Source organism: Streptomyces sp. H27-H5 (assembly GCF_026627505.1).
Lineage (GTDB): Bacteria > Actinomycetota > Actinomycetes > Streptomycetales > Streptomycetaceae > Streptomyces.
The window spans coordinates 1-55,290 of record NZ_JAPNLK010000035.1 but is presented as its reverse complement, the minus strand read 5'-3'; the positions used below and the strand labels follow the sequence as shown (position 1 = coordinate 55,290).

Here is a 55,290-nt window from a genome sequence, read left to right as displayed (position 1 = left end):
TCCACCGCACCGGGGCCGCACATGCGTTCGTAGGCGGCCACGGCGGGCTCGTCCCCGGCGACTTCGATGAGGTCCAGGACGGCCGGGTTCTCCGGTTCGGCGAGGACGAGGTGGTGCAGGGCGGTGGCCCGGGCGGCCTCGCCGGAGGCGCCGGCCGCGGCGGCGAGGATCGCGGAGCGGTCCTCGGGCGCGGCCACGGCGGCCAGGCAGCGGGCCGCGGGGACGTGCAGCGGGGTACCGCGATCCAGTCCGTCGGCGGCCCAGTCGAAGACGGCCTGGACTCCCCAGCCGGGCTGCGGGCCCTTGGGGGTGAGCTGGCGCTGCCAACGGTCGAAGGAGCCCTGCCGGCGGGCGGCGCGCAGGCGTTCCCCGTGGGGCACGGACTCCTCCCACAGGCACCAGGGCCGGGGCTCGTACGCGTCGCGGATGGCGGCGGCCAGCCGCGCCTCGCCCTCGGCGGTGGCGGGGAAGCGGGCGACGACGGGGGCGGCGAGGGAGCGCAGCCCCTCGTCGTCGTCGCGCAGGGCCAGCTCGTCGAGGGCCCAGGCCCAGTTCGCGCCGGAGGCGGCGTAGCGGCGCAGCAGCATGAGCGCGTCGTCGCGTCCGTACGAGGCGAGGTGGCCCAGGACGGACAGGGCGAGCCCGGTGCGGTGGTCCTCCTCGTCGAGGAGGTCGTCGGCGCTGAAGAGGTGGCTCTCGATGGCGCCGAGGGGGCCGTCGAGATCGAGGTAGAGCCGGGCGTAGTAGAGCGAGCGGTTCTCGACCTGCCAGTCCTGGCGCGGATCGCTGATCACGCACTGGTCGAGGGCCTCCAAGGCCTCCGCCCGGGGCGCCGCGAGTGCGTGCAGCGTGCCGTCGCCGCGGCCCCTCTGGAGGAGCCCGAGCAGGGTGCCGCTTGGCGCTATGACTGGTTCGAACATGGGAATGGCCTCAAATCAGGCTGGGGACGCAACCGGGAATCGGGATTCACAGGGCCGCGTAACAGCATGTGAGGACGTTCGCCGTCATGTTCCGCTCGATGTAGCCCATTGCCTTCTCACTCTCGTCGGTGCTTCGCGACCACGGCGGCCGGTCCGGCAGGGAGGGTATGGACACCTCTTGTGTCCAGCCCGCTCCTGCCCGTCCGTCAAGTTCGCGAATCGAATCCGACGCCATGATGACCCAGTCGGTTTGTGCACCGCGACCACATTTACGGCCGCCGTGACCAACCCGTGAGGTCCGGGACCGGTCAGACCTTGCCAGGTCACGGCCAAAACCGGACTACTTGGCTCCGAACAGCTCCAGCAGGTCGGCCTTGGCGAACATGCGCGCCGTGTCCACGGCGGAGGGGGTTCCGGCCTCGGGGTCGGCTCCGCCGGCGAGCAGCGCGCGGATGACGGCCTCCTCGCCCTTGAAGACGGCGCCGGCGAGCGGGGTCTGGCCCCGGTCGTTGGCGCGGTCGGCCTCGGCGCCGCGGGCGAGCAGGGCCGTGACGGCGTCGGCGTGGCCGTGGTAGGCGGCGAGCATGACGAGGGTGTCGCCGCGGTCGTTGGTGAGGTTGGCCGGGACCCCGGCGTCGAGGTACGCGGCCAACGTCTCGGCGTCACCCTGTCGGGCGAGGTCGAAGATCTTGGTGGCCAGTTCGATGACGTCCTCGTCGGGAACGCCCTGCGGGCCGGCGCCTTCCGGGGTGTGCTCGCTCATCGTTCGAACCGCCTTTCGCTTCGCTGTCACGACACCCGTTTCCCCAGGCCGGCGGGCTGGGCACGGCACGGCACTGCGTCCGTGCGGGTGAAGCGTCAGAGTAGCGCCCGATCCGGCACATGACGGGCGCGGCCCGAGGCAAGGATCACCCCTGCACCCCTGATCGCCCGGCGCGCCAGTCGGGCGGGTCCAGTCAAGTGAAAAATTACAGGATTCACCCGTATGCACCTTTTGTCGCATTGATACTTGCTGTGAGCCTGGAAGGACTGACGGTGACCGTCCCCACCCACCAGGAGAACTTCTCATGGTCCTGTCCATCTCAGGTGTCGTCCTGCTCGGAATCATCTGCTTCCTCTTCTTCAAGAAGGACGGGATGAAGCTGTCGCACGCGTTCGTGTGCGCGCTCTTCGGCTTCTTCCTCGCCGGCTCCGCCATCGCGCCCAGCATCACGGCGAGTACGGCGAGCCTCGCGAGCCTTCTCGGCGGGATCAAGCTCTAGGTCGTCTCTGCGACGTCGTCGAAGTGACGCCGGCCGGACACCGGCGGGCGGGACTTCGGCGACCCGCCCCGGGTCCCCGACCCGCACCGTCCCGCCACCACCACGACTCCAGGAGACGCCCGTGGCCAGGCGCCCACTCCCCCGCATCCTCAGCAGCGGCACCGTGTCGCTGGCCCGGGGCCGCGACTTCGCCCGCACGGCCGCCGACAGCGCCACGGACGTCCTCCATCCGCTCCTCGTCATCGGACGCGGCCTGCGCGTCCTGGCCTCCGCCGGGCGGCGCAAGTGGTCCGACACCCCCAAGGACAAGCGTGGTCCCGCGCTGTTCCTGGGAGTCGCCTGCGTCCTCGTGATCGCGCTCGTCCCGTACGGCCCGATGATCGCCCTGGTGAGCGTGATGGCGGCGGCGGGCTGGCACGGACGCGACCGCACCCCGGTGAAGACCGGTCCCAGCGACGCCGAGACGGAGCGGCTCGCCTCCCTCTACGAGGCGCTCGTGCCGTACTTCTCCATCCCCGAGGACCCGAACCCGCTCTTCGCCCACGGCGGGGAATGGGACCGGGCCTTCAGCGGCCACGTCTTCGACGACGCGGGCCGCGTCACCCGGCTCCGCATCCGCTACCCGGCCTACTTCGCCGACGGGGAGCTCGCCTCGCGGGCCCGGATCGAGGCCCTGCTGCACGCCAAGTCCGGGCGCGGGCGGGAGTACCTCTTCGACTGGGACGAGGAGGCCAACAAGCTCGACCTGAGCGTGCTGGAGGCGCTGCCGACGGGCATCGCCGCCCAACGGTTCGTCACCTCCCCCGGCGAGACCGTCCTCGGCCTCACCGACGCGGGCGGCGTCCAGCGCACCCTGCCCGTCGCGGAAGGGGAACAGACCCGGGACGTGCCCCCGGTGATCTGGCGCACCGGCCCCCGCTCCACCGAACCGCACCTGCTGGCCGTCGGCCAACCCGGCAGCGGGACGTCCACCCTGCTGCGCTCGATCGCCCTCCAGGCGCTCCACCACGACGGCGACGTGCTGATCGTCGAGGGCGGCGGCAGCGGCGAGTACTCCTGCCTCTCCGGCCGCGCGGGCGTCCTGGCCGTGGAGTGCGGCCCCAAGGGCGCGCCGGCCATCCTGGAGTGGGCCGCGCACGAGACCGAGCGACGGCTCGTCGCCACCCACCGGGCCCGCGAGGCCGGCCGGCCCCTGCCCGAGGACACCCGGCGCCCGCTGTGGATCCTGCTCGACCGCCCCAGCGTGCTCACCCACCTCGCGGCGGCCGAGGGGCGGCCCGACCCCCTCGCGCGGCTCCAGGTGCCGTTGCGTCACGGTCGGGCCGCGCACGTCACGGTCGTGGTCGCGGAACAGTTCGAGCACCTGGAACTGCTCGACGACGCCGTCTGGCAGCACACCCGGGCCCGCGTCGTGCTCGGCTCCGCCTCGATCCAGCAGATCACCGACGTGCTCGGCCTGCCCCCGCACACCACCCCGACCGCGATGGTGCCGCCCGGGCGCGGGTACGCGCGGCTCGGCACGGGCCCCGTGCACCGGGTGCAGGTGCCCGCGACCCCGGACCCGTACGACGACGCCGCGCATCCGGCGCACCGTCAGGCGGTGCTGGAGCTGCTGCCGGAGCGACAGGCCCGGCCGCCGGCGGTCGAGGAGCACGTCACGCCGTCGAAGCCGCTGCACATCGTCCAGCCCCCGGCCCAGGCGCAGGGCCCCTCGATCGACGCCCCGGAGAGCACGGAGGTGCCGGCGGAGACACCGCCCGCCCGCGGCCCGTGGCCGGTCGGGCCGTAGCGGGCACCCGACCGTCGGCGGCCCTCAGGCGACGAACGTGCGCGGGGGTTCCGCCCCGCTGCCGCCGGCGCCCGTGCCGACCAGTCGGGCCGCCGCCGCGAGCCGCGAGGCGGCCTCCTCGGCCACCGGGCCGCCGACCGTGAACGGCAGCCGGACGTACCCCTCGAAGGCCCCGTCCACGCCGAACCGGGGGCCCGAGGGGACCCGTACGCCGACCCGCTCCCCCACCTCGGCCAGCCGGGACCCGGACAGTCCGCCCGCGCGGGCCCACAGGGTGAGGCCGCCCCGGGGGACCTGGAACTCCCAGTCGGGCAGTTCCCGGCGTACCGCGGCGACGAGCGCGTCGCGGTTCTCCCGGGCCTGGTCGCGGCGGATTCCGACGGCCTCCTCCCAGCCCCCGGTCCGCATCAGCCAGTTCACCGCGAGCTGTTCGAGCACGGGCGTGCCGAGGTCGGCGTACGCGCGGGCCGCGACCAGGCTGCGGATGACGTCGGGGGCCGCGCGGACCCAGCCGATGCGCATGCCGGCCCAGAAGGCCTTGCTCGCGGAACCGACGGTGACGACCGTGGAGCCGGCGGGGTCGAAGGCGCAGACCGGACGGGGCATCTCCACGTCCGGGTCCAACCGGAGTTCGGCCATGGTCTCGTCGGCGACGAGCACGGTGCCGGCCGAGCGGGCCGCCTCCACCATCGCGCGGCGCTGTTCGTCCGAGGCGAGGGCGCCGGTGGGGTTGTGGAAGTCGGCGACCACGTAGGCGAGCCGGGGGGCGGAGTCGCGCAGCACCTGCCGCCAGACGTCCATGTCCCAGCCGCTCAGCCCGGCGGCCATCGCGACGGGTACGAGGCGCACCCCGGCGGCGCGCATGAGCTGGAGGATGTTGGCGTAGGACGGGGATTCGACGGCGATGCGTTCGCCGCGTCCCGCGAAGAGGCTGCAGATGGCGTCGATGGCGCCCATGGCCCCGGTGGTCACCATGATCTGCTCGGGCATCGTGGGGATGCCGCGCTCGGTGTAGCGGTCGGCGAGCATCCTGCGCAGGGCGGGCAGGCCGGCGGGGTAGTCGCCGTGGGTGTGCGCGTACGGCGGCAGTTCCTCCAGGGCTCCCTGGACGGCCTTGGTGAGCCAGGGCTCGGGGGCCGGCAGGGCGGCGCAGCCGAGGTCGATCATCGAGCCGAGGGACTCGGGCGGCAGGGGTTCCAGGCCCCGGGCGGGAAGCGGGTTCCCGGCGGGCACGGCGGTCCAGCTGCCGGCGCCCCGGCGGGATTCGAGGAATCCTTCGCCGCGCAGGGCCTCGTAGGCGGCGGCGACGGTGGTGCGGCTGACGGTGAGCGCGACGGCCAGCTCCCGCTCGGCGGGCAGCCGGGCGGCGACGGGGACGCGCCCTTCGAGGACGAGGAGCCGGATGCCGTCGGCGAGGCTGCGGTAGGCGGGCGGCTTGCGCGTGCCGGACGTGGCGGAGCGCCCCTGCTGCGAGGTGATGAGGCGGGCGAGCTGTGCGGCGCCGACCGCCGAGGTCCACTGAGCCATGCTGTCCGGTCCACCTTCGTCGAATTGGCCCCGTCCGGTCCGAGGGGCGACCGGTATTGGATTGGTTCTGCGCGATCCAGGGTGTCACGGGGCGGTCCATTCGAGCCAGGGGGCTCCCGGGAGGGCGGAAGGGGGCACGGCGGGGGCCCTCCGACGCGGTCGCGTTCACCCCGCGGCCATCCGGACGCTCCCGTCCCACCGGCGGCAGGGGGCATACTGCCGCCGTGACGCACGTACGCCTTCGGCACCCGTATCTGGACCACCCCGCTCCCATCCCCTTCGCGCACCGGGGAGGGGCCGCGGACGGGCTGGAGAACACCGCCGCCGCCTTCCACCGGGCGGCCGACGCGGGTTACCGCTACTTCGAGACCGATGTGCACGCCACGGTCGACGGGAAGCTGGTCGCCTTCCACGACTCCACCCTGGACCGGGTCACCGACGGGAGCGGTCGGATCGCCGAACTGCCGTGGAAGCGGATCCGGGAGGCCCGGGTGGCGGGCTCCGAGCCCCTGGCCCTGTTCGAGGACCTCCTGGAGGAGTTCCCGGAGGCCCGCTGGAATGTCGACGTCAAGGCCGAGAGCGCCCTGCACCCGTTGGTGAACCTGATCGCGCGGGCCCGGGTCTGGGACCGGGTGTGCGTGGGCTCCTTCTCGGAGAGCCGGGTCGCCCGGGCCCAGAAGATCGCCGGTCCCCGGCTGGCGACCTCGTACGGGGTGCGCGGTGTGCTGGGGCTGCGGCTGCGGTCGTTCGCGATCCCGGCGGCGCTGCGCGCGGGAGCGGTGGCGGCGCAGGTTCCGGAGACCCAGGCCGGCGTCCGGGTGGTCGACCGGCGGTTCGTCCGGACGGCGCACGAGCGGGGACTCCAGGTGCACGTGTGGACCGTGAACGAACCGGAACGCATGGACTCTCTTCTCGACATGGGAGTCGATGGCATCATGACCGACCGGATCGACATCTTGCGCACGGTGCTGGACCGGCGCGGAGCCTGGGCCTGACCGCCCGTTCGGACTCCCCGCCGGCCGCGGCGGCCGAGGCGGCACGGGACAGCGAGGGGGCACCGGAGTGACTGCGCGAGACCTATCTCCACCAGAGGAAGCGGAACCGGGGACGGAGGACGGAAGAGCCGGCGCCGCCGCCCGCAAACGCGAACAGCACGGCTGGTACTTCTACGACTTCGCCTGCTCGGTCTACTCGACCAGCGTGCTCACGGTGTTCCTCGGTCCCTACCTGACGGCCGTGACCAAGGCCGCGGCGGACGCCGAGGGCTACGTACACCCGCTGGGCGTCCCGGTCCGGGCCGGTTCCTTCTTCGCGTACGCGGTCTCCGCGTCCGTGCTGCTGGCCGTGCTGATCATGCCGCTGGCGGGGGCCGTCGCGGACCGGAGCGGCCGCAAGAAGCCGCTGCTGGCGGTGGCGGCGTACACGGGCGCGGCGGCGACGGCCGGGATGTTCTTCCTCGACGGCGAGCGCTATCTGCTCGGCGGGCTCCTGCTGATCGTGGCGAACGCCTCGCTGGCGGTCTCGATGGTGTTGTACAACGCCTTCCTGCCGCAGATCGCCACACCGGACGAGCGGGACACCGTCTCCTCGCGGGGTTGGGCCTTCGGCTACACCTCGGGCGCCCTGGTGCTCGTCCTGAACCTGGTGCTCTACCAGGGCCACGACTCCTTCGGGCTGTCCGAGGGCGCGGCGGTACGGATCTGTCTGGCGTCGGCGGGCTTGTGGTGGGGCGCCTTCGCGATCATCCCGTTGCGACGGCTGCGCGACCGGGGGGTGGTCCGGGAGGCGGGTGGGGCGCCGCCGGTCAGCGGGTGGCGGCAGCTGGTGGCCACCTTGAAGGACATGCGGCGCTATCCGTTGACGCTGTCGTTCCTGCTGGCCTATCTGATCTACAACGACGGCGTGCAGACGGTGATCTCCCAGGCCTCGGTCTACGGGTCGGAGGAACTGGAGCTGGAGCAGTCCACGCTGATCGTGGCGGTGCTGCTGGTCCAGGTCCTGGCGGTGGCGGGCGCGCTGGGGATGGGTCGACTGGCAGGTCTGTACGGCGCCAAGCGGACGATCCTCGGTTCGCTGGCCGCGTGGGCGGTGACGCTGGCCGCCGGGTACTTCCTGCCGGCCCGGACGCCGGTGTGGTTCTTCGCGCTGGCGGCGATGATCGGGCTGGTGCTGGGCGGGAGCCAGGCGCTGTCGCGTTCGCTGTTCTCGCACCTGGTCCCGGCGGGCAAGGAGGCCGAGTACTTCTCCGCCTACGAGATGAGCGACCGGGGGCTGAGCTGGATCGGACCGCTGGTCTTCGGACTGACGTACCAGGTCACGGGCAGTTATCGGGACGCGATCATCTCGTTGGTGGTGTTCTTCGCACTGGGTTTCGTGCTGCTCGCGAGGGTGCCGGTGCGGCGCGCGGTGGAGGCGGCGGGCAATCCTGTTCCCGAGAGGATCTGACAGCGGGTCCGAGAAAGAATTCGGAACGAATTTCGACGTTCAAGCGAAGGGCCGGTAGTGTACGCCTTTGGCCTGCCAGGCGGACCGTTACTGCGCGCTCACGAAGAGCGGACGTTGGGTGACATCTGCTGCCAGATGTGACAAAACGGGCACTGGTGGGTACAACAAGGGGCGGTACGACGGGCGACGCATGACCCGGAGCGGGAATCTATACCGCCGACCGGACGTTGACCGGATGACGACGACAGCGACACCTGTCCTGTGGGCGACAAGCCCGGGAGGCACGATTCATGAGTGAGCGAGCTCTCCGCGGTACGCGGCTCGTGGTTACCAGCTACGAGACGGACCGCGGCATCGATCTGGCCCCGCGCCAGGCGGTGGAGTACGCATGCCAGAACGGACATCGATTTGAGATGCCGTTCTCGGTTGAGGCAGAAATTCCGCCGGAGTGGGAGTGCAAGGCGTGCGGCGTCATGGCACTCCTGGTGGACGGGGACGGGCCCGAAGAGAAGAAGGGCAAGCCTGCGCGAACGCACTGGGACATGCTCATGGAGCGACGCACCCGCGAGGAGCTGGAGGAAGTGCTTGCCGAGAGGCTCGCGGTCCTGCGTTCCGGCGCCATGAACATTGCCGTGCATCCGCGGGACAGCCGCAAGTCCGCCTGACAACCGGACTGAGAACAAAGCCGAGGGCCCCCGCCACATCCGTGGCGGGGGCCCTCGGCTTGTCCGGCCGGACGGCCGCGGAGCCGGGTGGCTCAAGGTCCGGGATCGGCCCCTCAGGGGGTCAGCGGCGGCCGATGACCGGCGTCCGGGCCGGCCTGGCCCGGTCCGGGCCCCGGCCGGTCCTCGCGGATGACCTCGCCCTGGACGACCTTGCCGTCCGGCTGGTGGATCCGGGCCTGCTGGAAGGCGTCGCCGAAGGTTCCGGCGGGCGCGGCGGCCATCCTGCGTTCCAGGGAGCGCGTGGCCCGACGGCTGATCAGTGCCCGGACGGGCGGGAGCAGCAGGAGCAGTCCGGCGGCGTCGGAGATCAGCCCCGGCAGCATCAGGAACAGGCCCGCGAGCATGATCAGGCCGTTGCCCTGGCCGGGCTGTTGCCTGCCCTGCTCGGGCCCCTGTCCCTGCTGGGCCCGCTGGAGGGTGTCGGTGAGGTTCTTGAAGGCCCGTCGCCCGGCGCGCTTGATGACCACGGCGCCGAGGAGCATCCCGCCCGCGATCAGCAGGGCGACGGTCAACCCGCCGGCGGCTCCGGCGACCAGGCTGAGCAGCCAGATCTCCAGGATCAGCCAGGCGGCGACCGCCAGGGGAAGCAGGGTGCGGGCGGGCGAGCGCCGTCGTGGGGCCGTCGAAATGCCGGTCGTCATGTCACCAGTGTGCCTGGGGCGGTGTAAAAGCGACCTCAGTCGGAGGTAGCGGACATCCCTTAAGGGATGTCGGGGGGAGAGGGTGTCCGGGCGGGTCAGTGCGGGGGCCGGCCGGTCAGCTTCGCGGCCCGGGCCTTGATGCCCCACTGGGTGACCCGCCACAGGGCCTCCACCACGATGTCCCTGCTCATCTTGCTGTCGCCGAACTCGCGCTCGACGAAGGTGATGGGCACCTCGACGACCCTGAAGCCCTGGCGGACGGCCCGACGGGCCAGGTCCACCTGGAAGCAGTAGCCGGCGGAGGCCACCTCCTCCAGGCCCAGGCCCTCCAGCGTCTCGCTGCGGAAGGCGCGGTAGCCGCCGGTCACGTCGCGGATCGGCACGTCCAGGAGCAGCCGGGAGTACGTGGAACCCCCGCGGGAGAGCATCTCGCGGCTCTTGGGCCAGTTGACCACGCGACCGCCCGGCACCCAGCGGGATCCCAGGACCAGGTCGGCGTTGCCGAGGGCGGTGAGCAGCCGGGGCAGTTCCTCGGGGCGGTGGGAGCCGTCGGCGTCCATCTCCACGAGGACCCCGTAGCCGTGCTCCAGGCCCCAGGCGAAGCCGGCCAGGTAGGCGGCGCCGAGGCCTTCCTTGCCCTTGCGGTGCAGGACGTGGACCTGCTCGTCGGCGCAGGCCAGTTCGTCGGCGAGCTTGCCGGTGCCGTCGGGGCTGTTGTCGTCGGCGACCAGGACGTGCGCTGCGGGGACGGCGGCGCGGACCCTGCCGACGATGGGGCCGATGTTCTCGGCCTCGTTGTACGTCGGAATGATCACCAGGATGGTGCCGAGCGGCCCGTGGGTCCGCTGTCCTGCCTCGCTCACTGGGTCCCCTTGCGTGTTTCTCGTCCGGCCGGCCTCGTACGTCCCGTCACAGCAGGATGATTTTAGAACAGCGATCGGAGCCGGCGGTCCTTCGGGCCGGCCCGGTTCCCGCTGGCTGCGGGTGACCGTGACCGTTGTCTACTGGACCGCCGGGCCCCGACCTGAGGCCACCAGCCGCCGGCGAAACCTTCCCTCGCCCCCGAGGCGCGGGTGCGCTGAGCGGACGGATCCGTCCGGTACGGACGTCCTGTTGGTGGACCCGGCCGAACCTATCCGGGTCCGGCCGTCGGGACCGAACCGAGGCCGGTCGGATCACCCCTGTGGGCGTACGAAAACCTCCCGGCCACCGACGACCGTGGCCAGGCACACCGGCAGTTCCCCGCCGGGGGTCAGGTCGGGCAGCCCCGGGGTGCCCGAGCGCGGGTCGGTGGACCAGCGGGCGACCCGGTCGTCGGGAGCCTGGACGACCAGTTCCTCGGTCCGCCAGACGGCGTAGTCGGCCGGGGCGCCGGGGACGAGGGTGCCCGCGTCGTCCCGGCCCAGGGCCCGCCAACCGCCGCGGGTGTGGGCGGCGAAGGCGGCCCGTACGGAGATCCGGTGCTCGGGGGTGCGGTGGAAGGCGGCCGCCCGGACGGTGCCCCAAGGGTCGAGCGGGGTGACGGGCGCGTCGGAGCCGAAGGCCAGCGGGACGCCGGCCTTCAGCAGGGCCGCGTACGGGTTGAGGGTGCGGGCGCGCTCCGCGCCGAGCCGGTCGGCGTACATGCCGTCCTCGCCGCCCCAGGCCGCGTCGAAGGCGGGCTGCACGGAGGCGGTGAGGCCCAGTTCCGCGAAGGCGGCGATGGTGGCCGGGGTCATCATCTCGGCGTGCTCGACCCGGTGGCGGGCGGCCCGCACCCGGGCGAGGCCCACGGTCTCGGCGGCGGCCCGGACGCCTTCGACGACGGCGCTGACGGCGGCGTCGCCGATGGCGTGGAAGCCGGCCTGGAGGCCCTGTTCGGTGCACGCGGCGACGTGCGCGGCGACGTCACGGGCGTCCAGGTAGCCGGTGCCGGTGTGCGCGGCGTCGGTGTACGGGGCGTGCAGGCACGCGGTGTGGGAGCCGAGTGCGCCGTCCACGAAGAGGTCGCCGGCGGCCCCGACCGCGCCGAGCCGCTTGGCCAGGTCGAGGTCCCGATCGGCCCAGTAGCCGAAGACGCGCGGGCCGGGGTGGGTGCGCGCCAGGTCGAGCAGGGCGGTGAAGTCCTCCGGGGAGGAGATCTCCGGGCCGCCGCACTCGTGCACGGAGCCGATGCCGAGGGAGGCGGCCCGGTCCAGGGCGGCCCGCTGGGCCTCGGCGCGCTGGGCGGGGCCGACGGCGCCGAGGGCGACCGCGCGCACGGCGTGGTGGGCGTCGGCGGTCAGCGGCTCGTCGCCGGCGACGTGGCCCGCACCCTCGGGGACGAGGTCGAGCAGCGCGGTGGTGACCACGGCCGAGTGGACGTCGATGCGGCTCAGGTAGAGCGGACGGCCGCCGGTGGCCCGGTCCAGTTCCTCGCGGCGCGGGGCGCGGCGCTCGGGCCATCGGGCGGCGTCCCAGCCGTGTCCGAGGAGCACCCGGTCGGCGGGGCGGCGCTCGGCGTGGGCGCGTACCCGGTCCAGGGCGTCCGCGAGGGTGCGGGCGTCGGAGAGGTCCAGTCCGGTGAGGGCGAGACCGGTGGAGGTGGTGTGCACGTGGGCGTCGGTGAACGCGGGCGTGACGAGCGCCCCGTCGAGGTCGACGACCTCGTCGACGCCCTGTGCGAAGGCGTCGGCGGCGCCTTCCGAGCCGACCCAGGCGACGTGGCCGCGCTCGACGACCATCGCGGTGGCGAACGGGTCGGCGGGGCTGTGCACCTCGCCGCCGCGCAGGAGGACGGTGCGGTCGGGTACGGGGGCTCCGGCGGCGTCGGCGGAGGCGGTGCGGTCAGTCATGGGACCCAGTCTCGCGCCTCCGCCGGCCGGGCCCGACCTCGGGTCCCGCCGGGGCGGGGGTCGGGGCCGGGCGGCGCGGAAGACGGGTCAGGGCGGCGTCACACGCGCGGCGGGCGGGACTCGTACGGGGTGGACAGCACCACCGTCGTGCGGGTCGAGACGTGCGCCAGGGCGCGCAGTCGGCCCAGCAGGTCCTCCAGCTCCAGGGGCGTGCCCACGCGGACCTTGAGGATGTAGTTCTCGTCTCCGGCCACGCTGTGGCAGGCCTCGATCTCGGGGACGCCCGCCAGGCGGTCGGCGATGTCGTCCGGGGCGCTGGGATCGAACGGCTTGACCGAGATGAACGCCGTCAGGGGCAGCCCCACGGCCTCGGGGTCGACCACGGCGGCATAGCCGCGGATCACCCCGCGCTGCTCCAGGCGGCGTACTCGCTGATGGACCGCCGACGTGGACAGTCCCGTGGCCTTGCCCAGATCCGTGTAGCTCATTCGCCCGTCCCGCACGAGCAGATCAACGATCTGGCGGTCCAGCTCCTCCATTGCGCTCATAGCCGCTCAACCTATTGCCCAAGACCGCTTCCGGCACAGCGGTGTCCACGGGTTGGGTGGCACCTGCGGCGGGCATGTGACCAAGGCCACAGGAGTACGGGGGCGTACCGGGGGTGGTTGTGGTTACTCGTGCCGCTCGACGGGAAGTGCTTGGTGTGGCCGTGGCCGAAGAAGCTGCCCGCCCGGCCCATTCAAGGGGGAGTACATCCATGCTGAACGCCAAGCGCGCCGGTCGCATCGAACCGGAGCCTCCGGAACTGCTCGATTCCGACGAGGACGGCTACCTCGACGAGGCCGAGGGGTTCGAGATCCACCACGCGATCTGCCCCGACTGCGGCCAGTCGATCGCCCTCGTCGCGGACGAGGAGTACCTGCCGCAGCACGCCCTCTGCCCGTCCCCGTGGAACCCGTTCGGGCTCACGGTGTGCGCGGGTACGGGCCGGCCGGCTTCCGACGCGCTGCCGACCGTGGGCGGGTTCCCGCACGAGGTGCAGGAGCTCGACCCGATCGTGCACCTGTCGCTCCCGCAGGGCCTCGACTGGCGTACGCAGCCCTTCTCGCACGTCGGCGGTCCGGGGTCGCGTCCCGTCCGCGTGACGGCCCCGCTGCCGCCGCAGATGCGCCAGCACGCGCAGGCCGCCTGACGGGCCGCGTCCTACCAGTACGTGCCCCGCACCATCGCGTCGAGGGTGGCGTGGTGCAGGATCAGGCCGTCCGGGTCCGCCGGGACCTCGACCTCCCCGAAGTGCGCCTGTCGGTAGGCGATGCGCAGCATCACGATCCCGTGCCGCAGGGCGGCGTAGAGGGTGTGGAACCCCATGTCCCGCGGGGTGTGCCCGGTGAGTTCGGCGTACCGGCGTTCCACATCCTCGCGGCGCAGGAAGTCGGGCAGGCCCGGCTGGCCGAACCCGACGGTCAGGTCCTGGAAGAACCGGTGCAGGTAGACGGTCCAGCCCAGGTCGACCTCCCGGGGGGCGTACGAGGCCATCTCCCAGTCGAGCACGGCCACCGGATCGAAGCCGTCGGCCTGGTAGACGACGTTGCCGATGCGGGCGTCGCCCCAGTTGAGGACGGGGTCGCCCTCGTCAGCCGGCCAGAGTTCCTCCAGCCGGTCGAAGGCCCGCTCCAGGAGCGGTGAGCGGGCCAATGTGGACACCACCCACTCGTAGTAGGCGCGTTGGGCCGTGACGTGGCGGCGCAGCGGGCTTCCCTCCCCGGGCGGGAGGAGGAACCGCGCCTCCTCTGCGGGGAACTGGTCGTGGAGGCGGGCGAGCAGGGAGATGCTCGCCTCCTGGAGCCGGGCGCGTTCGGCGTCGGTGGCGGAGTGCAGCCAGTTGCCCTCGTACGTGTAGGGCATGACGTCGGGCGGTACCCGGCCCTCGGCGCGGGCCATGACGAAGAAGGGCGCGCCGAGCGGGCCCGGATCCTCCTCCAGCCAGCGCACGCGCGGGACGGGCAGGTCGGTGTGGGCGGCGACCAGGCTCATCACGCGGTGCTGGCGGGGCATGTCGTAGGTGGGGAAGACGGTGTAGGCGGCCGGGTCCGCGGCCAGGCGCAGGGCGCAGGCCCGTTCCGGGGTGTCGGGGTGCTCGATGTCGAAGAGCAGGGTCTCGCTGGACATGCCGTTGGAGCCGGGGACGGAGGTGTTGACGACCTTCGCGCCGGGGAGGGTCGCGTCGAGCCAGGCCGCGAGGCGGCGGCCGAGTTCCTCGGGCTCGCGGGTGGAGGTGCGGGGACGTGGTGCCGTTGCCATGGCGGGTCCTGCCTTCCCTTCCGGTGGGATGTCGTCCTCGGGGCTCTCCCGACGTCCGCTCTCGGTCACGGGGCCACGGAGGTGTGGTCGGTGAAGCCGCTGGGGTCGTGGCGGCCGAAGCTTCCGTGCTCGAAGATGCCGTGTCCGACCCGGCCGTCGAGGGTGAAGCGGGCCGAGTGGTCGGTGACCCCGTAGGCGGCCACGGGGTGCGCGGCGGGATCGGAGAGGTCGTAGGCGCGCCGGTCGGTCCAGGCACGGCCCTGCCAGGTGCCGTGCTGCCAGTCGGCGGCGGGCGGGTAGCCGGCGCCGACGGCGAGGGGGGAGGAGTTGAGGACGCGGACGCCGAGTTCGAGGGGTTTGCGGGTGGGGTCGATGAGGTGGACGACGGCGCTCTCGGGGTGACGGCTGCCGGGGCGATAGCGGATGTCGGTGTGCGGCCAGCCGAGTTGGACGTCGTTGCGGTCGTCGCCCTCGGGGAAGACCTGGACGGCCTCGTTGAGGGTGCGATGGCCGTCGGCGTCCTCCTGGACGACGACCATGAGGAACCGGTCCTCGAAGCGGACGGGTATCCAGAGCCAGTGGAAGCCCTCGGGGCGGTGTTCCTCCGCCGCCCGGCCGCCGTCCTCGCCGGGGATCGGGCGCACTCCCCAACTGCGGTCGCGGGTACCGGTCCACGCGCCCGGCGTGAGGGTGAGTTCCTCGCCCTTGACGCGGATGGTGCCGGTGACGTTGCCGGCCTGGACGAAGCGGCGGCCTTCCAGCATGAGGCGATCCCCGCGGCGCTGGACGTGATGGGGCTCCCAGACGGCGGGGAACTCGGCGGTCCAGGTGATGTCGTACGAGAGGCCCTCGGGGTCGTCCGGGTCGGCGTCGCAGTGCAGGCCGATCCGCTTGAGGGGCTCGTCGACGGTGATGCGGAGCGGGCCGACGGAGAGGTTCATCCGGTCGTCGCCGAGGGCGTCGGAGGCTCGGACGGCGAGGAGTTCGTCGCCGATGCGCAGGGTGGCGTAGGCGTCGATGACGCCCGCGTTGGGGTAGACGCCGAGGCCGAGGATGAGGACGGCCCGGCCGGCGTGGTCGAAGACGTGAAAGATGCAGCGGTCGTAGGCGTTGCGGTCGCCGCTGACGAGGTGCTTCATCGACAACGGCGCCTGGTGGATGGGGTATTCGTCGAGCGGGACGGGCCGGTCGGCGGGCATGGCGGACCTCCTGGGCGCGGCCGCGTGGCGGCGCGTGACGTGGCGTGGCGCGGTTGGCCTGGTGTGCGACGGTGTGCGACTCGAGCGGATATGACGGTACGTCAGAACCTGTTTCGAGGAACAGACTTGTGGCACTACGCGACAGGAAGGCACGTCCGGACACGTGGACCGGGAGGGGTATGCCTGCCCACCGACCGGCCACCGCCTCCCGACCGACCGCACGTCGGCGGGGCGGCGCGGTCGGTGGAAGCGTCGGGGACACGTCGAACGGATGGCCGTGGGCGGGGGCCGGTTACCCGTGGGCTGATCTCGCGTTTTGCCGTGCATGACCACGCTTGAGACGTCCACGCCGAGAACGGGTCGCAGGCGGCGGCCCACGCCTCACGGGTACGAAGAATCGGTTCCGCTGCGGAACCCCGACACGCCCGTCTACAACGCGCTCCTGGCCCGCTGGACCGCCGAGGGCCGGACGGTGCCGGGGCGGCGCGATCCGGAGTGGTCACGGGTCGCCTCGTCCCCGATCTGGCCCAGCGGCCCCCTGTACGGAGGCTGAGCCGGACGCTCCGGCGGGAGGGCAAACGCACGGTCGGGCCGGCCGAGCGCCCGACGGGCCGGGGCCGGGCCGACCGGGCCGCGGTCCGCCGGCCGGGGCCCGTCGGGCCGGACGGCGCCCCGGCCCGGGCGCCTCAGCGGGTCTCGGGGCCCGCGAGGTGGCGGGCGATGACCATGCGCTGGATCTGGTTGGTGCCCTCCACGATCTGGAGCACCTTCGCCTCCCGCATGAGCCGCTCCACCGGGAAGTCCGCGGTGTACCCGTAGCCGCCGAGGACCTGCACCGCGTCCGTCGTGACGGCCATCGCGGCGTCCGTGCAGAACAGCTTGGCCATGGCGGCCTGGCGGGAGAAGGGCTTGCCGGCGTCCCGCAGGCGCGCGGCGGCGAGGTACAGCGCCCGACCCGCCTCGATCTTGGTCGCCATGTCGGCCAGCATGAAGCGCAGCCCCTGGAAGTCCGCGATGGGGTGTCCGAACTGCTTGCGATCCAGGGCGTAGACCAGGGCCTCGTCCAGGGCCGCCTGGGCGACGCCGATCGCGCAGGCGGCGATCCCGAGCCGGCCGGCGTCCAGGGCGGCCAGGGCGATGGTGAAGCCCTGCCCCTCCTCGCCGATGCGCCGGGTGTCGGGGACGCGTACCCCGTCGAAGTGCAGCTGGGCGGTGGGCGAGCCCTTCATGCCCATCTTCTTCTCGGGGACCGCCGCCGTCAGGCCGGCCGCGTCGCCGGGGACGAGGAAGGCGGTGATGCCCTTGGGGCCGTTGACACCCGTGCGCGCGAGGACGGTGTAGAAGTCCGCGACCCCGCCGTGCGTGATCCACGCCTTGGTGCCGGTGATGATCCAGTCGTCGCCGTCGCGGACGGCCTTGGTGGTCAGCGAGGCGGCGTCGGAGCCGGCGGCCGGCTCCGAGAGACAGTAGGCGCCGAGCAGGCCGCCGCCGAGCATCGCGGGGAGGTGCGCGCCCTGCTGCTCCTTGGTGCCGTAGCCGGCGAGGCCGTGGCAGGCCAGGGAGTGCACGCTGACACCGAGGCCGACCGTCAGCCGGGCCGCGGCGAGCTCCTCCAGCACCTGGAGGTAGACCTCGTACGGCTGCTCACCGCCGCCGAACTCGCCGGCGTACGGGAGCCCCAGCAGGCCGGCCTCCGACAGGAGCGTGAAGACCTCCCGGGGGAAGCGTCCGTCGTCCTCCTCCTCGGCGGCCCGGGGGCGGATCTCCCGCTGCGCGATCTCTCGTACGAGCGCGAGCAGATCACGGGACTCTTCGGTGGGCAGCTGTCGGTCCACCGGCTGCGGGGCGCGGTCGGTCATGGCGGCGCTCTCCTCCCTGGTCGGGCACGGCGGCGACGCGTGAGGTGTGGGACGCGCCACCGGATCTCGGTGCTCTCACAGCCGATACTGCCCTCCCGGATCGCGGAAGGGCCTGTTCAGTGGCTGCGGCGGCTTGAGTATGCCCGATCAGGGGCTTCCCGTCACCGGTGCATGATCATCGGGATCCCCCGGGGCCTCGTGCGCCGGTGGAGCGGGGTGGTCGGGGGCGAACTCCTCGATCACCGTCAGGGTCGCGCGCAGCTGCCGCACGAGGAGCGCCGCGACCTCGTCCCGGCCGAGCCGGCCCTCCCCGTCGAGCCCGCCGATCCACTCCAGGGTGATCCCCTCGACCCCGGAGAGCCAGCCCACGAGCGCGAGCCGGGCGAGCGGCGAGACCGTGCGGCGGCCGTACGCGGCCTCGGCGATGGTGGCGACCAGTTCCTCGCGGACCGCGTCGCGGATGGCGAGCACCTCGGCGTCGGAGCCGACGCCGCCGGTGACGATCGTGCGGTAGGCGGCCCGGTGGTGTTCGGCGTAGTACAGGTAGCCGTCGATGGTGCGGCGGGCCCGTTCCGAGCCGGCCAGTTCGGTCTCCGCGGCCGCGCGGGCGACGAGTTCGGCGACGGACTCCTCGACGATGGCGAGGTAGTAGCCGCGCTTGCTCTTGAAGTAGTAGTAGATCAACCCCTTTGCGACACCGGCGTGTTGGGCGATGTCGTCCATGGAGAGCGCGTCGTACGAGGTGTCGGCGAACAACTTGCGCCCGATCGCCATGAGTTCGGCCCGACGGGCCTGCGAACGGCCGGTCGCGCCGCGCTGTTGACTATTATTCAAATTCGGCCCTAGCCTCGAACTCCCACAGGAAGCCCGCAGTATGGCAGACCTGTCTCATGCACTTCCCTGCGCACGGACGACGTACGGGAGGCACCTCCATGAGCACGAACAGCGGCCGCGAGGGCCGGGTCAAGTGGAAGAAGACGGTGGCGGTCGCACTGCCCGCGGTGATCGCGGTCGGGGCGATGGGCGTCGTCATGGCGCAGGGCGCGCTCGCCGCGTCCTTCGCCGTCTCGGGGACCTCCTTCCAGGTCTCCTCATCCAAGTTGAGCAGCAAGGGCCTGGCGTCCTACGTGCAGACGGACCGTTCCGTCGACGGCAAGGGGCATCCGGTCGCCCTGCTCGGCATCGGCGAGGCCACGCTGGCCGACATCTGCCAGTCCGCCCGGGTGAACACCCCGGTGGGCACGGTGGTCTTCAAGCTGAGCGCCGGCGGACCCGCCGGCCAGGTCACCGCCGAGAACCTGGTGATCGACGGCGAGGACCTCGACGGCGACGCCACCTTCGGCACGGCGCAGATCGGCCGGGACGCCTCCACCCTCGACCAGGTCGAGGGGGTCAGGGGCGAACCGGGCGCGTTCGGTCTCCAGGCCGGGAACATCGAGGTCCTGAACGTGCGCTCGCACGCCTGGTCCGCGACCGGCGGCAACTTCCGCCTCAAGGGCATGAAGTTGAGCGTCGGCCTGGACGGCAAGCAGTGCTTCTAGGGGCGCGCCGACCCGCGGATCCGGGCACGGGGCGGTGGGCGCCGCGGCTCCCCCTGCCCGGCCCGCGGCGACGACTGCGCGCCTGGCGGCGGACCCGGCCGTTCTGGGGCGGGCTGCTGTTGGTGTCGGGCGGGATCGAGCTGCTGTTGATCCCCCTCTCCCCGCTGACCGTGCTGGTCAGCCTGGGGCTCGGCGGGATCGCGGCGATCGGGATCGGGGCGGCGCTGGTGGTGGCCGGGCTGTTCCTGTGGTTCCTGCCGCAGGCCAGGGCGTACGTGTCGATCCACGCCCTGCTGCTCTCGGTGCTGTCCTTCGTGGCGACGAACCTGGGCGGCTTCCTGGTGGGGATGCTGCTCGGCATCGCCGGCAGTGCGCTGGCCTTCGGCTGGACCCCGCTGCCGGAGAAGGAGAAGGAGGCGGCCGACTCGACGGAGGGGGACGCCGCCGCGACGGCGGGCGCCTGGCCCGGGAGCGTACCCGGTCCGGGTGGCGCCGGGTCACGCGTGACGGCGGTGGCACTGCCCCTGGCCCTGCTGGTCGCGCTGGCCTCGGGGGCCCCACCGGCCAGGGCCGACGCGACCGCGCAGGGACCTCCGAGGGCGGCCCGCACTCCCCCGACGGTGACCACCTCGCTGTTCGCGCCCCAGGGCTTCGCCCTGGCGGGGGTCACCGAGCTGGACACGATCGACGGGCCGCGCAAGGTACTGGTGCTGCGGATGGCGGCGGCCTCGCTGTACGACTACCGGCTGCGCACCCGGGACGGCGGGGACGAATACGACCTGGCGGCCCGGTCCTTGACCCTGCGGGGCGACGTCACCCTGTACATGACCCGGTTCAGCGGCTGCATCGAGGGGCTGCTGTGCGTCACCTTCAGCCCCGAGGGGTTGCCCGCTCCCCCGGTGATCCCGCCGTTCGTCTTCATGACGCGGGTGACCGCCGAACAGGCACTGGTCACCTCGGACGTGATCGTCACCGACGGGCTGCGCCTGGACGCCTCGTGATCCGGCGGCGCCGTTCCTCCGCGCGCCGCCGAGGACTCCGGCCTAGAGCCAGCCGACCTGGGTGACGAACATGGCGATGACGACCACCAGGGTCCAGCCGAGCACGTGCTCCAGCCAACCGGAGCCGTCCTTGGGGCCGCCCGTGCGGGCGAGGCTGCGGGCGCGGTCGGTCGGGGCTGCGGCATGTGTGGTCATGCCGTCCAATGTGGCAGCATTCGCTGCTCTTGCGGTAGGGACGAGAGACGAGCGTCACGGGTGGCGCACGTCACGCCCGCCGGGGTTCGGCGGGCGTGACGGGGCGGTGCGGTGCGGTCAGCCCGTGCGGCGGTCCCGGCCGGCCATGCCCGCCATGGCCAGTGCCAGCACCAGCGCGACAGCGCCGGCGATGACGTTGCTGAGCACGGTGCGGGTCGTGGCGACGTCTCCCGCGATGACCCACGGGGCGACGATCGTCCAGGCCGCGATGACGACGGCGGTCCACGCCATCGCGTGCGTGCGCTCGTAGGCGGACCCGAGGCCGCCCATGCACAGGCAGTACGCCAGTCCGGCGATCAGGTTGTTGACCGCCAGCGAGCCGAAGCCGCTGAACCCGACGATCCACGGCGACGCCGCGATGTAGAGGCCGGTGATCAGGGCCATCGCCTCGACCGCTTGCGCGCGGGGCGTGCTGGTGACCTGCTCGAAGCGCGTGCGCATCTCGGCGAGGTCGGGGTGTTGTTCGATGTTCGGGTGGGTGGTCATGGCGGGCCGCCTCCTGTTGAACCTTGAATCTGCCCTGTGCCTACACACGTTCTGTGCCCTTTATGCTCCACTTACAACCCATTCGGGTCAACGGAAACGGGCACGGACTTTTTCGTGCTTCCGACAAGCGTGCGGGTACGTGCGACAAGCGGACCGCCCGCCGGCCCCGTCAGAGCACGCCCACCGTCCGCAGCGCCCGGATCGCGGCCGCCGACGGGCGGGCCGGGACGTACAGGTAGCAGATGCCGCCGGTGCCGGAGACCTCCTTGCCCGCGGCGTTGCGGCGCTTGGTGCGGAGCCAGATCGTCTCCCACTCCTTGCGCCGGTAGACGCGGCGGACGGACGGGTTGTCCGCCGAGTTCGGGTCGTTGGCGATCACGTCCCCGGCGGCCGTGAAGCCGATGACGGTCATCAGGTGGCCCGCCGTGCCGTAGCCGGCGCCGGTCAGCTCCTCGGCGCGGAAGGACTGCGAGGTGATGGCCGGGATCCCGGCGCGGACCAGGACCTCCAGGTCGGCGAGGGACGTCAGCCGGGTGACGACCCCGGCCATGTCCCGGTACGTGGCGGCGTAGGCGGCGTTGAAGGGCCAGTTGCCGCAGCCCTTGTACGCCGCGTCGTACGTGGACCGGGCGGCGTGGCAGACCTGCGGGTCGGAGTAGCCCTTGCGGACCCACCCCACGGCCGCCGCACTGGCCCTGCGCCCCCAGAACTCGATGATCATCTGGGAGGAGGTGGGGCTGCACCAGGCCTCGCCGCCGTTGTCGTACTCGGGGTACCGGCCGATGTGGACCTCCTGCGAGTACCTCGGGACCTTCAGTTCGTGGGCCGTGCCCGACGGGGCGGAGGCGGGGACGGTGAAGCGGTCCGGGACGTCGGAGACCATCGCGCCGGCCAGCCAGACCGTCGGCCCGCGCTCGGCGCCGGGCTTGCGGTAGAGGGTCAGGCGCAGTTGCCAGTCACGGATGCGCAGGCCGGCGGCCTTGGCGGGCCCGTCGAGGGCCAGCGTGTCGGTCCAGACGGTGCTGCGCCCGTCGCTCTGCCCGTCGACCGAGGTGCGCCGGATGTCGCCGTCGCCGGAGGCCCAACGGCCCATGACGTACCACGGGGTGGCGGTGCCGTCGGTGTACGTGCCGCGCAGCTCGATCCGGATCCAGGTGCCGGCCGGGGTGCGGGCGTTCCAGGACGCGATGGCCTCGGTGGCGGGAACGGTCGAGCGGTGCACCGGCGAGGTCCAGGAGGCGTACTCCCAGGTGGCCTTCCGCGCGGTGTGCGGGTCGGTGTACTCGGTCCGGCCGGCCGGGACCTTCATCTCCAGGCCGGGTCGGGCGCCGCCGACCGCCGTGGTGCCGTGGTGGGCGCCGGCCAGCCAGTGGGCGTGGGAGTACCAGAAGCGGTTGTCGACCGTCCGGCCCGTGGCGGCCTCGGCGGACGCGCCGGCGCCCGGGGCCGCGGGGGTCTTCGCGCCGCCCCGGGACGGGCCGGCGGCGGAGGCCGCCCCGCCGGGAACGGTGGCCGCGGCGGCGGCCGCGAGGGCGACGGCAAGCAGGGCCCTGCGTGGTGTGGGTGCGGTCATCGGTGGCCCCCATGGGTCGGTGCGGTGGCTCGGCTGGTCCACCCTTCCAGTTCCCGGCTGCGGGGCGGCGAAGCCACGGGCCCCGTGTCGGCGCTGCCACTCGGCCGGTCCCGCCGGGCGGATTCCCCCGCGGGCGCCCCCGCCGCCACCGCCTAGGCTGGCCGGGTGGAGCCACATCCGTCACCCCCGTCACCCGATCCCCTCGCGGCCGTGGAGTCCCACGGGCCCGCCGGGGCGGGCGGCCCCCTGGAACGGCTCGCGCGGGAGCTGGCCTCCCTGCCGCCGTCACTCGGTCCGGTGCGGCTGATCGGCATCGACGGGCACGCCGGCTCCGGGAAGAGCACCTTCGCGGAGCGGCTCGCCGAGGCCCTGGGCGGGGCGCCGGTGATGCACCTGGACGACGTGGCCACCCACGAGGAACTGTTCGCGTGGGACGGGCGTCTGGGTGCCCAGGTGCTGGAGCCGCTCCGCGCCGGCCGGCCCGCGCTCTGGACGCCGTACGACTGGGTGGAGCGCCGGTTCGGCCCCGCGCGGGAGCTGGAGCCGGCCCCGGTGCTGCTCGTCGAGGGGGTCGGGGCGGGGCGGCGGACGCTGCGGCCGTGGCTGGCGAGGCTGCTGTGGATGGAGACACCGCGCGCGCAGTCCTGGGGGCGCGGGCGAAACCGGGACGGGCGCGAACTCTCCGACTTCTGGGACGGATGGGAGCGCGCGGAGCTCGCGCACTTCGCGGACGACCCTTCGCGCCCCTTCGCCGACACCCTGGTACGCCAGAGCGGTACGGGATACGAGTGGACTTCCGGGGCCGGTGCGACCGCGGGAACCACCTCTTCCGTCACGGAAGGTGACGGGCTCCCCCGCGCCTGAGCGGATCCGGAAATCCGTCCGCACCGGCCCTCTCCGACCGGCTTGACCTGGCGCCCGCGACGGCCTTACGTTCTGAATGCCCGGTCCGCAAGGGCCGCGGCGGACGTGAAGCCCCCGGTTGTTCCCCCGTGACCGGGGGCTTCGTTCTGCCCTCAGCGGGGCCCACCGCACCCGGCCCTTCACCCTGCGTCACCACAGCGGCCCGAAACGCGCCCCCGACGCACACCCCCCGCACCCTGGGTAAGGTGCGTCACCGCAGGTACGATGCAGCCCTGATTTCATCTGGCGCGGTAGGCAACTCGCGGGACTGACGCGGGGGTTGCCGCGTACCACGGGGGCAGGCTTGTGGGGGATGTGATGGACTTCGGCACGCCGGGCAGCGCGCACGCCCCGGCCGAACTCGCCTGGCTGCGCGGGGTGGACGCCTGCACGATGGGTGCCTATCCGCAGGCCGAGGAGGAGTTCCGGGCGGCCGTACGGCTCGATCCCGCGATGGCCGACGCCTGGCTGGGTCTCCACGCGCTCCGGGTGGACACCACCAACGCGTTATTGCGCATGTACGCCCATCGGGACCGGCTCGGCGAGCAGCGGGCCCGTCACCGACGCATGCTGAACTCCTGGTACTGGCTGGGCTGGTGGGTGCAGCCGGTGCTGGAGAGTCGCCGGGACCTGTTGTTGGCCCACGCCTCGCACTGGCTGGACGGCCGTCACGTGCCCGAGTTGGACCAGGCGTTGGCCGCCCTGCCCCCCGTGGACACCGATGCGCAGGTGCGCTTCCTGCACGCCTGCCGGGCGTATCTGGTGAAGGACTGGGACCAGTTGGTCCGGCACACCGAGCCGCTGGTCGACGATCCGCTGCTGGGCATCGAGGCGGGTCTGTTCGGCGGGATGGCCCGGGTCCGGCTGGAGATGTACGGGCAGGCCGAGCCGATGCTGTCGGCGGCGCTGATGCGGTGCCGCAGCGAGCAGCCCCAGCGCAAGGAGCTGCGGTACTGGCTGGCGCGGGCGCACGAGGGCACGGGGCGCAGCGCGGCGGCGCTGCCGCTGTACCGCGCCGTGCACCGGGTGGATCCGGCGTTCATGGACACGGTGGCGCGGCTGACGGCGATCGAGGACGCCGACTTCGTGGACGGGGCCGACGGGTACGCGGGGTACGGGCACTCCGGCGAGGGTTTCGCCGGGCACGGGCTCTCCCCGTCCGGCGGGGACTTCGCGGCGGTGGCGCTGGGCGGCGGCTCGGGCCCGGTGCAGGACATCGCGGCGGACGGGCAGGTCGAGCCGGATCCGCCGACGGTTCTGGAGCCGCCGGATCAGCGGTTCGGGCCGGGTGGGGTGCCGCCCGGCCCGAACCGGTTGGAGGGCGTGCGCCGCAAGGTGGTGGTTCCGCCCCGGGCGGCGGGTCTGCCGGCCGGGCCCGCCGATCCGCAGGCGTTGGCCGAGGCGCTCGCCGAGTTGGAGCGGATGGTGGGCCTGGAGCCCGTCAAGCGGCAGGTGAAGGCCTTGTCGGCGCAGTTGCACATGGCCGGGTTGCGGGCGAGTCAGGGGCTGCCGGTGCAGCCGCCGAAGCGGCACTTCGTCTTCTCGGGGCCCTCGGGGACGGGCAAGACCACGGTCGCGCGGATCCTGGGCCGGGTGTTCTACGCCCTCGGCCTGTTGGGTGGCGATCATCTGGTGGAGGCCCAACGGGCCGACCTGGTCGGCGAGTTCCTGGGGCAGACGGCCGTGAAGGCGAACGAACTGATCGATTCCGCGATCGGCGGGGTGCTGTTCGTCGACGAGGCCTACAGCCTGTCCAACTCCGGTTACAGCAAGGGTGACGCGTACGGGGACGAGGCCCTCCAGGTCCTGTTGAAGCGGGCGGAGGACAACCGCGACCACCTGGTGGTGATCCTGGCGGGCTATCCGGCCGGGATGGACCGGCTGCTGGCCACGAACCCGGGGCTCTCGTCGCGGTTCACCACCCGGGTGGACTTCCCGAGCTACCGGCCGCCGGAGCTGACCGCCATCGGCGGGGTGCTGGCCGACGCGAACGGGGACTGCTGGGACGAGGAGGCCCTCGACGAGCTGCGCAGCATCAGCGGGCACGTCGTCGAGCAGGGCTGGATCGACGAGCTGGGCAACGGCCGCTTCCTGCGGACCCTGTACGAGAAGAGCTGCGCGTACCGGGACCTGCGGTTGGCGGGGTTCGCCGCGGATCCCTCCCGGGAGGACCTGGCGACGCTGCGGCTGGCCGATCTGATGCAGGCGTACGGGGAGGTCCTGTCGGGCCGGGGCCCCCAGGACCGCACGGAGCCCCCGCCGCTGTAGGCGACGGGGGCTCCGGGTCGGGCCGGCGGGGTCAGCTCGCCATGGCCTCCTCCGAGACGGGTGCCCGGCGGGCCGGCGGGGCGGTGCGGTGCGCGGGATCGCGCACCTCTCCGACCAGCATCTCCAGTACGTCCTCCATCGCGACCAGGCCCAGCACCCGGCCGGCCGGGTCCGCGACCTGGGCCAGGTGGGTGGCGTCCCGGCGCATGACGGTGAGGGCGTCGTCCAGCGGGAGGGTGGAGCACACCGTGGTCATCCGGCGCCAGACCCGCTGGGGCACGGCCCGTTCCCGGTCCTCCAGGTCCAGTACGTCCTTGACGTGCAGGTAGCCCATGAAGGCACCGCTGTCGGACTGGACGGGGAACCGGGAGTAGCCGGTGCGCACCGTCAGCTGTTCGATCTGGCGCGGGGTGACCGCCGGGCTGACCGACACGAGCCGGTCGTGGGCCAGCAGCACGTCGGTGACGGGGCGGCTGCCCAGTTCGAGGGCGTCCTCGAGCCGTTCGTGCTGCACCTGCTCCAGGAACCCGGCCTGCCGGGAGTCCTTGAGGAGGCGACCGAGCTGGGCGCTCGTGTAGACGGCCTCGACCTCGTCCTTCGGCTCGACCTTGAAGAGCCGCAGGACGAGCGTGGCGCAGGCGCCGAGGGCGGTCGTGACCGGGCCGCAGACCCGGGCGAAGGCCACCAGGCCGGGGCTGAACCACAGGGCGGTCTTCTCGGGGGCGGCCATGGCGAGGTTCTTGGGGACCATCTCGCCGATGACCAGGTGCAGGAAGACCACGGCGGCGAGCGCGACGGCGTAGCCGAGGGGGTGGATCAGGCCTTCCGGCACGTGCGCGGCGTGGAAGACGGGCTCCAGCAGCCGGGCCACGGTCGGTTCGGCGACGGCGCCGAGGGTGAGCGAGCACATGGTGATGCCGAACTGGGCCGCCGCCATCATGCGCGGCAGGTTCTCCAGGCCGTGGAGCACCTGGCGGGCCCGCTTGGACCCGGCCGCGAGGGGTTCGATCTGGCTGCGGCGTACGGAGACGAGAGCGAACTCGGCGCCGACGAAGAAGCCGTTGGCCAGGACCAGGAGCAGGGCGAAGACGAGCTGGAGGGCGTTCACCGGCCCACCGCCTGGGGCTCGGCCGGGGTGGGGACGGGGGCCGTGCGGACCAGCCTGACCCGTTCGGCGCGGTAGCGGCCGACCTGGCGGACGGACAGCTTCCAACCGGGGAGCTCGGCCCGGTCGCCGGGGGCGGGGATCCGACCGAGCAGGTCGGCGACCAGTCCGGCGACGGTCTCGTAGGGGCCCTCGGGCACCTCCAGGCCTATGCGGCGCAGGGTGTGCACGCGGCAGCTGCCGTCGGCCTCCCAGGAGGGGCGGCCGTCCTCGGCGGGTACGGCGGCCAGTTCGGGCGTGCCGTCCTCCGCGAGGTCGTGCTCGTCGCGGACCTCTCCGACGAGTTCCTCCACGATGTCCTCCAGGGTGACGACTCCGGCGGTGCCGCCGTACTCGTCGACGACCACGGCCATCGGTTGTTCGCTGCGCAGCCGCTCCAGCAGGGGCTGGACCGGCAGGGAGCCGGGGACCAGCAGCGGGGCGACGCAGATCCGGCCCACGGTGGTGCGGGCGCGCTCGGACTCGGGCACGGCGAGGGCGTCCTTGAGGTGGACGACGCCGGTGATCTCGTCGATGCGTTCGCGGTAGACCGGGAAGCGGGACAGGCCGGTGGCCCGGGTCAGGTTGAGCACGTCGGCCGCGGTGGCCGTGTGCTGGAGGGCGCTGACCTTCACCCGGGGGGTCATGACGTGCTGGGCCGTGAGCTCGCCCAGCGAGAGGGTCCGTACGAAGAGGTCGGCGGTGTCCTGTTCGAGGGCGCCGGCCTGGGCCGAGTGGCGGACCAGGGAGACGAGTTCGCCGGGGGTGCGGGCGGAGGCCATCTCGTCGGTGGGCTCGACCCCGAGCGCGCGGACGAGCCGGTTGGCGACGGCGTTGAGGGCCGCGATGACCGGCCGGAAGGCGCGGGAGAAGACCTGTTGGGGGCCGGCCACGAACCGGGCCACCTGGAGCGGTCGGGAGACCGCCCAGTTCTTCGGTACGAGCTCGCCGACGACCATCTGGACGGCGGAGGCGAGCAGCATGCCGATGACGACGGCGACGCCGGAGACGGCTCCCCCGGGCAGGCCGGTGGCGGCGAGCGGCCCGGACAGCAGGGCCGCGAGCGCCGGTTCGGCGAGCATGCCGACGACGAGGGAGGTGATGGTGATGCCGAGCTGGGTGCCGGAGAGCTGGAAGGAGAGTTCCTTCAGGGCCTCGACCACCGTGCGGGCACGGCGGTCACCGTCGGCCGCGGCGCGTTCGGCCTCGGGTCGCTCCACCGTGACGAGGCCGAATTCGGCTGCCACGAAGAAACCGTTGGCGAGGATCAGGACGAAAGCCGCCACGAGCAGGAGTAGCGGGATGGTCATGCCGCCGCCTCCATCGGGAGGGCGGCGCGGGTACTACCGGACGATCCGTCCATTGCTGGAGGGAGTCACTCCTCAAGTCGCAGTTGCCCGCGGGCCACGGGGTCCCGGGGCCGGTGGGAGGGCGCACGGCTGCGCCCCGCCACCAGGGTAGTCACTCGGATCGCCGCCGCAATGGGACGCGGCGACGATCCTGGGCGGGGTCAGTGGTCGTGTCCGCCCGTTCCGCGGCTCTCGGCCAGGGCGCGCAGGGCGCGGGCGTCGCCGATCGCCTGGGCCCTGGCGACGCCGGGCTGGATGCCGAGTGCGGGCAGGCTGGTGCCGTCGTTCAGGTCGAGGAACACCCACGGGTCGCCGGGGCGGAGGTTGACGCGCAGGATCTGCGCCCACTCCAGTCGGCGGGTCGTCGTGAGGTTGACCACGGTGACGCCGGCCTCGTCCGCGACCACCTTGGGGCGGCTGAGCAGGACGAGGACGGAACTCAGCAGGGCGGCGGTGAACAGGAAGCTGATCCGCTCCCCCGGGCTGAGGTTCTCCAGGAGGAACGCGATCGATCCGATGGTCACGAACATGACGGTCCCGACGCCCAGCAGGACGGCCCGGGTGCGGTTCGGCCGGAAGGTGACCGGCAAGGCGGGCGGTGCGGGCTGGGCGGCGGACTCGGCCATGGTGTGCGCTCGGTTCTGCTCGGAAGGTGGTGCGTCTGATGGGCCGGTGGAGTGGCGGATCCGCGGTGACGGCGGATCCGCCGGACGGGACGCGTCAGAGGCGGCAGGCGTGGATCGAGGTGGTGAGGATCGCGCGCGCGCCGAGCTCGTACAGGTCGTCCATGATCCGCTGGGCTTCCTTGGCGGGGACCATGGCGCGGACGGCGACCCAGCCCTCGTTGTGCAGCGGGGAGACGGTCGGCGACTCCAGGCCCGGGGTGAGGGCGACCGCGCGCTCCAGGTGCTCGGCGCGGCAGTCGTAGTCCATCATCACGTAGCTGCGGGCCACCAGGACGCCTTGGAGGCGGCGCAGGAACTGCTGGGTGCGCGGGTCCTCGGCGTCGGCGGTGTTGCCGCGGATGACGACCGCCTCGGAGGTCATGATCGGCTCGCCGATGACCTCCAGGCCGGCGTTGCGCAGGCTGGTGCCGGTCTCGACGACGTCGGCGATGATCTGGGCGACGCCGAGCTGGATGGCGGTCTCCACCGCGCCGTCGAGGTGCACGACGGAGGCGTCGATGCCCTGGTCGGCGAGGTGCTTGGCGACGATTCCCTCGTACGAGGTCGCGATGGTCATCCCGGTGAAGTCCTCGGGGCCCTTCGCGGTGCCGGGGATCGTGGCGTAGCGGAAGGTGGACCGGCCGAAGTTCAGCGGCAGGATCTCCTCGGCGCTGGCGCCGGAGTCGAGCAGCAGGTCGCGGCCGGTGATGCCGATGTCGAGCTTCCCGGAGGACACGTAGATCGCGATGTCCTTGGGGCGGAGGTAGAAGAACTCCACCTCGTTCTCGGGGTCGACGACCACGAGCTCCTTGGACTCCTTGCGCATCCGGTAGCCGGCCTCATGGAGCATCGCCGACGCAGGTCCGGAGAGTGCACCCTTGTTGGGGACGGCGATGCGCAGCATGGGGCTTCCTTTGGTGCGTGGGTTGCGAAAGGTGGGGACGGGTGGCGGGCGGGGGGCCCGCGGGAGGGCTGCCGGTCTAGAGGTGCGCGTAGACGTCGTCGAGGGTGATCCCGCGCGCCACCATCATCACCTGGACGTGGTAGAGCAGCTGGGAGATCTCCTCGGCGGCGGCTTCCTTGCCCTCGTACTCGGCGGCCATCCAGACCTCGGCGGCCTCCTCGACGACCTTCTTGCCGATGGCATGCACGCCCTGCGAGACGAGCTCGGCGGTGCGGGAGGTGCCGGGGTCGCCGTTGGCGGCCTTGAGCTGGAGCTCGGTGAAGAGCTCTTCGAAGCTCTTGGGGGATGTGTTCGCCATGATGGTCCTCAGAATAAGGGGTCCCCCGCCGCCACTCAGCGCCAGGGTTCGCTGACGGTCCGCAGGGTCATGGCGGTGGAGACGGCGGCGGTGACCGCTTCGTGCCCCTTGTCCTCATTCGACCCCTCAAGCCCGGCGCGGTCCAGCGCCTGCTCGTCGTTGTCGCAGGTCAGCACACCGAAGCCGACGGGGACTCCGGTGTCGATCGACACCTGTACCAGGCCCTGGGTGACGCCCTGGCAGACGTAGTCGAAGTGCGGGGTGCCGCCGCGGATGACCACTCCGAGGGCGACGATGGCATCGTAACCGCGACCGGCGAGTACCTTCGCCACGACCGGGAGCTCGAAGCTGCCCGGGACCCGCAGGAGGGTGGGCTCGTCGATGCCCAGCTCGTGCAGGGCCCGCAGGGCGCCGTCGACCAGACCGTCCATGACCTTCTCGTGCCACTGGGCCGCGATCACGGCGACTCGCAGGTCTCCGCAGTTCTTCACGCTCAGTTCGGGTGCGCCCTTGCCGCTCACAGCTCTGCTCCTCGGGTGTTGGTCGGGTGGTGCTCGGGGTGGTGTCGGGTTGGCTCGTACGTGTTACTGGTTGCCGCAGGCGGAGGTGGACACGGCCTCGTCCAGCCAGGGCAGGTCGTGGCCCATCCGGTCCCGCTTGGTGCGCAGGTACCGCAGGTTGTGCTCGCCGGCCTCGACGGGCATCGGCTCCCGGCTGTCGACCGTGATGCCGTGGCGGACCAGGGCGGCGGCCTTGTCGGGGTTGTTCGTCAGCAGTCGGACGCCGTGCACGCCCAGGTCGGCGAGGATCCGGGCGCCGGCCCCGTAGTCGCGGGCGTCGGCGGGCAGGCCGAGTTCGAGGTTGGCGTCGAGGGTGTCGCGGCCGCGCTCCTGGAGCTCGTACGCGCGCAGCTTGGACAGGAGGCCGATGCCGCGGCCCTCGTGGCCGCGCAGGTAGACGACGACGCCGCGGCCCTCGGCCTGGATGCGGGCCATGGAGGCGTGCAGCTGGGGGCCGCAGTCGCAGCGCTGGGACTGGAAGATGTCCCCGGTCAGGCACTCGGAGTGCATGCGGACCAGGATGTCGCCGCCGTCCCCCACCTCGCCGTGGACGAGGGCGATGTGCTCGACGCCGTCGACGGTGGAGCGGTAGCCGTACGCGGTGAACTCGCCGAAGGCGGTCGGCAGGCTGACCTCGGCCTCGCGGCGCACGGTCGGCTCCGCCGAGCGCCGGTAGGCGATCAGGTCCTCGATCGAGATGATCGTCAGCCCGTGCTTGCGGGCGAAGGGGATCAGCTCGGGCAGGCGCAGCATGACGCCGTCCTCGCCGGCGATCTCCACGATGGCGCCGGCCGGGCGCAGGCCCGCGAGGCGGGCGAGGTCCACGGCGGCCTCGGTGTGGCCGTTGCGGACCAGGACGCCGCCGGGCTTGGCGCGCAGCGGGAAGACGTGGCCGGGGCGGACGAAGTCCGAGGGCTCGCAGGAGCCCGCGGCCAGCAGGCGCAGCGTGGTGGCGCGGTCGGCGGCCGAGATCCCGGTGCTGACGCCGTGGGCGGCGCTCGCGTCGACGGAGACGGTGAAGGCCGTCTGCATGGACTCGGTGTTGTTCCGGACCATCTGGGGAAGTTCCAGCCGGTCCAGCTCGGGGCCCTCCATGGGGGCGCAGATCAGGCCGCGGCACTCGCTCATCATGAACGCGATGATCTCGGGGGTGGCCTTCTCCGCCGCGATGACGAGGTCCCCCTCGTTCTCGCGGTCCTCGTCGTCGACGACGACGATCGGGCGGCCCGCGGCGATGTCGCGGATGGCCTGCTCGACCGGGTCGAGGCGGAAGGTCTCCTCGACTGCGGCGGGCATGTCCGGCACGGGCTTGAGGGGGGTCATGCCGTTGCTCCTTCGAGGGCCGGGGCGGGGGTGCGGCGCGAGCGCTGGTACCAGTCGTACGCGCCCCACAGGACGAGCGCGAAGTAGACGACGTAGACGAGACCGGAGAAGGCCAGGCCGTTGTTGAAGGCGAGGGGGACGCCGACGAGGTCGACGAGGAGCCAGGCGAACCAGAACTCCACCAGGCCGCGGGCCTGGGCCACCATGGCCACGATGGTGCCGACGAAGATGTAGGCGTCCGCCCACGGGCTCCACGACAGGTGCGGGAACAGCGTGAAGAGGCCGCCGACCGCAAGGGTGCCGAGGGCCGCGCCGGCCAGGAGCAGTCCGCGCTCCTTCCAGCTCGCCGTGCGGACGGCGATGGAGCCGTCCTGGGCCTGCTGCCGGCCCTTCTGCCAGGCCCGCCAGCCCCAGACGGCCACGCCGATGACGAGAAGCTGCTTGCCGACGCCGCCCGCGAGGTGGGCGGAGGCGTAGGCGGCGATGAGGATCAGGCCGGAGAGGAGCTGGGCGGGCCAGGTCCATATGGAGCGGCGCCAGCCGAGCGCGAGGGCGGCCAGGCCCATCAGGTTGCCGATCATGTCGGACCAGATGACCTTCTGGCCGACGACCTCGAAGGCCTCGGTGTTGAGCCAGGTCAGGGCGCTCACTTCGATTCCTCCCGGGCGTGCAGGGGGTTCACTCCGGCGGCGAGCAGGCGTTCCACGTACTTGGCGAGGACGTCCACCTCCAGGTTGACCGGGTCGCCGCTCTGCTTGAGGCCGAGCGTGGTCAGGGCGAGGGTGGTCGGGATGAGGCTGATCGTGAACCAGTCGGCGGCGGCCTCGACCACGGTGAGGCTGACGCCGTCGACCGTGATGGAGCCCTTCTCGACGACGTACCGCGCGAGGCCGGCGGGAAGGCCGACCTTGACGAGCTCCCAGTGCTCGGAGGGGGTGCGGGACAGGATCGTGCCGGTGCCGTCCACGTGGCCCTGGACCAGGTGCCCGCCGAGCCGCCCGCCGAGTTCCATCGGGCGCTCCAGGTTGACCCGGGACCCCTGGGTGAGGGCGCCGAGGCTGGAGCGGTTCAGGGTCTCCTGCATGACGTCGGCGGTGAACTCGCCGTCGGCGGTCTCCACCACGGTCAGGCAGACGCCGTTGACGGCGATCGAGTCGCCGTGCTTGGCGCCGTCGGTGACGAGGGGGCCGCGCAGGCGGAAGCGGGAGGCTTCCGCGAGCTGCTCGACGGCGGTGACCTCGCCCAGTTCTTCGACGATTCCGGTGAACACTCAGTGCTCCTTGGGGGCGATGGGGGCGGCTTCGGGGACTGCGGTGACGCGGATGTCGGTGCCGATGCGGGTCGTGTCGGTGATGCGGAGACGGAGCGCGTCGGTGAGGGTGGCGACGCCGGCGTCGGCGAGGGCGTTCGGGCCCGCTCCGAGCAGGACGGGGGCGAGGTAGCCGACGACCTTGTCCACGGCGCCCGCCGCGACGAACGCGCCGGCCAGCGTCGGGCCGCCTTCGAGGAGGACGGAGCGGGTGCCGCGCCGGTACAGCTCCGCGAGCAGGGCCTCGACGGAGAGTCCGTGCGCGTCGCCGGGGAGGCGGACCACGTCGACTCCGGGCAGGTGCCGGGTGTCGGCGTCCTCGCCGACGGCGAGCAGGGTCGGCGCGGCGTCGTCCAGGACGCGGGCGCCGGGCCGGATGCGGGCGTGGGTGTCCAGGACGACCCGCAGCGGCCGGCCCGCGAGGGCCTGCACCGCGGGTCCGCGCACGGCGAGGTGCGGGTCGTCGGCGCGCAGGGTGCCGGCGCCGACGAGGACGGCGTCGACCTCGGCGCGCAGCCGGTGGACGTCGGCGCGGGACTCGGCGGAGCTGATCCAGCGGCTGGTGCCGTCGGCGGCGGCGACGCGGCCGTCGAGGGTGGCGGCGTACTTCCACAGGACGTGGGGGCGGCCCAGGCGCACGGAGGTCAGCCAGGCGGCGTTGCCGTCCTCGGCCTCGTCGGCGAGGAGGCCGACCTCGGCGGTGATCCCGGCCGCGCGCAGGGTGGCGGAGCCGCCGCCGGCCTGCGGGGTCGGGTCGGGGACGGCGTAGAGGACGCGGGTGACGCCGGCGTCGACGAGGGCCTGCGCGCAGGGGCCGGTGCGGCCGGTGTGGTTGCAGGGTTCGAGGGTGACGTAGGCGGTGCCGCCGCGGGCCGCCGCCCCGGCCGCGCGCAGGGCGTGGACCTCGGCGTGCGGGCCGCCGGCCCGTTCGTGCCAGCCTTCGCCGACGACGCGGCCGGTGGCGTCCGTGACGACGCAGCCGACGACGGGGTTGGGGCTGGTGGAGCCGAGTCCGCGGGCCGCGAGCTCGATGGCTCGGCGCATGGCGGTTTCGTCACGCATGGCGTGCGCGTCACGTGCGGACGCGTCGTCGTGGTGCGTGTCGGCGTGTGGCGCCACCGGGTCCTCCTGCCTCAATCGGGCACGGACTCCGGGGCCTGTCGGGATACGACAGATGAAGCGGGTGGCACACGCGGGGACGCCGAGGCCGGATGAACGGTCCCTTCGAGACGTATCCGCTGGATACGCCGATGGACCGCCGACGGCGGCGTACCGGTGACTGCCCGCCGCGCACTGCCTCCCATCCGGACTTTAACCGTCGGTCCAGGAATTTCACCTGGTCAACCGGCCGCTGGCTGCGGACGGGTCGCGGACTATAACCGCCGGTTCGGAATTACACCGACCCCGGAGTGCGCTGCTACTGGTACTCAGGCCAGTGTGCCACGGGTGATCGGCGGCCATGCGGGTGAGCGTATGTGGCCTGGATCACAAACAAGCCATTCTTGAGCGCCACTGTCGCGCCGGCCGCGCGCCGCCGGCGCGGGACGCGCACTTCCGACCGAGCGTTGGTCCAGACCTATTGACGGGTTGGTCTAGTCCTCTTAACGTTCCCTTCATCTTCCCAGGGAGCCGGCCCGTCGGATGTGCGCACGTCGCGGGCCAACCAGCGTCACCCTTCCGCATGTTGATGCACGTTGTGTCCTGCCATCCTCCCCTCCCCAGGAGGCACCATGCCGTCCCCCACACGTACGAGAGCGATGCTCCTGGCATCCGGCGCCGCAATCGCCGGACTGCTGGTCGGCGGGCTCTCGGCCGGCGTCTCGCACGCCGCCGACAACGAGTCGTGTCGCCCCGACGGGCTGTACAAGACGGCCGGAGTCGACGTCCCGTACTGCTCGGTCTACGACTCCGAGGGCCGCGAGAAGATGGGCGCCGACCACCAGCGGCGCGTCATCGGCTACTTCACCGGATGGCGCACCGGCAAGGACGGCACCCCCGCCTACCTCGCCAACAACATCCCCTGGTCCAAGGTCACCCACCTGAACTACGCCTTCGCCCACGTCGGCGGGGACAACAAGATCGCCGTGGGCGCGGACAACGCGAACAACGCGGCCACCGGGATGACCTGGCCGGGTGTCGCGGGCGCCGAGATGGATCCGGCCCTCCCCTACAAGGGCCACTTCAACCAGCTGACGAAGTTCAAGAAGCAGTACCCGAACGTGAAGACCCTGATCTCGGTGGGCGGTTGGGCCGAGACCGGCGGCTACTTCGGCGACGACGGCAACCGGGTCGCCTCCGGCGGCTTCTACTCGATGGCCACCAACGCCGACGGCTCGGTCAACCAGGCCGGCATCGACACCTTCGCGAACTCCTCCGTCGAGTTCATCCGCACGTACGGGTTCAACGGCGTCGACATCGACTACGAGTACCCGACCACCATGAAGGACGCGGGCAACCCGCTGGACTGGCAGCTCTCCAACGCCCGCCGGGCCGGGCTGGTCAAGGGCTACGCGGCCCTGATGAAGTCGCTGCGCGAGAAGCTCGACCGCGCGGGCGCCACCGACGGCAAGCACTACATGCTCACCGTCGCCGCCCCGTCCTCCGGCTACCTGCTGCGGGGCATGGAGACGTTCCAGATGCAGAAGTACCTGGACTACGTCAACATCATGTCCTACGACCTGCACGGCGCCTGGAACGAGTACGTCGGCCCCAACGCCTCGCTGTTCGACGACGGCAAGGACGCCGAGCTGGCGGCCGCCAACGTCTACGGCAGCTCCCAGTACGGGGGCGTCGGGTACCTCAACACCGACTGGGCCTACCACTACTTCCGCGGCTCGATGCCGGCGGGCCGCATCAACATCGGCCTGCCGTACTACACCCGCGGCCACAAGAACGTGCAGGGCGGCACCGACGGACTGTGGGGCAAGGCGTCCGCGACGACCTGCCCGGCCGGCGCCGGTCTGACCAAGTGCGGTGACGGCGCCGTCGGCATCGACAACCTGTGGCACGACAAGGACGCCAACGGGGTCGAGTCCCCCGCCGGTTCCAACCCGATGTGGCACGCCAAGAACCTGGAGAAGGGGATCGTCGGCGACTACGTCACCAGGTACGGCTTCCCCGCGAACACCGCCCTGACCGGCACCTACGTCCGCAAGTACGACGCCAAGCTGGTCGCGCCGTGGCTGTGGAACGCCCAGAAGAAGGTCTTCCTCTCCACCGAGGACGAGCAGTCGGTGGCGGCCAAGGCCGACTACGTCGTGGACCGCGGCATCGGCGGCACGATGGTCTGGGAGATGGCGGGCGACTACGCCTGGAACGCCACGAAGGGCCAGTACGAGATGGGCGACACGCTCACCTCGCTGATGTACGACAAGTTCAAGGCGGCCTCCCCGTACGGCGCGAGCAAGTCCAACACCGCGCTGCCGAAGAAGGCCGTGGACGTGGCGACGGAGTTCACCGAGTTCAAGCTCGGCGACTCCAACTACCCGATCACCCCGAAAATCAAGATCACCAACAACACCCGGACCACGCTGCCGGGCGGCACCGAGTTCCAGTTCGACTACGCGACCTCGGCTCCGAACAACGCCTCGGACCAGTCCGGATTCGGCACGAAGGTGATCAGCAGCGACCACACCGGCAGCAACGTCGGTGGTCTGAAGGGCGACTTCCACCGGGTCTCCCTGAAGCTCCCGGCCTGGCAGACGCTGGCCCCGGGCGCCTCGGTCGACCTGGCGTTCAACTACTACCTGCCGGTGTCCACGCCCTCCAACTGGACGGTGAACATCTCCGGCACGACCTACGCCCTCGCCGGCGACCTGGCGCGCGGCACCACGGTCGTGGAGCCGGGCACCACGACCCCGCCCACCACCCCGCCGACGACTCCCCCCACCACCCCGCCGACCACCCCGCCGACGACGCCTCCGGGCGGCACGTGCACCAACCCGGCGTACGTCGCGGGTCAGGTCTACAACAGCGGCAACGTGGTCTCGCACAAGGGCCGCAACTGGAAGGCCGGTTGGTGGACGCAGAACGAGGAGCCCGGCACCACCGGTGACTGGGGCGTCTGGAAGGACCAGGGCGCGTGCTGACCCCCGGTCTGCCCGCTTGATCCGACGAGTGTGAGGACCCGGTGGCCCGGCGGCCACCGGGTCCTCGCGCGTTCGCTCGTAGGCTGGGGCCGTGACCACGGACAACGCCGCGACCGGAGCGGAATTCGAGGAACACCGGCAACGGATGTTCGGCATCGCCTACCGCATGCTGGGCTCCGCCCACGAGGCCGAGGACGTCGTACAGGACGCCTGGTTGCGGTGGAACGGCGCCGACCGGGAGCCGATCGCGCATCCGGGGGCCTGGTTGGCCAAGGTGGTCACCCGGTTGTGCCTCAACCGGCTCACCTCCGCGCGCGCCCGCCGCGAGGAGTACGTCGGCCCCTGGCTCCCGGAACCGGTCCTCACCGGGGACGGGACGCTCGGCCCGCTGGACTCGACCGAGCGCCGGGACGGCGTCTCGATGGCCCTGCTGGTGCTGTTGGAACGGCTGACGCCGAAGGAGCGCGCCGTGTACGTGCTGCGCGAGGCCTTCGGGTACGGGCACCGGGAGATCGCCGGGCTGTTGGACGTCACCGAGGCCAACTCCCGGCAGCTCCACCGACGGGCGGCGGAGCGGGTGGACACCCCGCGGCCGCGGTTCCAACCCGATCCCGAGCGGTGGCGGGGCCTGGTGGAGACCTTCATGTCCGCGGCGCGCGACGGGGACCTGGCCCGGCTGGAGAGCCTGCTCGCGACCGACGTCCGGTACGTGTCGGACGGCGGCGGGGTGGTGGGCGCGGCCCGGCGGCCGATCCTGGGCCGGGAGAACGTGGCCCGTTTCCTGGTGGGCGCGCTGCGCAAGTTCGTCGGCGAGGAGGCGGTCGCCTTCGCGGAGGTCAACGGGGCCCCGGCGCTGGTCTTCGGCGAGGTGGCGGTGTTCCTGCCGGAATTCGAGAATGGACTGGTCAGCGGCGCGCGGGTGGTGGTCAACCCGGAGAAGCTGGGGTTCCTGCGACGACAGCTGTCACATTCCGGGAGGCTGCCCGGTCCAGGCTGGTGAACGAACCCCCTCGGGAAGGAACGGACACCGTGAACACGATCGTCGTCACCGGAGGCACCGGAAACCTCGGCTCGCTCGTCACCACGCGCCTGCGGGCGGCGGGGCACGAGGTACGGGTCCTCAGCCGGCACGCGCCCGACCACCCGGTGGACCTCACGGACGGAACCGGTCTGGACGCGGCGCTGCGCGGCGCGCAGGTGGTGGTGCACTGCGCGAGCGCCCCGCGCGGGGGTGACGACGTGGCCGCGGGGAACCTCGTGGAGGCGGCCCGGCGGGCCGGGACCGTGACCAACATCGTCTACATCTCGATCGTGGGCGTGGACGTGGTGCCGCTGGGCTACTACGTCACCAAGCTGAAGGTGGAGCGGCTGCTGGAGGCCTCGGGGCTGGGCGTGACGATCCTGCGGGCCACGCAGTTCCACGACCTGGTCGCGCAGGTGGTGGGCGCGGCGGCGAGGCTGCCGGTGATGCCGCTGCCGAAGGGGGTGCGGGTACAGCCGATCGCCGTCGAGGAGGTCGCGGACCGGCTGGCGGAGCTGGCGGTGCCCGTCCCGGCGGGGCGGGTGGACGACATGGGCGGCCCGGAGATCCGGAGCCTGCCGGACCTGGCGCGTGCGTACCTGAAGGCGACGGGAAGGCGGCGCCGGATCGTCGCGCTGCCGCTCGCGGGCCGGGCGTACGCCGGTTTCCGGCGCGGGGGGAACCTGGCTCCGTCGCACGCGGTGGGCCGCGGCACCTTCGCGGAGTTCCTGGCCCGGCGGTAGTCGTGCGCGCGGGCCGGGCGTGCGGGGGCGGTGCGAGGGGCGCGGGCCGGGCGGGGTCAGCCGCCGCCGAAGAGGACGGCCTGTGCCTCCTCGCGGGCGGCCAGTCTGGCCCCCGCCAGTACCGCAGCGCCGCCGAGGACCGTGGCGCGGACCTCCGTGGTGACCGGGGTCAGGGTGCTCAGGCGGGCGGCGACGCGGGCGGCCAGCGCGGGGCCGCCGGCGTGGCCGAGTTCGCCCGCCAGGACCACGCAGCCCGGGTCGAGGATCGCCGCGACGGCCGCCGCCCCGATCGCGAGGCGTTCGGCCAGCGCGTCCAGGAACGCCTCGCCGGCGGCGCCGGCGACCGCCTCCTCCGCCGGTCCCCGGAAGCCGTGTTCGGCGGCCAGCGCGGTGACGGCACGGCGTCCGGCGAGCGCGTGGAAGCCTCCGCCGCAGTCGGTGTCCGACGGCAGTGCGGCGGTCCCCGGGACGGGCAGGAAACCGATCTCGCCCGCCCCGCCGGAGGCCCCCCGGCGCAGCCGCCCGTCCAGGACCACCGCCGCGCCCACCCCGGCGCCCAGCCACAGCAGGACGAAGGATTCCACGTCCCGGGCCGCGCCGATCCGCTGTTCGGCGAGGGCGGCGAGGTTGGTCTCGTTCTCCACGACCACCTTCGCCGGCAGCCGTCGCCGCAGGGCCACCACGAGGTCCCGGTGCCAGGACGGCAGGCGCAGGGTGTCGCCGAGGTGGCCGCTGTCCGGGGAGACCAGTCCGGGAGCGCCGACGACCACGGTGTGCAGGGGTGCCGCGCCGACCTCCCGCGTCAGGGTGTCCAGCCGGTCCACGGCCTCCTCGACGGCGTCGACCGGCAGCGAGACCTCGGCCAGTGGCAGGCCCAGCAGGTCGGTGACGACGGCGGTGGCGCTGTCGGTGCGCACGTCCAGCGCGGCCAGGTGGGCGCGGCGGGCGACGATCCCGTACAGGCGGGCGTTGGGGCCGCGCCGCTGTGCCCCGGACTCCCCCACGACCTCGATCAGTCCGGCTTCGGTGAGTCGTTCCACGAGGTCGGCGACCGAGGGCCGCGACAGGCCGGTCAGGTGCTTGAGCTGGGTGGCCGTGAGGGGTCCCTCGGACTGGAGGAGTCCGAGGGCGAGCCGGTCGTTGATGGCTCGGGCCGTGCTCGGCGACGCGGGCGAGGGAGCGGCGGCCGTCAGGGCCTTGGCAGGGATCACGGCGCCCATCTTAGGGAGTCCCGGGGCATTAACCATCAGGCAGGGTCCCTGATAGTTTGCGTGTCATGACCGGGGAAACCGACCTCAGCCCGGCGCGACTGCGCCATGCCCGCTTCGCCATAGCCGCCGTGTTCTGCGCCCACGGCGCCGTCACCGGCTCCTTCGCCACCCGCATCCCCTGGATCCAGGACCATGCGCAGCTCAGCGCCGGCACCCTGGGGCTCGCACTTGCCTTCCCCGCCCTGGGAGCGGCGCTCGCCATGCCGCTGGCCGGGCGGATCAACCACCGGTTCGGCGCGCGCACCGCGCTGCGCGGACTGCTGTCGATGTGGACGCTGTCGCTGATCCTGCCGAGCCTCGCCCCGAACCTGGTGACGCTCTGCCTCGCGCTGTTCGTCTACGGGGCGAGCGCGGGGATGGCGGACGTGGCCATGAACGCGCTCGGCGTGGAGACCGAGAACCGGATGGGCCGCTCGATCATGTCCTCGCTGCACGGCATGTGGAGCGTGGGCGCGCTCCTCGGCTCGGCGGCCGGCACGCTCGCGGCCCACACCGGGGCCGACGCCCGCCTGCACCACCTGATCGCCGCGCTCGCGCTGACCGCGGCCGGGCTGTTCGCCGTACGGGGCGTGCTGGACCTACGCAGCGCGGAGAACGCGGAGGCGCCGCCGGGCTTCGCCCTGCCCCCGAGGTCGGCGCTGTTGATCGGCGCGATCGGCTTCTGCGCGGTCTTCGCGGAGGGCGCGAGTCTCGACTGGTCCGCCGTGTACCTGCGGGACGTGCTGCACACGGACGCGGGTCTGGCCGCCGCCTCGACCACCGCGTTCGCGCTGACGATGGCCGTCGCGCGGCTCGTCGGGGACCGGGTGGTGGACCGGTTCGGTGCGGTGCGCACCGTCCGCGTGGGCGGCGTGTTGGCCACCCTGGGCGGGGTGTTGGTGGTGACCGTGCGGCATCCGGCGGGGGCCCTCACGGGGTTCGGACTGATCGGGCTGGGCATCGCGGTCGTGGTCCCGTTGGCGTTCGCGGCGGCGGCGCGCAGCGGTCCGGCGCCGGCCCAGGCGATCGCCGGGGTGGCGACGATCACGTACACCTCCGGCCTGATCGCACCGTCGGCGATCGGCGCGGTGGCGGACGCGACCTCGCTCGTGGTCTCCTTCGGTCTGGTCACGTCGCTGGCGCTCGCGCTGGTGGTGGGGGCCGCCGTGCTGCGCCCGAAGCCCTCGGCGGGCAAGGCCGTCGCGACCAACCGGGACGAAACCGCTCGAATCCGGCCGTAATATGTCGGCTGGCTCCCGTGGTTCGACACGCGGTGCGGCCCGGATGGTTGACCGGTTGGTGAAACGGGAGTGGTGGAACATGGGCTTCGGCGTGCGCTGGACCCTGCACGGAGACGGGCGGACCCCCGCCCCCGGCGCGGTGGTGCGGCCCGATGAGCGGCTGTCGTGGCCGCGGACGGCCGGGCTCGGCGCCCAGCACGTGGTGGCCATGTTCGGCGCGAGTTTCGTGGCGCCGGTCCTGATGGGCCTGGACCCGAACCTGGCCATCATGATGTCGGGCGTCGCGACGATCATCTTCCTGCTCGCGACGCGCGGTCGGGTCCCCTCGTACCTGGGCTGTTCGCTCGCCTTCGTCGGGGTCGCGGCCGCGATCCGGGCGGGCGGCGGGGACAGCGCGGTCGTGACGGGCGCGGTGTTCGTGGTCGGCGTGGCGCTGTTCCTCGCGGGCCTCGCGGTCCAGCGGTTCGGGGCGCGGATCATCCACGCGGCGATGCCGCCGGTGGTGACCGGCGCGGTGGTGATGCTGATCGGCTTCAACCTGGCGCCCGTGACGGCCTCGACGTACTGGCCGCAGGACCAGTGGACGGCGCTGCTCACCATGCTGGTCACCGGACTCGCCGTGGTGTGTCTGCGGGGATTCTGGTCCCGGATCGCGATCTTCCTGGGCCTCGTCTTCGGGTACGCGCTCTCCTGGATCCTCGACCTGGTCTTCGGCAAGATCTACTCGACCACGGGCGGGCCGGACAAGGTCGACCACTGGCGGCTCGACCTCTCCGGGGTCTCCAGGGCCGATTGGATCGGGCTGCCGAGCTTCCACGCGCCGGCCTTCGAATGGTCGGCGATCCTCATCGCGTTGCCGGTGGTCATCGCGCTGATCGCGGAGAACGCCGGGCACATCAAGGCCGTCGGCGAGATGACCGGCGACCCGCTCGACGACAAGCTCGGCACCGCCATCGCGGCCGACGGGGCCGCGTCGATGCTGTCCACGGCGGTGGGCGGCCCGCCCAACACCACCTACTCCGAGAACATCGGCGTCATGGCGGCCACCCGGGTCTACTCGACGGCCGCCTACTGGGCCGCCGCCGGCTTCGCCCTGCTCTTCGGCCTGTGCCCGAAGTTCGGCGCGGTCGTCGCGGCCATCCCCGGCGGGGTGCTGGGCGGCATCACCGTGATCCTCTACGGCATGATCGGCCTGCTCGGCGCCCAGATCTGGATCAGCGGCCGGGTGGACCTGCGCAATCCGCTGAACCTGGTGCCGGCCGCGGCGGGCATCATCATCGGCATCGGCGGCGTCACGCTGAACGTCACCGACAGCTTCGAGTTGGGCGGCATCGCGCTCGGCACCATCGTGGTGATCACCGGCTACCACACGCTGCGGTACTTCGCCCCGGCGCACATGAAGCGGGAGGAGCCGCTGCTCGACTCGGGCACCTCCGACTACGACGGCCCGGAGGGCGAGGACGGGCCCGGGGACAAGCGGGGTTGACGCGGCTTCGCCCGAACCGGCGAAGCGCACGGCCAAGTTCCCCACACGGCGCGTTCCTGCTGCGACGCTGCCTCCCATGGAAGCGGTGCTCGCGCGGATGCGCGCCCTGGAAGAGCGGCTCCCCGCGCAGGACGGTGTGGCCGTCTTCAACCGGGTGTACCTGACGGTGACGCAGACGCTGCACGAACGGCTCGCGCGCGGGGCGTTCCCCGCCCCGCGCAGGGCGCAGACCCTCAGCGTGTGCTTCGCCGAGCGCTACCTGGCTGCCGTGGAGGCGGAGCGGGCCCCGGCCTGCTGGCGTCCGCTCCTCCAGTACCGCCGACACCCCGGGATCCGGCCCCTCCAGCACGCGCTGGCCGGCATCAACGCGCACATCGGACACGACCTGGCGCTGGCCGTGGTGGCCACCTGCCGCCACCTGGACTGTGAACCGGCCGCCCTGGAAGGGGACTTCGACCGGGTCGGCGACACCCTGGTCTCCCTGGAGGAGCAGATCCGCGAGGACCTGATGCCGGGCCCCGACCTGCTGGAGATCGCCGACCCGTTGACGCACCTGGTGGGGTCGTGGAGCCTGGAGCGCGCCCGGGCCGGCGCCTGGTCCGCCGCCCGCCTGCTGTGGACGCTGCGGCGCGCCCCCGAACTGGCCGAGGAGTTCGCCGACTCCCTGGACGCCGGCGTCGGACTGGTCGGCCGCTGCCTGCTCACCCCGCGCGGCTGAAACCCCCGTGCGGGCGGGACGGGCCGCCGGCTACGCTCCCCCGGTGAGCAGCTTCGCCACCCATCGCCTGCGGGTCCTCGACCCGACCCGTACGCCTCGGCGACGGTTCGCCGCACTGCGCACCTGCGTCACGGAGTTCGCCCCGTACGGATTCCGCGCCACCTTCGACCACCTCGCGCGCAGCGCCCGCATCCCCGCCGACCTGGAACGGGATCCGGACGCGGTGGTGCGGGCGGTGGAGGAGCTGCACGCGGCGCGCGAGGTCTGGTTCGCGGCGTTCCGCCCCTGGCAGGAGCTGCGCCGGGCGCAGAAACGGGCCGGTGTGCGCGTTCCGCGCCCGCCGGAGCCCTGGCGTCGGCTGCACTGCCCGGACCCCGGGTTCCATCCGGACGCGCCGCTCCCGGTCGTGATGCCGAGCATCCTGCGGGCCGGCGCCGGCCCGTGGCCGCCGCCCGTCTGCCCGGTCTGCGCGCGGGACCGCGGCACGCGGGAGCTGCGCACCGGTCACCGGGTGTACCGGTTGTGCGCGGGGTGCGGGGTGGGCCTGGGCCGGCGGGACACCGGGTTCGAGCCGGCCGTGGCCGCCGCCCGCGAGGAACGCTGGAAGTCGATCTGGCTGCGGCGCGCGTGACGAGACGGCGGCGGGCACGAGAACGGGCCGCGGGATGTGGGAACGGGCGCCGGGCATGAGAACGGGCCGCCGCCGCGCTGTCGGCGCGGGGGCGGCCCGTGGTCACGGGGTCCGGGAGGGGTCAGTCCTCCGGGAGCTCCACCGGCGCGATGTCGTCGTAGACGTCGCCCGGACCCGGGTTCGTGGTGTCGGTCGTGCCGCCGAGGTGGTGCATGACGCCCCAGACCGCGTTGAGGGCGGTCTGTACGGCGCCTTCGGCCCAGCCGGCCGTCCAGGAGATGTCGTCGCCCGCGAGGAAGATGCCGCGCTTGTCCTCGGGGAGGCGGTCCTGCATGAAGTGGGTGAACAGGCGGCGCTGGTAGCGGTAGTGGCCGGGCAGGTTCGCCTTGAACGCGCCCATGAAGTAGGGCTCGTTCTCCCAGGACACGGTCACCGGGTTGCCGATGATGTGGCGGCGGATGTCGACCTTCGGGTAGATCTCGCCGAGGGACTTCAGCATGACCTCCATCCGCTCGTTCGCGGACAGCGGCAGCCACTTGAGGCTGTCGTCGCACCAGGTGTACGAGAGGCAGATGACGGCGGGCTTGTCCGGGCCGTTGTCCAGCAGGTACGTGCCACGGGTCATGCGGTCCGTGAGGGTCATCGACATGACGTCGCGGCCCGTCTCCTCGTCCTTGTCCAGCCAGAACGGCCGGTCCACGGGGATGAAGAGCTTGCTGGACTCCATGTAGTGGGTGCGCTCGATCGCCGTCCAGTGGTCGATCGGGAAGAGCGTGTCGTCGCACTCGATCTTGGACAGCAGCATCCACGACTGCGCGGTGAAGATCGCGGCGCGGTACGTGCGGATGTCGCCGGTGGCGTCGGTGACCGTGATCCGGTTGCCGGCCGTGCGGTGCAGGCGGGTGACCGCCGGGCGCGGGGTGCCGTCGTGCAGGGTGGACAGCGAGGTGCCCTGGGCCCAGTGCACGATCTTGCCGGGTGCCCGGTCCCACAGGCGCAGGGGCAGCTGCTGCGAGCCGCCGACGATGCCGCGGTGGTGGTCGTCCGCCTCGGTGTAGACGACGCGGAGGATCTCCAGGATGGAGTTCGGGAAGTCGGTGTCCCAGCCGCCCGTGCCGAAGCCGACCTGGCCGAAGATCTCGCGCTTGCGGAAGGACTGGAAGGCCTCGGACTTGCAGAGGAACCCGTAGAAGGTCTCGTCGTCGAGCTTCTCGACGAGCTTGGCCCAGATCTCGCGGATGCGCGGGACGTCCCGCTCGCGCATCGCGGTGTTCATGTCGGAGAAGTCGGCGCCCTCGTCGAGGCAGGCGTTCCACGCGGCGGCGACGTCGCGGTAGACCTGCGGGAGGTCGGCGATGGTCTCGGCGTAGTGGGTCTCGCCCTTGAGGTCCACGACCGTCGAGGGGGTGGCCTCGGCGAGCGGGTTCGGGAAGGGCTCGGTGACCAGGCCGACGAGGTCGATGTAGTGCTGGAGGGCCGTGGAGGACGGCGGGAAGCGCATGGCGCCCATCTCCGCGGTCAGTTCCTCGGTGCCCGCGCCCTCGAAGCCGACGGTGCGCAGCCGGCCGCCGATCTGGTCGGCCTCGTAGACGACGGGCTTGAGGCCCATCTTCATCAGCTCGTACGCGGAGATGATGCCGGAGAGACCGCCGCCGATGACGGCGACCTCGGTGCCGAGCTCCGTCGCCGGGATCTGGCCGAGTCCTGCCGGGTGGGCCAGGAAGTCGTCGTACGCGTACGGGAAGTCCGGGCCGAACATGGTGATCGGGGGCTGTCCGTCGCTGTGCGGGACGGCGGTGGTGGGCACCGTGGACGTCATGGGGTACGGCTCCTTGCGAACGGACTCGGGCAGGGTGGGGGCGGGAGGGCGGACCGGGGGCGGGCCCGGGGGATCCTGGAGGGTCAGACCAACGAGGCGTAGAGCCCCGGGCGGCGGTCGCGCAGGTAGGGGTTGGTCTCGCGCGAGGCCCGCAGCAGTTCCGGGTCGGCCTCGCCGAAGACGAGTTCCTCGCCGCGGCCGGCCCGGGTGCGGGTGACCCCGTCGGGGCCGGCCAGGCAGCTGAGGCCGACGAACTCGAACTCGCCCTCGGGGCCGGTGCGGTTGACGTACGCGATGTACATCTGGTTCTCGAAGGCCCGGACGGGGACCAGTTGCTCGGCGACGAACTGGAACGGGTGCATCTGCGCGGTCGGGACCAGGAGGAGGTCGGTGCCGGCCAGCGCGTGCGCGCGGACGTTCTCGGGGAACTCCACGTCGTAGCAGATCAGGATGCCGATGCGGAGGCCGTTCAGGTCCGCCTGGACGACGGGGGTGTCGCCGGGGGTGAAGGCGTCCTGTTCGAAGCCGCCGAAGAGGTGGGTCTTGCGGTGGTTCGCGAGCGCGGTCCCGTCGGGACCGATGAGCTGCGCGGAGTTGAAGACGGCGTCGCCCGCGCGCTCCGGGTAGCCGTACAGGACGGCGACGCCGTGGCGGCGGGCGATGTCGCCGATGGCGACGGCGGACGGGCCGTCGGCCGGTTCGGCGATGCCGGGGATGTCCTGGAGGTCCAGCGCGTAGCCGGTCAGGAACATCTCCGAGGTCACGAGGAGCCCGGCCCCGCCCTGTGCGGCACGCGCCGCGGCCTCGTCGAGCGCCTTCAGGTTCGCGGCGGTGTCGCCGAGCCGTCCGGAGCTCTGGAGGAGGGCGGTGCGCAGCGGGGGCATGGGCGTACCTCTGTGACAGGTGGGGAGGGGGTCATTAGACGGTACGTTCGGGCGTTCGACCGGGGCAAGCCGTCACCGTTGCGCTCGGAGGATCGATTCGTTGCGCATTCGGCGGGTCGAACGGTGATTCGTTGCACGCACCCCCTCCGCCCCCGATTCACTCGCCCGAACGGAAGGCCGGATGGGCGCGGAGACGACCCAGGTACGAGCGTGCGGACGGCCCCGCCTCCGCCGCCGCGGGGTGATGTCGCAGCGCCACCCACAGGTCGACGTCGGTGACGGTCGGCCGGTCGCCCAGGGCGTACGGGGACCGGGCCAGGCGCTGTTCCAGCAGGGCGAGGGCGGCCGACCGCCCGGCCGGGGGCGCGGCGTCGTCCAGGAGCGTCCGGACGGCGCCCGCGAGCGCGGCGGGGGCGGGCGGCGCCAGGTCGGGGCGGCCCGCGAGCCCGACGACCAGGTCGTCGAGGATGTCGGGGGTGTGGTTGCTGACCACGCGGCCGCTCCAGGTGTCACAGAGCGCGGGAACGGTGAGGGTGCCGTCGTAGTGGTGGCCGGCGGCCTCGTACGCCGCGCGCAGGTCGGCGTGGGAGGACGGGTCGCCGAGCAGGGTGGTGCCCACGGAGTCGGCGAGACCGAGGAGGCGCAGGGTGGTGGTCACCCGGAGCGAGAGCGGACAGCCGGCGGAGAGGTAGAGGTGGTAGCGGCGGGGGTCGGGCGAGAAGCCGCTGCCGATGCGACCTCGCGGGGCCGGGACGGGCGCGGTGCGGGGCAGGGTGATCTGGAGCATGGCTCTCCTCGGTCGTCGGTACCGGGGCCCTGCGGGGCCCCGGGTCGGGGCGTCGGTGAACGGGGGCCGGGGCGGGGCGGCCCCGGATCCGGGCAGGAGCAGGTGCGGCGGCGGGCAGGGGCGCGCCGCGGCGCGAGCGGCCCGGGCACGGCAAGCCCGCACACGTCGGCGGGGGCGGCGTGGCATGGCATGGCCGCGGATCGGCGGGGCCTGATCGGCCGGGCCGTGAGGTGGGGAGGGCTTCAGGCGTGCGCGGCGAAGGCGCTGCAGACGCGGAGCAGGTCGATGTGCAGGCGTCGGGTCAGCCACGAGCGGCGCAGGGGATGTGTCCCTGCCTCGGGTGTCCGGGCCATCTCCACCGATCTCGTCCTGTCCTCGGGGCATAAACCCGCCCGTCGCGGGCGCTGACGATCCTGACCGTCCCCCGCAGTCTCACGGCGTCGCGCGAGGCCGTCAAGAAGTCGGTCACGAACCGACGACCCCGCGTATTCGACGGAAGGATCCCCGCACGTGATGTCCCCCGACACGGACACCGATACACATCCCCTCGACAACCCGGTCTGGGCGGCGCTGAGCGGCCCGCACCGCGACTTCGCCGTGTCCGGTGGGCGCGCCGCCCGGTACCGGACGGACGCGAACCCCTTCGCGGCCCTGGACGACCCGGACGACCCGCGCGCCTGGGAGGACCTGGCGGCGCTGGTGGGGCCCGGCACGGAGGTCTGGTTGACGGGGTTGCCGACGCCGCCCGCCGGCTGGGAGACGGTGTTGGCCGTACCGGGCGTCCAGCTCGACGGCAGCGCGGTGCCGGGCGAGCCGGCGCCCGAGGCGGTGCGGCTCGGGGCGGCCGACGTCCCCGAGATGCTGGACCTGGTCCGGTTGACCGAGCCGGGTCCTTTCCTGCCGCGCACCGTCGAGCTGGGCACCTACCTGGGGATCCGGCACGAGGGCCGGCTGGTGGCGATGGCCGGGGAGCGGATGCGGCCGCCGGGCTGGACGGAGATCAGCGCGGTGTGCACGCACCCCGACCACCGGGGGAAGGGCCTGGCGGCGCGGCTGATCCGGGCGGTGGCCGCAGGCATCCGCGAGCGCGGGGACGTTCCCTTCCTGCACGCCGCCGCGGGGAACGTGAACGCCATACGTCTGTACACGTCGATGGGCTTCGTCCTGCGCCGCGAGCCGGTGTTCATCGGGGTGCGGACCCCGGGCGCCCCGGACGCTCCCGATGCCCCCGATGCCCCGGCCGACGAAAAGAAGGCTTAACACGGGGTTCATTGAGTGCGTGCGTCCGGCGCCTTAGGTTCGGGGTGGGTAGCGATGAACAGGGGGGTGGCGATGGACACGCTGCGTACGGGCGCCCGTCCCACCCCCCGGCTCGCTCCGCGCGGGCCGGTCCGGTGGTGCTCCCGGACCCGCGTCGCCCCGGAGCGGGATCCCGGCGCCCGCCGCCGTTCCTGATCAACTCTTCGGTTCCTGATCGACTCTTCGGCGCCCGGCCCCGATCGGCGCCCGCGGCGCCCTGCCGGCGCCCAACACCCTTCCGTGAGCGGTGAGTCGGCGTCTTCTTGCGGGCCCGCGCGCCTGCTCCCGGTCCGTCGCCCCGGCGGGTTCGAGGGAGCGGGCCGGCGGGTCGGCCTTCCCTTGCGGGCAAGGATGTTTCAGGGGGCACGGAGCGGTCACACGCGGGGGAACCCACGTACCCCTCGGAAAGGAACTGCCATGACCGACGTCTCCCGCCTGCGGGACTCCGCCCCCGACAACTGGCAGTGGCAGTCCCGGGCGGCGTGCCGGGACCTGGGGTCCGGCCGGTTCTTCCATCCCGCCGGCGAGCGGGGCGAGGACCGCGAGGACCGGGACGAGGCCGCCAAGAGGATCTGCGCCGGCTGCCCGGTGCGCACGGCCTGCCTCGAACACGCGCTGCGCGCCCGTGAGGCCTTCGGGGTCTGGGGCGGCCTGACCGAGGAGGAGCGGCACGCCCTCCTGGGCGGTCGCCGCGCCCCGGCCCATGTGTAGAAGAGCCGCTCGGGCGCGCGGAACAGGACAGGCGGCAACGACGACGGGTCGGACGCGGTGAACGCGTCCGACCCGTTTCGCTGCGCCCGACACCCTGCCCGGAGACGGACCGGCTGCGGATCGCCCGCTGACCGGCGGGAGCGGGCGGCGCCATGGCCGCCGGGATAAAATTGACCGGCTGCGCGCATCGGCCGCGCGAAGGCGCATCGGCCGCGTGAGGAGGTTCTGTCGACCGGGGGTCCCACGAGAGGAACACCCATGAAGCGACGCTTCCGTCTGATCGTGCTCACCCCCCTGGCGACGGGCGCCCTCGCCGTCGGTTCCCTGGCGATCTCCTCGGGCGGCGCCGAGGCGGCCGCGCCGGCGGCCACCTGCTCCGCGTCGGCCACCCGGCCCGACGGAACGGTGTCCGTGTCCGGCAGCGGGTTCGCGCCGGGCCCCGCGGTCCTCTCCTCGCCGACCGCCCAGGGCGGCCGGTTCGAGGTGGGCCCCGACGGGGCCTTCACCCTCCCGAAGCGGCAGAACGGGGCGTACACCGTGTCCCAGGGCGGCCGGGACACCAGGTGCGGCGGCGCGGACGAGGCGGACGCGCACGCCCGGGCGGGTGGCGCCCCGTACAAGGCCGGTGTCGTCGCCGGGTGGGGCGCCGTCAAGGGGAGCTGTGACGCGACCGCGCCGCCGTCGGCGAATGAGGGGTTCTCGACCGGCTGGAAGAAGGGCGCGGCCGTGGCGCGCGAGGCGTTCTGCTGAACGCCCCCGGTCCGCCGCACGCCCCGGTACGCCGAAACGCCCCGGTCCGGGGACCGGGGCGGTGGCTACGCGGGTGCGCCGGAGGTGAAGCGGCGCAGCAGCGGGGAGAGGACCAGGACGGACTTGGTGCGTTCCACGAACGGCTCGCCCGCGATCCGTTCCAGTACGCGTTCGAAGTGCCTCATGTCGGAGGCGAAGACCTGGACGAGGGCGTCCGCGTCACCGGTGACGGTGGACGCGGACACGACCTCGGGGTACCGCTCCAACCCTCGCCGGATGTCGTCCGGCGAGGTGTTGTGGCGACAGTAGATCTCGATGAAGCCCTCGGTCTCCCAGCCCATGGCGGCGGGGTCGACCCGGACGGTGAAGCCGGTGATGGCTCCCTCGGCACGCAGCCGGTCCACGCGCCGTTTGACGGCGGGGGCCGAGAGTCCGACCTCGGAGCCGATGTCCGCGTAGGAACGTCGGGCGTCCTCGGCGAGGGCGTGCACGATGCGTTCGTCGAGATCGTTCAGTCGCACTGCGGGTGGATCACTTCTCTGCTGTGGCCAGTCGGGAGCGGCGAATGCCGTACAGGAAGTAGAACACGAGACCCGCTGCCATCCAGCCACCGAAAACGATCCATGTGACGGTGTCCAGGCTGAACATCATGTAGCCGCAGGCGAGGAAACCGAGGATCGGCGTGATCGGGAAGAGCGCCACCTTGAAGGTGCGCGGCATGTCCGGCTTGGTGCGGCGCAGGATGATGACGGCGATGTTGACCAGGCCGAAGGCGAAGAGGGTGCCGATGCTGGTGGCGTCGGCGAGCTTGCCGAGCGGGATGAAGGACGCGAGGATCCCGCAGAAGAGGGAAACGATCACCACGTTGGCGCGGGGGGCGCCGGTCTTCGGGTTGACCTTGGCGAAGACCTTGGGGACGAGGCCGTCGCGGGACATGGCGAAGAGGATGCGGGTCTGGCCGTAGAGCACGGCGAAGACCACGGAGGCGATGGCGACGACGGCGCCCGCGGCGAGGACGACTCCCCAGAAAGTGTGGCCGGAGACGTCGGTCATGATCTGCGCCAGCGCGGCCTCGGTGCCCTCGAAGTCCTGCCACGGCATGGCGCCGACGGCGACGAACGCGACGAGGACGTAGAGCACGGTGACGATGCCCAGCGAGAGCATGATCGCGCGGGGCAGGTCGCGCTTGGGGTCCTTGGCCTCTTCACCCGCGGTGGAGGCGGCGTCGAAGCCGATGTACGAGAAGAACAGCGTGGAGGCGGCGGCGCTGATGCCGGTGATGCCGAGCGGGGCGAGCGGGGTGTAGTTGCCGGCCTTGATGCCCATGAAGCCGATGCCGATGAAGAGCAGCAGCGTGACGATCTTCACGCCCACCATGATCGAGTTGACCCGGGCGCTCTCCTTGGCGCCGCCCATCAGGAAGACCATGGCGAGCAGGACCACGATCAGCGCGGGCAGGTTGATGAAGCCGCCCTCGCCCAGCGGGGCGGATATCGCCTCGGGGATGGTGACGCCGATGGTGCCGTCGAGGAGCTCGTTGAGGTACTCGCCCCAGCCGACGGCGACCGCCGCGACGGACACGCCGTACTCCAGGACCAGGCACCAGCCGCAGACCCAGGCGACGAGCTCGCCCATGGTGGCGTACGAGTAGGAGTACGAGGAGCCGGAGACCGGCACGGATCCGGCCAGCTCCGCGTAGGAGAGCGCGGAGAACAGGGCGGTCAGGCCCGCGATGACGAAGGAGATCGTGACGGCGGGGCCGGCCTTGGGGGCCGCCGTGCCGAGGACGACGAAGATGCCGGTGCCGAGGGTGGCGCCGATGCTGATCATCGTCAGCTGCCACATGGTGAGCGAGCGGCGCAGCGAGCCGCCCTCGCCCTGGCCGCCCTCGGCGACCAGCTGCTCGACCGGCTTGCGGCGCAGCAAAGGATGGGCAGGCTTGCGGGGCTCGGAGGTGAGCGGTGGCGCCTGGCCGGTTTCGAGCACGAGGGGACTCCTTTGACACTGCGGGTGGGGATTCAGGCATCGACCACAGCGGTCCGGAGCAGGCGGGCAGGAGCCGGCCTGGGCATGGGGACCGCCGAGCAGGCGGTCCACGCCACTCCACGTACAGCGAGTGAGCCTACGAGCTGAGTGATACCGCCCGTAATGCACCATCCTTGCACATTGGCGCACGATCGTTGCGCGGATCTGTCCTGGATGGTCCTTTGTTGCGCGCGGACGATCGATCACTGCGCGACCCCCTTCCGGGCCTCCCCGGCGGCACCTCCTTGACACTTCGTCAGAACTGCCGCACCGTGCCGCCAGGACGGCGCCGCCGCGGACGGGGACCGGCCGGGGTTCGCACCCATGACGGGTGTTCCCGCACGTGACGGGGCAGACGGGGGTGGTCGACCGCGGGTCGGCGCGAGGTTCCCCTACCCGGCGATCGGAGGCGACGAGTGAGCGTGGAGAGACCACTGGAGGCGGACGGCGGGTGGTTGGACCCCGGGCCTTTCCTGCGCGGTGTCGCCTGGCTGGACGAGGGCCGGCCCGTGCGCGCCGACCCGGCGGACACCATGCGGCTGCCCTGGGACACCGGCGAGCGGGCCGCCCTGCCCATCGGGGTGCGGTTGGAGTTCACCACCGAGTCGGCGCACGCGCTGGAGATCCGCTACCGGGCGACCGTGCCCGGGCCCACCGACGCGCTGCGCGACCTCGCGCACGGCTTCGCGCTGTGGAACCGGCACGGCATGCTCACCGAGGTCTTCACCGAGCCGGCCGCGGAGGCCGTCGTACGCGTCGCGATCAGCGGCGGGCGCGGACCGTTCACCGTCCACCCGCCCGAGGCCCAGTCCCCCGTGATCCTCGGGGTGCGCGGGATCGGCGGCCCCATCGCCCCCGCCCCGACGGCCCCGCGCTGGGTGGTGCACGGCGACTCCATCACCGAGGGCTGGTGGTCCACCCGCCCCGCGCACGGCTGGCCCGCCGTCGCCGGCCGGTCGCTGGGCTGGGACACCGTCAACCTCGGCTACGCGGGCGCGGCCCGCGGGGAACTCGCCACCGCCGAACAACTCGCGGGGCTCCCCGCCGACGTGCTCACCCTGGCCTTCGGCACCAACTGCTGGTCCCGGGTGCCGTTCACCCCGGCGATGCTGTACGAGACCACGCGCGCCTTCCTCGACCTGGTCCGGCAGGGGCACCCGAGCACCCCGCTGCTGCTGCTGTCCCCGGTGCTGCGCCCCGACGCCGAGCGGACGCCGAACAGGCTCGGCGCCACCCTGGGCGTCCTGCGCGACGCCATGGAGCGCGCCACCCGCGACCGGATGGCCGCCGGGGACGGCCGGCTGGCACTGCTGCCCGGGCGGGACCTGCTGGGGCCCGAGCACCTCGCGGACGGACTGCACCCCAACGACAACGGACACCAGGTTCTCGGCCTCGCTGTGTGCACGGCTCTGCGCCGCGCCGGGTTCGATGCCGGCTAGGTGAAAGACGACACACCTCTCGCGCTGAACGGTTCGCTCCCCCGACGACGTGTCCTGCACAAGTTGCCGACGCTCCGGCGACGGACTCGGCAGTCATCACACGTGGGAGAGATCAAGATGGGCTTCAAGCGCGGAACCACCCTGGCAGTCGTCGCAGTCGCCGTCGCCCTTTCGGCCACGGCGTGCGGCGGAGCCGACAAGGCGGGCGGCAACACCCAGCCGGCCGGGGCCGTGGCTCCCGCGGCGGACCCCTACGGCGCCGGCGCGTCGGGCGGCGCGGACCCCGCGGCGGCCGCCGATGCCAAGCCCGCCGGGGAACTGACCATCGCGCAGAACGACAAGCTCGGCTCCGTGCTCACCGACAGCGCCGGGTTCACCCTGTACCGCTTCGACAAGGACACCCCGAAGCCGCCGAAGTCGAACTGCGAGGGTGCCTGCGCCAAGACGTGGCCGATCGTCCCCGCCGGTGACGTCACGGCCGCCACGGGCGTGGACCCCGCGCTGCTGGGCGAGGTGGAGCGCGCCGACGGGAGCCGTCAACTGACGGTGGCGGGCTGGCCGATGTACCGGTACAGCAAGGACGGCAAGGCCGGTGACACCAACGGCCAGGGCGTCGGCGGCACCTGGTTCGCCTCCGCCCCCGACGGCAAGAAGGCGGCCAAGGACGCGGCGGCGGCCCCCGCTCCGGCCGGTGCGGGCGAGGCGTCCGGCGCGCTGACCGTGGCCAAGGACCCGAAGCTGGGCGAGCACATCGTCGACGGCAACGGCATGACCGTCTACCGGTTCAAGAAGGACAGCGCCTGGCCCATGAAGTCCAACTGCGAGGACGCCTGCGTGGCCAAGTGGCCGGTGGTGGCCCCGGTCGACAAGGCCAACGCCAAGGGCATCGTCGAGAAGGGCTACACGGTCCTGAACCGCCCCGACGGCAAGAAGCAGCAGTCGATCGACTGCTGGCCCATCTACACCTTCAGCGGTGACAAGAAGGCCGGCGACACCAACGGCCAGGGCGTGGGCGGCACCTGGTACGCCGTCTCCCCCGAAGGCAAGCTCATCACCACCGCCAAGTAGGCACCACGGACCATCCTGAACGCGCGACCCCCGCCCCCTCCCCCCGGCGGGGGTCGCGCCCCGTTCCGCCCCGACGGGGCGGAACCTAGTGCTGCTCCGCGAAAGTTCGTGGAGGGGGGTTCAGGCTTCCTGGAGGGGGCTGGCGGCGTAGGTCCACTTGAAGGGGCGGGCGGTCTCGTTCCGTTTGATCATGTAGTCGTCCATCTTGGC

The 55,290-nt window shown here is 72.6% G+C and carries 54 protein-coding genes and 1 riboswitch (1 of these 55 only partly in view); of the genes, 23 read left to right on the top strand and 31 right to left on the bottom strand.

What is annotated here, in order from left to right; translation table 11 throughout:
• Window positions 1–920, bottom strand: the 5' portion of a protein-coding gene (locus tag OTB19_RS18925; protein WP_267799454.1) for a HEAT repeat domain-containing protein. 478 nt of this gene lie to the left of the window's left edge; only the first 920 of its 1,398 coding nucleotides appear in the window; it begins with the start codon at window positions 918–920; its stop codon lies beyond the left edge, outside the window.
• A gap of 340 nt (window positions 921–1,260) precedes the next feature.
• Window positions 1,261–1,683 carry an ankyrin repeat domain-containing protein gene (locus OTB19_RS18920; protein WP_267799453.1) on the bottom strand — a complete coding sequence of 141 codons (423 nt, stop codon included), beginning with the start codon at window positions 1,681–1,683 and terminating at the stop codon, window positions 1,261–1,263.
• 304 nt (window positions 1,684–1,987) lie between these two features.
• Here OTB19_RS18920 and OTB19_RS18915 point away from each other — a divergent pair, with 304 nt between their 5' ends.
• On the top strand, window positions 1,988–2,182 hold the full coding sequence (locus OTB19_RS18915; protein ID WP_008743136.1) for a hypothetical protein: 195 nt from the start codon (window positions 1,988–1,990) through the stop codon (window positions 2,180–2,182).
• Between the two features lie 121 nt (window positions 2,183–2,303).
• A complete protein-coding gene (locus OTB19_RS18910; RefSeq protein WP_267799452.1) occupies window positions 2,304–3,971 on the top strand; it encodes a hypothetical protein in 1,668 nt (555 codons plus the stop codon).
• Between the two features lie 24 nt (window positions 3,972–3,995).
• On the opposite strand, the gene OTB19_RS18905 is transcribed toward OTB19_RS18910, so the two are convergent.
• On the bottom strand, window positions 3,996–5,498 hold the full coding sequence (locus OTB19_RS18905; protein WP_267799451.1) for a PLP-dependent aminotransferase family protein: 1,503 nt from the start codon (window positions 5,496–5,498) through the stop codon (window positions 3,996–3,998).
• A 224-nt stretch (window positions 5,499–5,722) separates the two neighbouring features.
• On the opposite strand from OTB19_RS18905, the gene OTB19_RS18900 reads away from it, so the two are divergent.
• The 3 genes from OTB19_RS18900 to OTB19_RS18890 all read left to right on the top strand — a co-directional run bounded on the left by OTB19_RS18900 (window position 5,723) and on the right by OTB19_RS18890 (window position 8,608).
• Window positions 5,723–6,493, top strand: a complete 771-nt coding sequence (locus OTB19_RS18900; RefSeq protein WP_267799450.1) for a glycerophosphodiester phosphodiesterase family protein — start codon at window positions 5,723–5,725, stop codon at window positions 6,491–6,493.
• 67 nt (window positions 6,494–6,560) lie between these two features.
• The gene (locus tag OTB19_RS18895; protein ID WP_267799449.1) at window positions 6,561–7,943 is read left to right on the top strand and encodes an MFS transporter; all 1,383 of its coding nucleotides are present in this window, start codon (window positions 6,561–6,563) and stop codon (window positions 7,941–7,943) included.
• A gap of 290 nt (window positions 7,944–8,233) precedes the next feature.
• Window positions 8,234–8,608 carry an RNA polymerase-binding protein RbpA gene (locus tag OTB19_RS18890; protein WP_267799448.1) on the top strand — a complete coding sequence of 125 codons (375 nt, stop codon included), beginning with the start codon at window positions 8,234–8,236 and terminating at the stop codon, window positions 8,606–8,608.
• Between the two features lie 113 nt (window positions 8,609–8,721).
• Here OTB19_RS18890 and fxsA read toward each other — a convergent pair whose 3' ends face one another.
• From fxsA to OTB19_RS18870, 4 genes are all read right to left on the bottom strand, one after another.
• On the bottom strand, window positions 8,722–9,309 hold the full coding sequence (fxsA, locus tag OTB19_RS18885; RefSeq protein ID WP_267799447.1) for an FxsA family membrane protein: 588 nt from the start codon (window positions 9,307–9,309) through the stop codon (window positions 8,722–8,724).
• A 95-nt stretch (window positions 9,310–9,404) separates the two neighbouring features.
• Entirely contained in the window at window positions 9,405–10,172 is a 768-nt protein-coding gene (locus OTB19_RS18880) for a polyprenol monophosphomannose synthase (RefSeq protein WP_267799446.1), read from the bottom strand.
• Window positions 10,173–10,484: 312 nt separating this feature from the next.
• Window positions 10,485–12,122, bottom strand: coding sequence for an amidohydrolase (locus OTB19_RS18875; RefSeq protein WP_267799445.1), 1,638 nt, complete (start codon window positions 12,120–12,122; stop codon window positions 10,485–10,487).
• 98 nt (window positions 12,123–12,220) lie between these two features.
• Entirely contained in the window at window positions 12,221–12,661 is a 441-nt protein-coding gene (locus OTB19_RS18870) for an Lrp/AsnC family transcriptional regulator (RefSeq protein ID WP_053681811.1), read from the bottom strand.
• A gap of 218 nt (window positions 12,662–12,879) precedes the next feature.
• On the opposite strand from OTB19_RS18870, the gene OTB19_RS18865 reads away from it, so the two are divergent.
• Window positions 12,880–13,314 carry a hypothetical protein gene (locus OTB19_RS18865; protein WP_267799444.1) on the top strand — a complete coding sequence of 145 codons (435 nt, stop codon included), beginning with the start codon at window positions 12,880–12,882 and terminating at the stop codon, window positions 13,312–13,314.
• Between the two features lie 11 nt (window positions 13,315–13,325).
• Here OTB19_RS18865 and OTB19_RS18860 read toward each other — a convergent pair whose 3' ends face one another.
• Together OTB19_RS18860 and OTB19_RS18855 are read right to left on the bottom strand one after the other, a co-directional pair.
• Window positions 13,326–14,423, bottom strand: a complete 1,098-nt coding sequence (locus OTB19_RS18860) for a phosphotransferase family protein (RefSeq protein WP_267799443.1) — start codon at window positions 14,421–14,423, stop codon at window positions 13,326–13,328.
• Window positions 14,424–14,488: 65 nt separating this feature from the next.
• Window positions 14,489–15,622, bottom strand: coding sequence for a hypothetical protein (locus tag OTB19_RS18855; protein WP_267799442.1), 1,134 nt, complete (start codon window positions 15,620–15,622; stop codon window positions 14,489–14,491).
• Between the two features lie 325 nt (window positions 15,623–15,947).
• Here OTB19_RS18855 and OTB19_RS18850 point away from each other — a divergent pair, with 325 nt between their 5' ends.
• Window positions 15,948–16,175, top strand: coding sequence for a hypothetical protein (locus OTB19_RS18850; protein WP_267799441.1), 228 nt, complete (start codon window positions 15,948–15,950; stop codon window positions 16,173–16,175).
• A 133-nt stretch (window positions 16,176–16,308) separates the two neighbouring features.
• Here OTB19_RS18850 and OTB19_RS18845 read toward each other — a convergent pair whose 3' ends face one another.
• Entirely contained in the window at window positions 16,309–17,481 is a 1,173-nt protein-coding gene (locus OTB19_RS18845) for an acyl-CoA dehydrogenase family protein (protein WP_267799440.1), read from the bottom strand.
• 147 nt (window positions 17,482–17,628) lie between these two features.
• Window positions 17,629–18,315, bottom strand: coding sequence for a TetR/AcrR family transcriptional regulator (locus OTB19_RS18840; protein WP_267799439.1), 687 nt, complete (start codon window positions 18,313–18,315; stop codon window positions 17,629–17,631).
• A gap of 98 nt (window positions 18,316–18,413) precedes the next feature.
• Between OTB19_RS18840 and OTB19_RS18835 the strand changes: the two genes are divergently transcribed.
• A complete protein-coding gene (locus tag OTB19_RS18835) occupies window positions 18,414–19,022 on the top strand; it encodes a DUF6230 family protein (RefSeq protein WP_267799438.1) in 609 nt (202 codons plus the stop codon).
• Window positions 19,013–20,023, top strand: a complete 1,011-nt coding sequence (locus tag OTB19_RS18830) for a DUF6114 domain-containing protein (protein WP_324289597.1) — start codon at window positions 19,013–19,015, stop codon at window positions 20,021–20,023. Before OTB19_RS18835 ends, OTB19_RS18830 begins: the two co-directional genes overlap by 10 nt.
• Window positions 20,024–20,065: 42 nt before the next feature.
• Here the strand turns inward: OTB19_RS18830 and OTB19_RS18825 are convergent, their stop codons facing one another.
• The 3 genes from OTB19_RS18825 to OTB19_RS18815 form a co-directional block, all read right to left on the bottom strand.
• Window positions 20,066–20,218, bottom strand: coding sequence for an SCO1431 family membrane protein (locus OTB19_RS18825; RefSeq protein WP_267799437.1), 153 nt, complete (start codon window positions 20,216–20,218; stop codon window positions 20,066–20,068).
• 117 nt (window positions 20,219–20,335) lie between these two features.
• The gene (locus tag OTB19_RS18820) at window positions 20,336–20,764 is read right to left on the bottom strand and encodes an SPW repeat protein (RefSeq protein ID WP_267799436.1); all 429 of its coding nucleotides are present in this window, start codon (window positions 20,762–20,764) and stop codon (window positions 20,336–20,338) included.
• A gap of 169 nt (window positions 20,765–20,933) precedes the next feature.
• Window positions 20,934–22,337, bottom strand: coding sequence for a peptidase C39 family protein (locus OTB19_RS18815; protein WP_267799435.1), 1,404 nt, complete (start codon window positions 22,335–22,337; stop codon window positions 20,934–20,936).
• Between the two features lie 210 nt (window positions 22,338–22,547).
• Between OTB19_RS18815 and OTB19_RS18810 the strand changes: the two genes are divergently transcribed.
• On the top strand, window positions 22,548–23,201 hold the full coding sequence (locus OTB19_RS18810; RefSeq protein WP_420716860.1) for a uridine kinase family protein: 654 nt from the start codon (window positions 22,548–22,550) through the stop codon (window positions 23,199–23,201).
• Window positions 23,202–23,558: 357 nt separating this feature from the next.
• Complete coding sequence (locus tag OTB19_RS18805; RefSeq protein WP_267799434.1) at window positions 23,559–25,508, top strand: AAA family ATPase; 1,950 nt, start codon at window positions 23,559–23,561, stop codon at window positions 25,506–25,508.
• Between the two features lie 31 nt (window positions 25,509–25,539).
• On the opposite strand, the gene OTB19_RS18800 is transcribed toward OTB19_RS18805, so the two are convergent.
• From OTB19_RS18800 to ribD, 10 genes are all read right to left on the bottom strand, one after another.
• Window positions 25,540–26,616, bottom strand: coding sequence for a hemolysin family protein (locus OTB19_RS18800; RefSeq protein ID WP_267799433.1), 1,077 nt, complete (start codon window positions 26,614–26,616; stop codon window positions 25,540–25,542).
• On the bottom strand, window positions 26,613–27,962 hold the full coding sequence (locus OTB19_RS18795) for a hemolysin family protein (protein WP_267799432.1): 1,350 nt from the start codon (window positions 27,960–27,962) through the stop codon (window positions 26,613–26,615). Before OTB19_RS18795 ends, OTB19_RS18800 begins: the two co-directional genes overlap by 4 nt.
• Before the next feature lie 200 nt (window positions 27,963–28,162).
• Window positions 28,163–28,627: a PH domain-containing protein gene (locus tag OTB19_RS18790; protein ID WP_267799431.1), complete on the bottom strand. Its 465-nt coding sequence runs from the start codon at window positions 28,625–28,627 to the stop codon at window positions 28,163–28,165.
• Between the two features lie 94 nt (window positions 28,628–28,721).
• Window positions 28,722–29,570, bottom strand: coding sequence for an ATP phosphoribosyltransferase (gene hisG / locus OTB19_RS18785; protein ID WP_053681799.1), 849 nt, complete (start codon window positions 29,568–29,570; stop codon window positions 28,722–28,724).
• Between the two features lie 76 nt (window positions 29,571–29,646).
• Window positions 29,647–29,928 carry a phosphoribosyl-ATP diphosphatase gene (locus tag OTB19_RS18780; protein WP_053681798.1) on the bottom strand — a complete coding sequence of 94 codons (282 nt, stop codon included), beginning with the start codon at window positions 29,926–29,928 and terminating at the stop codon, window positions 29,647–29,649.
• 35 nt (window positions 29,929–29,963) lie between these two features.
• On the bottom strand, window positions 29,964–30,449 hold the full coding sequence (gene ribH / locus OTB19_RS18775; RefSeq protein WP_007262951.1) for a 6,7-dimethyl-8-ribityllumazine synthase: 486 nt from the start codon (window positions 30,447–30,449) through the stop codon (window positions 29,964–29,966).
• Between the two features lie 63 nt (window positions 30,450–30,512).
• The gene (locus OTB19_RS18770) at window positions 30,513–31,811 is read right to left on the bottom strand and encodes a bifunctional 3,4-dihydroxy-2-butanone-4-phosphate synthase/GTP cyclohydrolase II (RefSeq protein WP_324289599.1); all 1,299 of its coding nucleotides are present in this window, start codon (window positions 31,809–31,811) and stop codon (window positions 30,513–30,515) included.
• Window positions 31,808–32,461 (bottom strand): nicotinamide mononucleotide transporter family protein, encoded by a 654-nt coding sequence (locus tag OTB19_RS18765; RefSeq protein ID WP_267799430.1) that lies wholly within the window; start codon window positions 32,459–32,461, stop codon window positions 31,808–31,810. The genes OTB19_RS18770 and OTB19_RS18765 overlap by 4 nt, the downstream gene beginning before the upstream one ends.
• Window positions 32,458–33,081, bottom strand: a complete 624-nt coding sequence (locus tag OTB19_RS18760) for a riboflavin synthase (protein ID WP_267799429.1) — start codon at window positions 33,079–33,081, stop codon at window positions 32,458–32,460. The genes OTB19_RS18765 and OTB19_RS18760 overlap by 4 nt, the downstream gene beginning before the upstream one ends.
• A complete protein-coding gene (gene ribD / locus OTB19_RS18755; RefSeq protein ID WP_267799476.1) occupies window positions 33,082–34,182 on the bottom strand; it encodes a bifunctional diaminohydroxyphosphoribosylaminopyrimidine deaminase/5-amino-6-(5-phosphoribosylamino)uracil reductase RibD in 1,101 nt (366 codons plus the stop codon).
• A 224-nt stretch (window positions 34,183–34,406) separates the two neighbouring features.
• A riboswitch (FMN riboswitch) is annotated at window positions 34,407–34,537 on the bottom strand.
• A gap of 313 nt (window positions 34,538–34,850) precedes the next feature.
• Here ribD and OTB19_RS18750 point away from each other — a divergent pair.
• The 3 genes from OTB19_RS18750 to OTB19_RS18740 all read left to right on the top strand — a co-directional run bounded on the left by OTB19_RS18750 (window position 34,851) and on the right by OTB19_RS18740 (window position 38,972).
• The gene (locus tag OTB19_RS18750) at window positions 34,851–37,208 is read left to right on the top strand and encodes a chitinase C-terminal domain-containing protein (RefSeq protein ID WP_267799428.1); all 2,358 of its coding nucleotides are present in this window, start codon (window positions 34,851–34,853) and stop codon (window positions 37,206–37,208) included.
• 91 nt (window positions 37,209–37,299) lie between these two features.
• A complete protein-coding gene (locus tag OTB19_RS18745; protein WP_267799427.1) occupies window positions 37,300–38,208 on the top strand; it encodes an RNA polymerase sigma-70 factor in 909 nt (302 codons plus the stop codon).
• Window positions 38,209–38,237: 29 nt separating this feature from the next.
• Window positions 38,238–38,972, top strand: coding sequence for an SDR family oxidoreductase (locus tag OTB19_RS18740; protein WP_267799426.1), 735 nt, complete (start codon window positions 38,238–38,240; stop codon window positions 38,970–38,972).
• A 56-nt stretch (window positions 38,973–39,028) separates the two neighbouring features.
• Here the strand turns inward: OTB19_RS18740 and OTB19_RS18735 are convergent, their stop codons facing one another.
• Window positions 39,029–40,192 (bottom strand): ROK family transcriptional regulator, encoded by a 1,164-nt coding sequence (locus OTB19_RS18735; RefSeq protein ID WP_267799425.1) that lies wholly within the window; start codon window positions 40,190–40,192, stop codon window positions 39,029–39,031.
• A gap of 56 nt (window positions 40,193–40,248) precedes the next feature.
• Here OTB19_RS18735 and OTB19_RS18730 point away from each other — a divergent pair, with 56 nt between their 5' ends.
• The 4 genes from OTB19_RS18730 (at window position 40,249) to OTB19_RS18715 (ending at window position 44,298) form a co-directional block, all read left to right on the top strand.
• Window positions 40,249–41,463, top strand: coding sequence for an MFS transporter (locus OTB19_RS18730; RefSeq protein ID WP_267799424.1), 1,215 nt, complete (start codon window positions 40,249–40,251; stop codon window positions 41,461–41,463).
• Between the two features lie 79 nt (window positions 41,464–41,542).
• Entirely contained in the window at window positions 41,543–42,949 is a 1,407-nt protein-coding gene (locus tag OTB19_RS18725; RefSeq protein WP_267799475.1) for a uracil-xanthine permease family protein, read from the top strand.
• Between the two features lie 76 nt (window positions 42,950–43,025).
• The gene (locus OTB19_RS18720; RefSeq protein ID WP_267799423.1) at window positions 43,026–43,667 is read left to right on the top strand and encodes a DUF5995 family protein; all 642 of its coding nucleotides are present in this window, start codon (window positions 43,026–43,028) and stop codon (window positions 43,665–43,667) included.
• A gap of 43 nt (window positions 43,668–43,710) precedes the next feature.
• Window positions 43,711–44,298 carry a hypothetical protein gene (locus tag OTB19_RS18715; RefSeq protein WP_267799422.1) on the top strand — a complete coding sequence of 196 codons (588 nt, stop codon included), beginning with the start codon at window positions 43,711–43,713 and terminating at the stop codon, window positions 44,296–44,298.
• A gap of 121 nt (window positions 44,299–44,419) precedes the next feature.
• On the opposite strand, the gene OTB19_RS18710 is transcribed toward OTB19_RS18715, so the two are convergent.
• From OTB19_RS18710 to OTB19_RS18695, 4 genes are all read right to left on the bottom strand, one after another.
• Window positions 44,420–46,117: a flavin monoamine oxidase family protein gene (locus OTB19_RS18710; protein ID WP_267799421.1), complete on the bottom strand. Its 1,698-nt coding sequence runs from the start codon at window positions 46,115–46,117 to the stop codon at window positions 44,420–44,422.
• A gap of 83 nt (window positions 46,118–46,200) precedes the next feature.
• Entirely contained in the window at window positions 46,201–47,001 is an 801-nt protein-coding gene (locus OTB19_RS18705) for a carbon-nitrogen hydrolase family protein (RefSeq protein WP_267799420.1), read from the bottom strand.
• Window positions 47,002–47,158: 157 nt separating this feature from the next.
• Window positions 47,159–47,788: a glutathione S-transferase C-terminal domain-containing protein gene (locus OTB19_RS18700; RefSeq protein WP_267799419.1), complete on the bottom strand. Its 630-nt coding sequence runs from the start codon at window positions 47,786–47,788 to the stop codon at window positions 47,159–47,161.
• A gap of 242 nt (window positions 47,789–48,030) precedes the next feature.
• Window positions 48,031–48,147: a cell envelope biogenesis protein OmpA gene (locus OTB19_RS18695; protein ID WP_267799418.1), complete on the bottom strand. Its 117-nt coding sequence runs from the start codon at window positions 48,145–48,147 to the stop codon at window positions 48,031–48,033.
• A gap of 154 nt (window positions 48,148–48,301) precedes the next feature.
• Here OTB19_RS18695 and OTB19_RS18690 point away from each other — a divergent pair, with 154 nt between their 5' ends.
• The 3 genes from OTB19_RS18690 to OTB19_RS18680 all read left to right on the top strand — a co-directional run bounded on the left by OTB19_RS18690 (window position 48,302) and on the right by OTB19_RS18680 (window position 50,548).
• The gene (locus OTB19_RS18690; RefSeq protein WP_267799417.1) at window positions 48,302–49,048 is read left to right on the top strand and encodes a GNAT family N-acetyltransferase; all 747 of its coding nucleotides are present in this window, start codon (window positions 48,302–48,304) and stop codon (window positions 49,046–49,048) included.
• Window positions 49,049–49,504: 456 nt separating this feature from the next.
• The gene (locus OTB19_RS18685) at window positions 49,505–49,798 is read left to right on the top strand and encodes a WhiB family transcriptional regulator (RefSeq protein WP_267799416.1); all 294 of its coding nucleotides are present in this window, start codon (window positions 49,505–49,507) and stop codon (window positions 49,796–49,798) included.
• Window positions 49,799–50,056: 258 nt separating this feature from the next.
• Entirely contained in the window at window positions 50,057–50,548 is a 492-nt protein-coding gene (locus tag OTB19_RS18680) for a hypothetical protein (RefSeq protein ID WP_267799415.1), read from the top strand.
• 65 nt (window positions 50,549–50,613) lie between these two features.
• Here OTB19_RS18680 and OTB19_RS18675 read toward each other — a convergent pair whose 3' ends face one another.
• Both OTB19_RS18675 and OTB19_RS18670 read right to left on the bottom strand, forming a co-directional pair.
• Window positions 50,614–51,069, bottom strand: a complete 456-nt coding sequence (locus OTB19_RS18675) for an Lrp/AsnC family transcriptional regulator (protein ID WP_007262967.1) — start codon at window positions 51,067–51,069, stop codon at window positions 50,614–50,616.
• A 10-nt stretch (window positions 51,070–51,079) separates the two neighbouring features.
• Window positions 51,080–52,534: an amino acid permease gene (locus OTB19_RS18670; protein ID WP_267799414.1), complete on the bottom strand. Its 1,455-nt coding sequence runs from the start codon at window positions 52,532–52,534 to the stop codon at window positions 51,080–51,082.
• Between the two features lie 461 nt (window positions 52,535–52,995).
• Between OTB19_RS18670 and OTB19_RS18665 the strand changes: the two genes are divergently transcribed.
• Entirely contained in the window at window positions 52,996–54,012 is a 1,017-nt protein-coding gene (locus OTB19_RS18665) for a GDSL-type esterase/lipase family protein (protein WP_267799413.1), read from the top strand.
• A 117-nt stretch (window positions 54,013–54,129) separates the two neighbouring features.
• The gene (locus tag OTB19_RS18660; RefSeq protein ID WP_267799474.1) at window positions 54,130–55,080 is read left to right on the top strand and encodes an SCO0930 family lipoprotein; all 951 of its coding nucleotides are present in this window, start codon (window positions 54,130–54,132) and stop codon (window positions 55,078–55,080) included.
• Window positions 55,081–55,290: the final 210 nt, after the last annotated feature.

Coding starts and splice junctions, on each gene's coding strand:
- OTB19_RS18720 (WP_267799423.1), top strand. CDS start 43,026: ATGGAAGCGGTGCTCGCGCGGATGCGCGCCCTGGAAGAGCGGCTCCCC.
- OTB19_RS18865 (WP_267799444.1), top strand. CDS start 12,880: ATGCTGAACGCCAAGCGCGCCGGTCGCATCGAACCGGAGCCTCCGGAA.
- OTB19_RS18890 (WP_267799448.1), top strand. CDS start 8,234: ATGAGTGAGCGAGCTCTCCGCGGTACGCGGCTCGTGGTTACCAGCTAC.
- OTB19_RS18730 (WP_267799424.1), top strand. CDS start 40,249: ATGACCGGGGAAACCGACCTCAGCCCGGCGCGACTGCGCCATGCCCGC.
- OTB19_RS18805 (WP_267799434.1), top strand. CDS start 23,559: ATGGACTTCGGCACGCCGGGCAGCGCGCACGCCCCGGCCGAACTCGCC.
- ribD (WP_267799476.1), bottom strand. CDS start 34,182: ATGCGTGACGAAACCGCCATGCGCCGAGCCATCGAGCTCGCGGCCCGC.
- OTB19_RS18845 (WP_267799440.1), bottom strand. CDS start 17,481: ATGACCGACCGCGCCCCGCAGCCGGTGGACCGACAGCTGCCCACCGAA.
- OTB19_RS18680 (WP_267799415.1), top strand. CDS start 50,057: ATGAAGCGACGCTTCCGTCTGATCGTGCTCACCCCCCTGGCGACGGGC.
- OTB19_RS18920 (WP_267799453.1), bottom strand. CDS start 1,683: ATGAGCGAGCACACCCCGGAAGGCGCCGGCCCGCAGGGCGTTCCCGAC.
- OTB19_RS18820 (WP_267799436.1), bottom strand. CDS start 20,764: ATGACCACCCACCCGAACATCGAACAACACCCCGACCTCGCCGAGATG.
- OTB19_RS18705 (WP_267799420.1), bottom strand. CDS start 47,001: ATGCCCCCGCTGCGCACCGCCCTCCTCCAGAGCTCCGGACGGCTCGGC.
- OTB19_RS18685 (WP_267799416.1), top strand. CDS start 49,505: ATGACCGACGTCTCCCGCCTGCGGGACTCCGCCCCCGACAACTGGCAG.
- OTB19_RS18770 (WP_324289599.1), bottom strand. CDS start 31,811: ATGACCCCCCTCAAGCCCGTGCCGGACATGCCCGCCGCAGTCGAGGAG.
- OTB19_RS18870 (WP_053681811.1), bottom strand. CDS start 12,661: ATGGAGGAGCTGGACCGCCAGATCGTTGATCTGCTCGTGCGGGACGGG.
- OTB19_RS18850 (WP_267799441.1), top strand. CDS start 15,948: ATGACCACGCTTGAGACGTCCACGCCGAGAACGGGTCGCAGGCGGCGG.
- OTB19_RS18660 (WP_267799474.1), top strand. CDS start 54,130: ATGGGCTTCAAGCGCGGAACCACCCTGGCAGTCGTCGCAGTCGCCGTC.
- OTB19_RS18725 (WP_267799475.1), top strand. CDS start 41,543: ATGGGCTTCGGCGTGCGCTGGACCCTGCACGGAGACGGGCGGACCCCC.
- OTB19_RS18815 (WP_267799435.1), bottom strand. CDS start 22,337: ATGACCGCACCCACACCACGCAGGGCCCTGCTTGCCGTCGCCCTCGCG.
- OTB19_RS18855 (WP_267799442.1), bottom strand. CDS start 15,622: ATGCCCGCCGACCGGCCCGTCCCGCTCGACGAATACCCCATCCACCAG.
- OTB19_RS18750 (WP_267799428.1), top strand. CDS start 34,851: ATGCCGTCCCCCACACGTACGAGAGCGATGCTCCTGGCATCCGGCGCC.
- OTB19_RS18700 (WP_267799419.1), bottom strand. CDS start 47,788: ATGCTCCAGATCACCCTGCCCCGCACCGCGCCCGTCCCGGCCCCGCGA.
- OTB19_RS18735 (WP_267799425.1), bottom strand. CDS start 40,192: ATGGGCGCCGTGATCCCTGCCAAGGCCCTGACGGCCGCCGCTCCCTCG.
- OTB19_RS18710 (WP_267799421.1), bottom strand. CDS start 46,117: ATGACGTCCACGGTGCCCACCACCGCCGTCCCGCACAGCGACGGACAG.
- OTB19_RS18875 (WP_267799445.1), bottom strand. CDS start 12,122: ATGACTGACCGCACCGCCTCCGCCGACGCCGCCGGAGCCCCCGTACCC.
- OTB19_RS18915 (WP_008743136.1), top strand. CDS start 1,988: ATGGTCCTGTCCATCTCAGGTGTCGTCCTGCTCGGAATCATCTGCTTC.
- OTB19_RS18905 (WP_267799451.1), bottom strand. CDS start 5,498: ATGGCTCAGTGGACCTCGGCGGTCGGCGCCGCACAGCTCGCCCGCCTC.
- OTB19_RS18780 (WP_053681798.1), bottom strand. CDS start 29,928: ATGGCGAACACATCCCCCAAGAGCTTCGAAGAGCTCTTCACCGAGCTC.
- OTB19_RS18795 (WP_267799432.1), bottom strand. CDS start 27,962: ATGACCATCCCGCTACTCCTGCTCGTGGCGGCTTTCGTCCTGATCCTC.
- hisG (WP_053681799.1), bottom strand. CDS start 29,570: ATGCTGCGCATCGCCGTCCCCAACAAGGGTGCACTCTCCGGACCTGCG.
- OTB19_RS18825 (WP_267799437.1), bottom strand. CDS start 20,218: ATGACCACACATGCCGCAGCCCCGACCGACCGCGCCCGCAGCCTCGCC.
- fxsA (WP_267799447.1), bottom strand. CDS start 9,309: ATGACGACCGGCATTTCGACGGCCCCACGACGGCGCTCGCCCGCCCGC.
- OTB19_RS18835 (WP_267799438.1), top strand. CDS start 18,414: ATGAGCACGAACAGCGGCCGCGAGGGCCGGGTCAAGTGGAAGAAGACG.
- OTB19_RS18790 (WP_267799431.1), bottom strand. CDS start 28,627: ATGGCCGAGTCCGCCGCCCAGCCCGCACCGCCCGCCTTGCCGGTCACC.
- OTB19_RS18690 (WP_267799417.1), top strand. CDS start 48,302: ATGTCCCCCGACACGGACACCGATACACATCCCCTCGACAACCCGGTC.
- OTB19_RS18860 (WP_267799443.1), bottom strand. CDS start 14,423: ATGGCAACGGCACCACGTCCCCGCACCTCCACCCGCGAGCCCGAGGAA.